Source organism: Pseudomonas nicosulfuronedens, assembly GCF_005877905.1.
Lineage (GTDB): Bacteria > Pseudomonadota > Gammaproteobacteria > Pseudomonadales > Pseudomonadaceae > Pseudomonas > Pseudomonas nicosulfuronedens.
Map to the genome: position 1 here is coordinate 1 of NZ_SWDV01000005.1, position 56,617 is coordinate 56,617.

The window sequence follows — 56,617 nt, forward strand, 5'->3', positions numbered from 1 at the left end:
CGCAACGTCGCTGGCATCCGTGATGTGACCGAATCGCTGTCGAGCCAGGCGCAGGAGTCGGCGCAGGTCAGCCAGTCGCTGAACAAGCTGGCCAACCATCAGCAGGGGTTGATGGATCAGTTCAGGGTCTAGAGGTCTTCCCAAGGCGTGTCAGAGACTCGTCTTCACTTCGGGGAAGATCCCGTTCGCGGGGAGCCAGCCCCATGAGACAGAATTCCTGCACCATTTGTCTCCTGCGGGCGCGGGTCTCGGTAGATGCCGGAGAGGGAACTTCGGTTTCTGCGCGATAACGCGACTGCAAGCAGGCATCGGCTTCGGCGCCCGATAGAGTCTGCGCGGAATGTCTGATTGCTGCGCAGATGGCAATGACTGAGATCACGAGCAGTAACAGCGCTCCTGCCCAGTTCATGGGCAGCTCCTCGCGCGGGAGTGAACAAGCACATCGAGAACCATTGCATTCCCTCGATACCGATGGCCAATCGCACAGAAGCTGGCCGTTTCAGAAGGGGGGCAATGTTCCTCTCCGGGTCTCAGTACCTCTATCGGCCGGAAGCGATCAAGTAGTCAGAGGGTTCCGATAATAGGCGCTCCGATACAGCAGTTTCATTGCGCGATCGATTTACGGGGCAACTCCACCTCAACCCTCAGCCCACCCAACTCGCTGGCCTCCAACTTCAGGCTACCGCCACAGGCCGCTGCGATATCCCGCGCGATGCCCAGGCCCAGGCCATGTCCGGCCACCTGCTCATCCAGCCGCGTACCACGCTCCAGCACACTGTCACGCTGGTCCTCGGCAATGCCGGGACCATCGTCGTCCACGCACAACCGATAGGCGTCAGCGCCCTTCTCCACCGTCAGCCGCACCTGGGCATCGGCCCATTTGCAGGCGTTGTCCAGCAGGTTGCCGAGCATCTCCAGCAGGTCCTCCCGGTCATACGGCAGGCGCGTAGCGGGCGGTGCCTGCCAGTCGATGGCCAGGTGGTCGCCGTGAATGAGCTTGAGCATGTCGCACAGGCTCGGCAGCTCGGCATCGCAATCGAAGTGGGCACCGGGCAAGGCTTCGCCCACCAGCCGCGCACGCCCCAGCTCGCGGGCCAGGCGCTGCTCGATCTGCTCCAGTTGCTCCCGCAACACGCGGCGTAACTCTGGGTGATCGCGCAATTCCTCGCGGTCGGCAAGGCTGATCAGCACGGCCAGCGGCGTTTTCAGCGCATGGCCGAGATTGCCCAGCGCATTGCGCGAGCGACGCAGGGTGTCCTCGGTGTGCTGCAGCAGGTGGTTGGTCTGCTCCACCAGCGGCTCCAGTTCGCGTGGCACCTGGCGATCCAACTGGCTGCGCTGGCCCTCCTGCAACTGCGCAATCTGCTGGCGCACCCGCTCCAGCGGGCGCAGGGCACGGCGCACGGTGAAGCCCTGGAATATCAGGATCAACAACAAGGCCAGCGCACCAGCACCCAGACCAATATTGCGCAAGCGGTTGAAGCTCTTGAGGACGGGCGTGTAGTCCTGCGCAACCACGATGCTGAGCTTCTTGCCGTAGCGTTTGTAGTCACCGCGATAGACCAGCAGGCGCTGACCTTCCGGACCTTTCTCCAGCGCCTTGGCCAGCCCCTTGTGCGAGGGCAATTTCAGCTCGTTGTCCCACAGCGACCGCGAACGCCAGGTCTGGTCATCGAAGCGGATGACAAAGTAACGCCCGGAGAACAGCCGCTCATAGGCCGCGTCGACACGCTGACCATCCAGCTGCAGCCCTGCAGGGCCGCGGGTAATCCCTACCAGCAGGCTTTCCGCTTCGTCCTGCAGCCCGTTCACCAGATAGCGCCGCAACCCCTGGTCGAACAGCCAGAGGCCTGCCTGCGCCAGCGCCAGGCCGACCACCACCAGCACCACGCCGAGCCCGATTCCGAGCCGGCGCTGGATCGATATCAACGGGCGGCTCCATTGCCGGTGAAACGGTAGCCCTGGCCACGGCGGGTCTCGATGATTTCGCGGCCCAGCTTGCGGCGCAGGTGGTTGATATGCACCTCGATGACGTTGGAATCGCGCTCGGTCTCGCCGTCATACAGGTGCTCGGCCAGGTGCGATTTCGACAGCAGCTGGCCGGGGTGCAGCATGAAGTAACGCAGCAGACGGAACTCAGCGGACGTCAGGTCGACCTCCTTGCCGCCCTGCTGTACGCATTGGCGTGACTCGTCCAGGCTCAGGCCGGCCACTTCCAGCTGGCTCTGGTTGGCCAGCCCGCGGGCACGGCGCAGCAGCGCCTGGATGCGCAGCAAAAGTTCTTCGGGATGGAATGGCTTGGTCAGGTAGTCATCGGCGCCGGCCTTCAGGCCATCGATGCGCTCGGCCCAGGAGCCCCGCGCGGTAAGGATCAGCACCGGGACCGAAAGCCCCATGCTGCGCCACTCCTGAAGCACTTCCAGACCAGGGCGGCCCGGCAGCCCGAGGTCGAGGATCACCAGGTCATAAGGCTCACTGGCGCCCTGCACGGCGGCGTCGCGGCCGTCGGCGAGCCAGTCCACCGCATAGCCCTGGCGGGTCAGGGTCGCCATCAGCTCATCGGCCAGGGGTACGTGGTCTTCCACCAGCAGCAGGCGCATCAGTCGTCTTCCTTATCCTTGAGGATGCGGCCATCGCGGGCATCCAGTTCCAGTTCGCGCACCACACCGTCAACGGTCAGCAACTCCACTTCGTAAATGTAGTTGCCGTGCTCCTTCTCCAGTTCAGCTTCCAGCAGGCGAGAGCCAGGGTAGCGGCTCAGCGCGGCGGGGAGGATTTCCTCGAAGGGGCGGATCACCCCTTCCTTGCTCAGGCGCAGGGCTTCGTCCTGGCTCAGGTCATGGGCCTGCGCAACGCCGGCAATGGCGGCGAGCGCCAGGCCGAGCAGCGCTGCGCGCGGCAGAACGGTCTTCATCAGTCATCCTGGTGATCGGTGAGGACTTCGCCGGTGACCGCATCCAGCTCGACATCCCATTTGACGCCCTGGGCGTCCTTGATGTCGACCTTGTACAGGTAGCGGCCATGCTCCAGCTCAAGTTCGCTATCGTACACCGAACCGCCGGCATGCTTGATCAGCGCCGTACGGTTGAGCTCCTCGAAGTGGCGGATAGTGCCGGCATCGCGCAGACGCAGCGCCTCGTCGGGGCCAATGTCGTGGGCCGTGGCGACGCCCGCTCCTAACAGCAGGGCTGTCAGAGCGGTCAGGGTCAGCAGCCATTTCATGTGCTTATCTCCGTAGGAATTTCACGACTGTCAGACTAAGACGAGGGACTTAATTCAAGCTGAATCTGAAAGACACATTCAGCCCCTGAAGTATCCTTGTTTCCCCCCTCCAGGCTCTATAATCGCGGCCTGCCACAGCGAGGCCCGCATGACCGCCATCCAGATCAAGACCCCCGCCCTCACCCTCAAGGCCGGTAGCCGCGCACTTCAGCGCATCCGCGAACAGGGACTCAGCCCCGACGATGTCGGCATCCTGCCTGGCGCCGCCGGAGGTCCGAAGGCGTTAGGCATCCAGGGCCTGGACCTCGCCCTGTTCGGTGAATGGCTGCCGCGCGCACCGCGCGAGCGCTCGCTGATCGGTGCCTCCATCGGCTCCTGGCGCTTCGCCAGCGCCTGCCTGCCCGATCCCGCCGCAGGCATCCGTCGCCTGGGCGAGCTCTACACCCAGCAGCGTTTCGCCCGCAACGCGAGCATCAGTGACGTGTCGAAGAGTTGCGCGAAGATGCTCGACGACCTGCTTGATGGCCACGACGCCAGTGTGCTGGACAACCCCTGGTACCGCCTCAACGTGGTGGTGGTGAAGAGCCACGGCCGCCTCGCGCAGGATGGCAAGGCCAACCTCGGTCTGGGCCTGGGCGCGGTGATCCGCGACAACCTGGTCGGCCGCCGGCACCTGCACCGGCACTTCGAACGATTGATCATCCACGACGCCCGCCGTGCACCACCGCTGGAAGCGCTATCGGACTTTCCCTCGCGCTACCTGCACCTGGACCTGGCCAACCTGCGCCACGCCCTGCTCGCCTCCGGCTCCATCCCCATGGTCATGGAAGGCGTGCGCGACATCCCCGGCGCCGGTCCCGGCACCTACCGCGACGGCGGCCTGCTGGACTACCACCTGGACCTGCCCTACCAGCCCGAAGGCGTGGTGCTCTACCCGCACTTCACCGACAAGGTCATCCCCGGCTGGTTCGACAAGGGTCTGCCCTGGCGCCGCGGCGACGCCGGCCGCCTGCAGGACGTACTGTTGCTGGCGCCGTCGAAGGAATACCTGGCACAGCTGCCGCACAACAAGCTGCCGGACCGCAAGGACTTCCACCGTTACATTGGCGATGACGCAGGCCGCGAGCGCTACTGGCGCAAGGCGATGGACGAGAGCCGGCGGATGGGCGACGAGTTCCTTGAACTGGTAGACAGCGGCCGTCTCGGCGAACGCCTGCAGCCGCTGACATAATCGACGGCTTCACGCATCCGGCAAGGAATCGCCATGTCTCACTCTCGGAAGCTCCCCTCGCTGCTGGTATCCCTCCTGTTCATCGGCACAGAAGCGCAAGCCGCCATCGACGCCAAGGCGCAGCAGGAAATCAGCCAGTTGCTGGGCTTCGTCGAACACAGCGGCTGCCAGTTCATTCGCAACGGCAGCGAGTACCCGGCTGCCGAGGCGCGCAAGCACCTGCAGAAGAAGCTGGACTACCTGGAAAACAAGGATCTGGTGAGCAGCGCGGAAGACTTCATCGAGCGTGCCGCGACCAAGAGCAGCATGAGTGGCCAGCGTTACCAGGTGGATTGCCCGACGGGCAAACAGGACGCCAGCACCTGGCTGCGTGACGAACTCAAGCGGCTGCGTGAGGGGCAGTAAGGCGAGGCATGAATCGCGGACAAGGGCTCCTGCTGGAGCTAGCCATGCCCGCGATCAGCCTCCATCTGGCGGCTTCACAGGGATACGCTGATCAGCCCGGCTGTCCATCCACCCGCGGCTTCCAGAACATCGGCCCGTAATGCCAGGCGAACATCAGGAAAGCCACCACCCAGCAGGCGGCCGCGATGCTCAGGCCTTCCAGCGGCCACCACATCACCAGCAGCACCCGTGCGACAACACCCAGGTTGAGCAGCGCGAAGGCCCAGGACATTACCTTCGGCGGTTGCAGCGGCCGACCGGTATGGCCAAGGCTCACCCGCGCGACCATCGCCAGGATCAGCCCGCCGACGCCACCGACGGTGAGCGCGTGGATCGCCAGGCTGACGTTGAAGCTCGGCCAGAAGTTCCACAGCGCCATGCCTGCCGGGGCCAGCAGCATCCACAAGTAGGCCAGGTGCAGCGACCAGAGCAGCGGCACGCCCCAGTAATCCTTGTCGTACCAGCGCCACAGGCGAATCAGGTGGCCTACGGCGAGCGCGGCAAACAGCAAACCCGCCAGCGGGTGCGGAGTCAGGCCGATGCCGGCGGCGCTCAGTACCGCCACCAGCATCGTGCCGCCCAGCAGGGCATTGTCCAGCCAGTTCCAGGCCGGCACCTGAGCAGTGCGGCCCAGCCCACGCTGGGTGAAAAAGGGAATCACGCGGCCGCCGATCAGGCCCATCAGCGCCGCCACCAGCCACAACGCACCCAGTGCACCGCCACGTTGCCAGGCATCGTTGCCGGCCCAGATGCCAGCCATCACCAGCGCATCGGCGAGTGTCAGCAGGCTCAGCACCGCGATGATCGGGTAGTTACGCTTCTGCCGCACCTGCCATAGGCTGCGGCCGATGAAGAAGGCCAGCGCCGGCATGAACGCCAGCTCCAGCACGGTGACCAGCCACAGCGGCACCCCCACGAGCCAACCAATCCGCGCCGCCAGCCAGACCAGTGACAGCACCATCAGCGGCTTGCCGCTGACGCCAGGGCGACCGGTCCAGGTCTGCACCGCGGTCAGCAGGAATCCGGCGATGATCGCCGCCGCGAAGCCGAACAGCATTTCATGGCGGTGCCAGGCCAGCCACCCACCCAATGGTTGCCACGCGGGCAACAGGCCAAGAAGCACAGCCGCCCAGGCTGCGATGGCGATCAGCGCGAACACCGCGCCACCCAGGAAGAACGGACGGAAGCCCAGGCGCCACAGGGGCGCAATGGTCAGCAGAGCCTTTCGATCAACCAGTAACACAGCAAGCCTCCCAGCCTTCCTTGCGCATCTGATGTTGGGCCACCAGCCGCAGCACGTAGCCCAGCTTCAATAATGTCGGGCCGAGGATGGTGAAGGCATGCGCTGCGACAACGCTTTGCAGGTTCAGATGCCCATCGACGAAATAGGCTCCCACGATTCCCAGCAGCAGTAAGACGAGCCCGCCGGTCAGCAGCGACCAGGACATCGACAGATTACGTTGCGGGCAAGCGAAAAGACTTTCCATCACACACCTCCTCGGGTTGCGCCGACCCGCCATCGGGCCGGCGTTCAGGTTCAGGCCTCCAGCGCGCTGGCCGGGCCGAAGAACTCGTAGTGGGATTGCTGCTCGGGCACGCCGATCTCGCGCAGGTGGCGTTTCACCTGAGACATGAACGGTTTGGGACCGAGGAAGTAGGCGTCCAGGTCGCGGTCCTTTGGCAGCCAGTCAGCCAGCAGCTCGCGGCTGAGGAAGCCTTCGACGTGGGAAGCGTCCTGCGCGCGCGGCTCGCTGTAGCAGAAGTAGTGCTTGAGCTGCGGATGAACGTCGGATTGCGCCTCGACCCACTCGCGGAATGCGTGCACACCGCCGTGGCGGGCACAGTGGATGAAGTGAACCTCACGACCGGATTCCAGCGCCGGCTTCAGCATGGCCAGTGCCGGGGTGATGCCGACACCGGCGGTGATCAGGGCCAGGGGCTTGTCGCCACCGCGCAGGACGAAATCGCCCGCCGGCGGGAACAGGTCCAGCTCATCGCCCACCTGCAGGTGATCGTGCAGATAGTTGGAAACCTTGCCTTCGGGCTCGCGCTTCACGCTGATGCGGTACTCACGGCCATTGGGCGCGTCGGACAGGGAGTAAGTGCGGCGCACCTCTTCCCCATCGATGTCGAGAGACAGGCCGATGTACTGGCCGGGCTGGAAGTCCAGCAGCGGCTCGCCATCCAGAGGCTGGAAGTAGAAGGAGGTGATTTCCTCGCTCTCAGCTTCCTTACGCACGATGCGGAAGCGCCGGGCGCCACGCCAACCGCCGAGTTGCTCGGCGTTCTGCTGGTAAACGGACTCCTCGGCGCCGATCAGGATATCGGCCAGCTGGCCGTAGGCGGCGGCCCAGGCATCGATCACTTCCTGGGTAGCAATCTCCTCGCCCAGTACTTCACGGATCGCACGCAGCAGGCAGCTGCCGACGATCGGGTAGTGTTCCGGCTGGATCTGCAGGGCGACGTGCTTGTTGACGATCTTCGCCACCAGCGGGCCGAGCTGTTCCAGCTCATCGATGTGGCGGGCGTACATCAGCACACCGTTGGCCAGCGCGCGAGGCTGGTCGCCGGAGGCCTGGTGCGCCTGGTTGAACAGCGGACGAACTTCCGGGTACTCGCTGAGCATCATCTTGTAGAAGTGCTGGGTCAGGGTCTCTCCGCCGGTCTCCAGCAGCGGGACGGTGGCCTTGACCAGGGTACGGTGTTCGTTGGACAGCATCTGGATCTCCTCAGGTTGGCCAGGCGGTGAATGGGGTCGCCTGTGCTCTCTGCCTCAGGTATTTCAGGAAGCGTGCCAACCCTGCAGCCCAGTAATCACGGGACCTTTCATGGGAAAAGAGTCATAATGACCTCCACTGATCAGCGTCATAATGACAACATAGAGGTCAAAATGACTCGAAACCCACTACTTGCCACCCTGCTCCCGCTGGTTGCCGACCTATCCCGCGAGCTGCCGGAAAGTGAACGCTATCGCCGCCTGCTGGAAGCCCTGCGCGGCCTGCTACCGTGCGACGCCACCGCCTTGCTGCGCCTGGAAGGCGACCAACTGGTGCCGCTGGCAGTCGATGGCTTGAGCCAGGACACCCTCGGCCGTCGCTTCAAGATCAGCGAGCATCCACGCCTGCGTGCCCTCATCGAGCATCCCGGTCCAACGCATTTCGCCGCCGACTGCGGCCTGCCCGACCCCTATGACGGGCTGGTGGAGGGTTTGCACGGCCATCTGGAGGTTCATGACTGCCTGGGCTGCCCGCTGCTGGTCGACGAACAGCCCTGGGGCCTGCTGACCCTGGACGCGCTGGACCCGGAACGCTTCTCCACCAGCGACCTGGACAACCTCGAAGCCTTCGCCAGCCTGGCCGCCGCCACGGTGAAGGCCAACCAGCGCATGACCGACCTGGCCCAGCGCGCCGATCACGAGCAGCAGCGCGCCGACGCCTACCAGCGCGCCTCCGGCGACCAGCCCAGGGAGCTGATCGGCCAGAGCAGGTCGCACCAGGCGCTGATGAAAGAAATCCAGGTGGTGGCCGGCAGCGACCTGAGCGTGCTGATCACCGGCGAAACCGGCGTCGGCAAGGAACTGGTCGCCCAATCCATCCACGCCAATTCGCTGCGGCGCACCCAGCCGCTGATCAGCCTGAACTGTGCGGCGCTGCCGGAAACCCTGGTGGAAAGCGAGCTCTTCGGCCACGTCCGTGGCGCCTTCTCCGGCGCGGTGGGCGAACGACACGGCAAGTTCGAACTGGCCGACGGCGGCACCCTGTTCCTCGACGAAGTGGGCGAACTGCCACTGGCGATCCAGGCCAAGTTGCTGCGCGTGCTGCAGAGCGGTCAATTGCAGCGTCTGGGCTCGGACCGCGAACACCATGTGGATGTGCGCCTGATCGCCGCCACCAACCGTGACCTCGCCGAGGAAGTCCGTGCCGGTCGCTTCCGCGCCGACCTCTACCACCGTCTGAGCGTCTACCCGCTGCGCGTTCCGCCCCTGCGCGAGCGCGGCAACGATGTGTTGCTGCTGGCCGGCTACTTCCTCGAGCAGAACCGCCCGCGCCTGGGGCTGCGCAGCCTGCGCCTGACCCGCGAAGCCCAGGCCGCGCTGGTCGACTACGCCTGGCCGGGCAACGTGCGCGAGCTGGAGCACCTGATCGGCCGGGCTTCCCTCAAGGCACTGGCAAACCACTCGCAGCGCTCGCGCATCCTCAGCCTGGGCGTCGATGATCTCACCCTGAACGCCCTGCACAAGGGCGCGCCCGATGCCGAAGCGAGCCCAGCCGACAACGGCACCGATGCTGAACTGGCCGGCGAACTGCGCCCGGCGGTGGACGCCTTCCAGCGCCGGATGATCAGCCAGAGCCTGGAGCGCCACGAAGGCAACTGGGCTGCCGTGGCCCGCGAGATGGGCCTGGACCGTGCCAACCTCAACCGCCTGGCAAGACGCCTGGCGGTCAAGTGAGCCGCTGGCCGGATCGGCCGGTCCGGCGGGTGCGATGGTGATAGACTATGCGCCCATTTTCCGGCCGGCCCGTTCCAGGGCCGGCGATCGTCACAGAGCACGCTACTTTGGAATTGTTCAAGGAATTCACCTTCGAGTCGGCCCACCGCCTGCCCCATGTTCCCGCCGGGCACCAGTGCGGGCGCCTGCATGGCCACTCCTTCCGGGCCGCCATCTACATCGAGGGCGAGGTCGATCCGCATACCGGCTGGATTCGTGATTTCGCCGAGATCAAGCAGATCTTCAAGCCGATCTACGACCAGCTCGACCACAACTACCTGAACGACATTCCCGGCCTGGAAAACCCCACCAGCGAGAACCTCTGCCGCTGGATCTGGCAACAGCTCAAGCCGCTGCTGCCGGAGCTGTCCAAGGTCCGCGTGCACGAGACCTGCACCAGCGGCTGCGAATACCGTGGCGACTGATGTGCAATGAAACAAAAAAGCCGGCTGATGCCGGCTTTTTTGTTTCAGAACAACCCCATCTGCCGGTCGACCAGCGCGCTGAAGTCATCGTCCACGAAGGGCAGGATGGCGTCGGCAATCGGCTGCAGCTGTCGGCTGACGTAGTGATCGTAATCGATCGGTGAACCCAGCGTTTCCAGCGGTTCCGGGCCGTTGACCGTGATGACGTAGCTGATCCAGCCACCGCGCTGGTATTGGCGCGGGCGGCCCTGGCGTTCGTTGTAGTCGTCGGCAATGCGCGCGGCGCGCACGTGGGGCGGCACGTTTCGTTCATAGTCGCCGAGTTGGCGGCGTAGACGTTTACGGAAGATCAGCAGGTCATCCTGCTCGCCGGCCAACGTGCGGTTTACATAGTCGCGTACGTAATCCCGGTACGGCTGGCGCTGGAAGATGCGCAGGTACAGCTCCTGCTGGAACTGCTGGGCCAGCGGCGACCAGTCGGTGCGCACGGTTTCCAGGCCCTTGAAGACCATTTCGTCACTGCCGTCGGCGCGCCGCACCAGGCCCGCGTAGCGCTTCTTGCTGCCCTCTTCCGCCCCTCGGATGGTCGGCATCAGGAAACGCCGGAAGTGCCGCTCGAACTGGATCTCCAGCGCGCTCTCCAGCCCGTATTCCTCGCGCAGGTGTTCGACCCACCACCGGTTGACGTGGCTGACCAGCGCACGACCGATTCCGGCCGCCTCTTCCTCGTCGTGGGCGCGGCCGAGCCAGACGAAGGTGGAATCGGTGTCGCCGTAGATCACCCGGTGCCCCTGCCCTTCGATCAGCTCGCGGGTGCGCCGCATGATCTCGTGGCCGCGCATGGTGATGGACGAGGCCAGGCGCGGATCGAAGAAGCGGCAGCCGCTGGAACCCAGCACGCCGTAGAAGGCGTTCATGATGATCTTCAGGGCCTGGGACAGCGGCGCGTTGCCGTCGCGCTTGGCGGCGTCGCGACCCTGCCAGACGCGCTCGACGATGGCGGGCAGGCAGTGCTGGGTCCGCGAGAAACGGCCACCACGGAAGCCGGGAATCGACGCCTCGTCGGACGGGTCGCTCAAGCCTTCCACCAAGCCCACCGGGTCGATCAGGAAGGTGCGGATGATCGACGGGTACAGGCTCTTGTAGTCCAGCACCAGCACCGACTCATAGAGCCCCGGCCGAGAATCCATGACGAACCCGCCCGGGCTGGCCTCCGGGGCCTTGCCGCCCAGGTTCGGGGCAACGTAGCCCAACCGGTGCATCGGCGGCAGGTACAAATGCGTGAAGGCCGCCACCGAACCACCGCTGCGATCCGCCGGCAGCCCGGTGACGCTGGCGCGTTCGAGCAGGAAGTCGAGGATGCGGGTCTTCTCGAAGATCCGAGTGACCAGCTCGCAGTCCTTGAGGTTGTACTTCGCCAGCGCCGGCTTGTCCTCGGCGAAACGGCGGTCGATCTCGGCCATGCGGTCGTAGGGGTTGTCGATGGACTTGCCCTCGCCCAGCAGCTGCTGCGAGACGCTCTCCAGGCTGAACGAGGGGAAGCTCCAGAATGCCGAGCGCAGTGCCTCGATGCCGTCGATGATCAGCCGGCCCGCTGCCGCTGCGAAGTAGTGGTTGCTGGTGGCGTGCTGCCGCCACCCCATCTCGTCGCCGCCACGGCCCAGCCGCAGCGGGATTTCGAGGCGCTTGGAGTGCTCCTGCAGCACCCGCAGGTCGAACTGCACCAGGTTCCAGCCGATAATGGCGTCGGGGTCGTGCTCGGCCAACCATTGGTTCAGGCGTTCCAGCAGCTGAGCCCGGCTGTCGCAGTACTCCAGCTCGAAATCGCGCTCCCCGTCGACGCCGTTGGCTGGGCCAAGCATGTAGACCTGGCGCTGGCCGCAGCCCTCCAGGGCGATGGAATAGAGGTCGCCACGGATGTTGGTTTCGATGTCCAGCGAGACCAGCCGCAGCTTCGGCCGGTAATCCGGATCGGGGCGCAGTTGCGCCGTGAGGGTGCTGCCGCCCTGGGTCTGTTCGCCGCTGAAGACCACGGGGGCGGTGATGAAGCGCTCCATCAGGTAGCGCTCCGGTGGGCGGATATCGGCTTCGAAGACTTCCACGCCGGCCTCGCGCAGGCGCTTTTCCAGGTTCATCAACTGCCGATGCTGCTGGCAGTAGAGCCCCAGCACCGAGCGCTGCTGGAAGTCGCGCAGGCCCAGCGCGCGTAGTTCGGCGCCACGCTCGCCGGCCAGCAGCTTTTCGGCGCGGACACGCTGCTCGGCCGGCACGAAGGCCACCGAGGTCTGCGGTGGCAGCAGCACATGCCGGGGCCCCTCATCGGTGGCCAGCCAGAAGCCCACCTCGGTGCCTTCGGGCGTATCCCGCCAATGTCGAGTCAGGACGAAACCCTGCCTTGCCTCCACGCTCTAACCACCCGTCTGTTGATTCATGCCGACATTCTACCGGGCCACCCGCGTATTCGTTGCAAGGCATGTAAATCCGACCGATGCGTTTGACGCACGCCCCGCGTCTGCCCAAGCTAGCGGGCTTTCGTTTGCCTGCCAGGACTCGCCCGTGACCGATTCGTCCCGCCACTGGACCCGCCCTCTCCTTACCACCCTCTGCTTCGCCACCCTGCTCTCGGGCTGCGGCCTGTTCGGCAAGAAGCCCGAAGAGGCCCAGGCGCCCACCTATTCCAAGGCCGACTGGTCGGACCTTCCGCAGACCGCCGATACCGATGTGCTGCAAGGCTTCAGCGCCTGGCGCTCGGCCTGCGCGGTGCGCCTGAAGAAGGATGACAACTGGGCCGCCACCTGCGCCGACGCGGCGAGCGTGCCGGCTGCCGCCCCGGCCATCCGCCAGTTCATGCAGGCCCACCTGCAGCCCTACCAGCTGCGCTCCGCCGAGGGCAGCAGGAACGGCCTGATCACCGGCTACTACGAGCCCGTCTACCGGGGCAGCCAGCAGCGCGACGCCCAGCACACAGTACCGGTCTACGGCGTGCCGAAGGACCTGGTCACCGTGGCGCTGGACAGCGTCTACCCCGAACTCAAGGGCAAGCGCCTGCGCGGCAAGCTCGAGGGCAATACCCTGGTGCCCTACGCCGATGCCGCCGGCATCCGCCGCGATGGGGTCAATGCGCCCGTGCTGGCCTGGCTGCCCGACCCGATGGACCTGCAGTTCCTGCAGATCCAGGGTTCCGGCCGCGTGGAGCTCGCCTCCGGCCGCCAACTGCGCCTGGGCTACGCCGACCAGAACGGTCGCCCGTACAAGCCGGTGGGCCGTTGGCTGGTGGAACAGGGCGAGCTGAGCAAGGAAGAAGTCAGCATGGCGCGCATCCGCGATTGGGCCCGCGCCCATCCGCAACGCGTCGATGAACTGCTGGCAAGCAACCCCAGCTACGTGTTCTTCAGCCAGCGTCCGGACAGCAACGAAGGCCCGCGCGGCTCGCTGAACGTGCCATTGACGCCAGGCTACAGCGTAGCCATCGACCGCAAGGTGATCCCGCTGGGCAGCCTGATGTGGCTCTCCACCACCCGCCCGGACGGCGCGCCGGTGGTGCGCCCGGTGGCCGCCCAGGACACCGGCGGCGCCATTGTCGGCGAGGTGCGCGCGGACCTGTTCTGGGGCACTGGCGATGCGGCCGGCGAGCTGGCCGGGCACATGAAGCAGGACGGCCAGCTGTGGCTGCTCTGGCCGAAGGACAAGGCGCTGCCCGGCGCCTGATCTTGGCGTAGGAAAGTAGAGGTAATTCCTACTCGTCCTACAGAGCTCCCTGAATCACCGGCCGCACCGCCCACCGGAAAATGGTCGGCGAACCCAGGCACTCCCCTGGCTTCGCCGACCCTCCATCCGAACGCGGTGACCGCCATGAAGAAGAACCAGCCCCCCCTCCGCTCGCAGCACCAGCACCGTGGCTGGCCGCTGGACTATGACGTGCTCTGCTGGATCGGCGCCATCGCTCTGATCCTGCTGTTCTTCGGCGTCGATCACTTCTTCGTATCGAAGCTGCCCGGCACCGGCGTCATCGAACTGCAGCGCAGCGTCCCCCAGCGAGTCGACCTGCCCGCTGCCCAGGCGCTCGCATCAGTCAACCACGGCCAACGCTGACGGGTTCAGTTGCCCTGACGGAACTGTCCCGGCGTCATCCCGCTCCAGCGACGGAAAGCCTTGGCGAAGGCGCTCTCGTCGGAGAAGCCCAAGCGTTCGGCCACCTCGCCCAGCCGCGACGATTCACGCAGCAGCTGCTCGGCCATGCCGTGCAACACCTGCTCGCGCAGCAACTTGAAGCTGGTGCCCTCATCGGCCAGCTTGCGGTTGAGATGGCGCCCGCTGAGCTCGAGCTGCTCGGCCACCTTCTCCTTGCCCCAGCGCGGGTTCTGTCGCAATAACTGCTGCACGCGCGCGGCCAGACTCTGCGCCCCAAGTCGTTCGAGCTGCGCATCGGCCAGCGCGCGCAGATGCTCACGCATCAGGGCATTGGCCTGGATCAGCGGCACATCGAGATCGGCCACGGCAAAGCTCAGGGCGTTCTCGCCGCTGTCGAAGGTCACCGGGCACTCCAACACCTCGACGTAACGCGCGGCTTCACCTCGCGCCGAGTGACTCAGGGCCAGTTGCTGCGGCCTGACCCGGTCGCCGGTGATCCAGCGGGTCAGGTGCACCAGGCTGGCCAGCGCGGCCTCCACCCGCTCCTCGCGGCGCACGGTATAGCTGGGGCGGTAGACCAGGCGCACCTGCGTCGTGTCCTGCTCGCGCTGGAACGCGCTGCCCTCGGCGATGATCGGGTAATACTCGAGCAAGGCGTCCAGCGCCTCGCCATAGCGGTCGCAGCTCATCAACAGCGCGCCGACCATGTCCAGATGGCCGACCTGAAGGGCACTGCCCAGGCGCAGGCCCAGCAAAGTGTCGCCCGACGCGGCACAGATGGCTTCCCAGAAGGCATCCTGGCGTTGCAGCGGAATGCGCGGTTCGAGGCTGGCCGCCTGCAGATCGGCAGGCACCGACAACCCCAGGCGCTGGGCGGCCTGCAGGATACCCTGGGCGTAATGGACGGTAATGGTGTGCGGCATGGTCCCGAATTAACCGGTGAAGGTCCCGATTGAGCCGTTACCCGGCGGTAACGCTGCCCTATGCTTGCCAATTACAACGATAAATACAAACAAGAGTCGCCTTGCATGCTGATTAAAATCGGAGCCGCGCCCGTGCCGCCGGCTACTGCCCGTTCGCCTCTCCCCGCCCTCCTGCTGCGGGAGAACGGCGATGCCTGAAGTCCATCTCGAATTCTCCGGCGGTTCGATGATCGCCCTGAACGCCATCATTGCCCTGATGATGTTCGGCGTATCGCTGGAACTGCGCCGCGACGACTTCGCCCGCATCCTGCGCCAGCCCAAGGCGCCGGTGATCGGCATGCTGGTGCAGTTCCTGCTGCTGCCCGCCGCCACCTGCCTGCTGACCATTGCCCTGCCCATCGACCCGGAACTGGCGCTGGGGATGATCCTGGTCGCCACCTGCCCCAGCGGCACCTTCTCCAACATCATGACCTGGATGGCCCGCGGCAACGTCGCAGTGTCGGCCAGCGTCACCGCCGTATCCGGGCTGAGTGCGGGCATCTTCACGCCGCTGAACTTCGCTCTCTACGCAGGGCTGAACCCGGCGACCCGCGACCGCCTCACGCAGATCCACATCGACCCGCTGGAGCTGGTGGGCATGGTGGTACTGGTGCTGATCCTGCCGATGCTGCTGGGCATGACCCTGGGCAAGCACAGGCCACAACTGGCGCGGCGCCTGGAGAAGCCCATGCGACAACTGTCGCTGCTGGTGATGCTCGGTTTCGTCGGCATGGCGTTCGCCAAGAACTTCCAGCAGTTCATGGCCTACTTCCACCTGTTCTTCTGGCTGGTCCTGCTGCTCAACGGCACCGCACTGCTGCTGGGCTACACCTGCGCGCGACTGTGGAAGCTGCCGGACGCCGACGTACGCGCAGTGACCCTGGAAAGCGGCATTCACAACTCGGCGCTGGGCATGGCGCTGATCCTCACCTTCTTCCCGCAGGCCGGCGGCATGCTGCTGATCGCGGCGTTCTGGGGCTGCTGGCAACTGTTCTCCGGGCTGGTCCTGGCGCAGCTCTGGGCGCGCCGCGAACCTCGCGTAGCCGTTGTGGCCGCCCCATGAACGCACCCGCCATCGCCCTGGGTGGCTTCATCCTGCTGGCCTACACCCTGGAAGCCATCACCGGCTTCGGCAGCGTGGTAATTGCCCTGTCCCTCGGCGCGCTGTTGATGCCCATCGAGACGCTGCTGCCGATCCTCGTGCCGCTGAACATCGGCATGACCGGTTACCTGTGCTGGCGGCACCACCGGCTGATCGACACGCGCTTGCTGCTACGCACCGTACTGCCAGGCATGCTGCTGGGCATGCTGGTCGGCTATCTGCTGCTGCCGCACCTGGACCCGCAGCCGCTCAAGCGCGGGCTGGGCGTGTTGATCCTGTGGTTCGCCGGCCGCGAACTGTGGCGCCTGCGCGCCAGCGCCCCGGAGCGCGGCAGAACACCGAACTGGGTGGTGCGGCTGGCCACCGGCGCCGCCGGAGTCTGCCATGGCCTGTTCGCTTCCGGCGGGCCGCTGCTGGTCTACGCACTCTCCACTCGCCCGCTGGACAAGACCCGCCTGCGCGCCACCCTGGTCTGCGTCTGGTTCACCCTCAACGGCCTGCTGACCGTCGCCTTCCTGCTTGACGGCCGCCTGCACCCGGCGCTGCCCCAGGTGCTGGCCTACGCACCCCTGCTGCTGCTCGGCGTGTGGCTGGGCGAACGCCTGCACCAGCGTTTCGAAGAACGCCATTTCCGCCTCGCCATCCACTGCCTGCTGCTGGTCAGCGGCGTCCTGCTGCTGTCGCCCTGGAGCCTCCTGTGAGCTACGACATCATCATCAAGAACGGCCTGTACTTCGACGGCAGCGATGCCCCCGGCAGCCTGCGCCACGTCGGCATCAAGGACGGTCGCATCGACACCCTGAGCGTCAGCCCGCTGGACGAAAGCGGTTGCCCGGAAGTCATCGACGCCAGCGGCCGGTGGGTCACCCCCGGCTTCCTGGAAATCCACTCGCACTACGACGCAGAAGCCATCGCCGCGCCGGCGCTGAAAGAGTCGGTGCGCCATGGCGTGACTACCGTGTCGGTCGGTTCCTGCTCCATCAGCATGGTGCTGGGCGAGGCCGAGGACTGCTCCGATCTGTTCACCCGTGTCGAAGCCGTGCCGCGCGAGCAGGTGCTGCCCATCCTGCGCGACAAACGCACCTGGAAGGATGCCAAGGGCTACCGTGCCTTCTACGACCAGCAGCCGCTGGGGCCGAACCTCTGCTCGTTCCTCGGCCACTCCGAGCTGCGCGTGACGGTGATGGGGCTGGAGCGCGCCATCAGCGGCGCCAAACCCACCGAAGCCGAACTGCAGCGCATGGAAGAACTGCTGGAGCAAGCGCTGGACGCCGGCTGCTTCGGCCTCTCGGTGATGACCACGCGCCTGGACAAGATGGACGGCGACCGCGCCTGGTCCAGCCCGCTGCCCTCCACCTTCGCCAGCTGGAAGGAGTTCTCCCGCCTGTTCGCCGTGCTGCGTCGACGCAACGCGCTGATGCAGGGCGCGCCCAACGCCGTCACCAAGATCAACGTGTTCGCTTTCCTCTACCAGGCCCACGGCTGGTTCCGCCGCCCGCTCAAGTGCTCGATGCTCACCGCACTGGACTTGAAATCCCAGCCCTTCATGCACCGCATCACCCGTGCCTCCGGCTGGGTCGCCAACCGCCTGCTGCGCGGTCGCTACCGCTGGCAGACCCTGCCCGCGCCCTTCGTGGTGCGCATCGAAGGGTTGAACATGAATGGCTTCGAGGAGTTCGGCGCCGGCGAAGTGCTGCGCGACATCAAGGACCCGGATGAGCTTTACACGCGCATCCAGGACCCGGCCTTCCGCGAACGCTTCAAGAAGGACATCAAGGCCACCCTCAGCCTCGGCCTCTGGCACCGCAACCTGTCCGATTGCTGGGTGCGCGAATGCCCGGACACCTCCCTGGTCGGGCGCAACTTCGAGGACATCGGCCGCGAGCGCGGGCTGGACCCGGTAGACGCCTTCTTCGAGCTGGCCGGCCAGTACCGCAACGAACTCAAGTGGACGACCTGCTACGGCAACCACCGCCCCGAAATCATGGGCAAGCTGCTGGCCAGCCCCTGGACGCAGCCGGGCTTCGCCGACTCCGGCGCGCACCTGGCTTCCCATGCGCAGTACAACTTCCCGCTGCGCATGCTCAAGTACGTGCGCGATGCCGAACTGGCCGGGCAGAGCTTCATGGACACAGGCCGCGCCATACACCGCCTGACCGGCGAGCTGGCGGACTTCGCCGGGATCGACGCCGGCTATATCCGCGTCGGCGACCGCGCCGATCTGGTAGTGGTCAACCCGGCGGGTCTGACCGACGAGCTGGACGACGTCTGCGAAGCCCCGATGGAAGTGATCGGCCTGACGCGCCTGGTGAAGCGCAACGACGATGCTGTGGACGCCACTCTGATCAATGGCCGCGTTGCCTATCGCCGCGAAAGCGGCTTCCCCGAGGCGCTGGGCAAAGAGCGCGTATTCGGCACCTTCCTGCCGGGGCGCGATGTATTGAGCCGGCCACAGGAAGTGCCGTCGGGCAGCCCGGTTTACGGTCGGTAAGATCGGTGTTACCGGCGGTTCGCAAGTCGTAGGATGGGTGGAGCGCAGCGATACCCATCGATCCCGCACGCGGTCAGCGTGGGTATCGCTGCGCTCCACACCATCCTACCCAGCACGTTCTGCAGACACTGCGGGCGTAGCTCGACCGCGCGGCGGGCCGAGATTGACGGTCTGACGCGCACTCACTAGAGTGCGCGTTTTCCTACGTCCTACGCTGTATCCGCACCATGACCCCGTTCTGCCGCTTCGCCGACTCATCGCTCGCCCTCCTCCGGGAGCCTCCGCGTGTGCGCAAGGTCGATGCCGTGCTGAACCTGCGTCGCAGCGTTCTCTTCGCCTTCACCTTCTCTCCTCCCACCGGCTGCTGAGCCGGACGCCGCGCGCCTTCGCGCCGGTCACTCCGCACTTCGAATCCGCCCCCCGGTGAATCCCGGCGGGCTCGTTTGCATTTGCCGGCCCGTGGCATGAGCGCCCGGGCATGAGAAGGTCTCCATGAATACCCCAGCCATCCTCAACAAACCGCTTCTCGCGGTGCTGCTGTTCGCCGTCTCCATCGTCGGCCTGAGCCTGGGCGCGACGCTGCCGCTGGTGGCGCTGCGCTTGCTGGAGAATGGCGCCAGCGCCTTGCAGATCGGCATCCTGTCGGCGGTGCCAGCGGCCGGCATGATCCTCGCCGCCACCCTGGTGGACCGCGCCTGCCAGCTGATGAGCCGGCGCCGCCTGTACCTGCTGTGCTTCGTGCTATGTACCGCCAGTACCCTCGCCATCGAGTTCAGCAGCCATTCCCTCTGGGCGCTGGCCGCCGCGCGCCTGGCGCTGGGTGTCGGCATGGGCATCGCGATCATCCTCGGCGAGGCCTGGGTCAACGAGCTGTGCGGCGAGAAGAATCGCGGCACCATCGTTGCCCTCTATGCGACCAGCTTCACCGCCTTCCAGCTGCTCGGCCCGACCCTGGTAGCACTGCTCGGTGCGCAGACGCCCTGGGTGGTGCTGCTGGTCAGCGCCGGGCACCTGGTCGCCCTGGCTACCGTGGCCTTCGCCATGCCCGAGGAAGGCCTCCACGAACACGTCGAGGAACCGCGCAGCTTCTCCCTCGCCGGCTTCCTGCGGGTGGCCCCGGCGCTGTGCATGGGCGTGCTGTTCTTCTCCTTCTTCGACAGCGTGGTGCTCTCGCTCTTCCCGGTGTACGCCTCCAGCCATGGCTATGCAGTGGGCATCGCCGCCTTCATGGCCACGGTGATCCTGCTGGGCGACATGCTCTTCCAGCTGCCGCTGGGCTGGCTTTCCGACCGCCTGGACCGCTCCAGCCTGCACCTGCTGTGTGGCGTGGGCGCTATGCTGATCGGCCTCGCCCTGCCCTGGCTGATTTCCCAGCCTTCGCTGCTGTGGCCGGCACTGATGGTCCTCGGCGCAGTGGCCGGCGGCGTCTACACCCTGGCGCTGGTGCTGATCGGCCAGCGCTTCCGCGGCCGCGACCTGGTCACCGCCAACGCCGCGGCCGGCATGCTCTGGGGCGTCGGCAGCCTGCTCGGCCCCCTGCTCAGCGGCAGCCTCATGGACCTCGGCCCGCAGGGCGTACCGGTGGCGCTGGCGCTGGCCGCCGGGCTGTTCGTGGCCACCGCGGCTGCCTCGCTGCGGCGCACCGCTGTAAGCGCCGCCTGATGCCTCAATAGAAGGCAAGGCGCCTCGACTTGGTGCCGTCGCATGTCCACGCGGCAACCGCTCTGTACCGGGGATTCACGCTAAGCGCTTGAAATCCCCGGCGCTTTTTTCCGTGATCAAAAGCTGGCATTTCAATTGCTCTGTCCCCTGCAACGGGATGCATCACCCACGGCAAGGTAGCCACCGGGTGGGCGAACGCTGCAAGGCACACACTGGAGTTGCACCAGAGGCGAACTAGGGTTCCGGTCCTTTCACGAGGATGTCTGGTCCGAGAGTTTTCCGGCCCTAGGGACAGGGCTACACGGCGGGAGAAAAGCCCGGGAGACGTGATGTCATCCCGTGCCGATTTCCAACCGTTAGGAGCAATGCCATGACCATGCCGCTTTCCCTGCGTTCCCTGCGCAAGACCCTGCTCGGTGCCTGTCTGCTTGCTGCCGCCGGGGTCGTGCCACTGACGCTCCAGGCCGCCGAGAAGCTCAAGATCGGCACCGTTGTCTGGGCCGGTTACGCGCCCTTCTACGTCGCCGACAAGCTCGACCTCTACAAGCCCCACGGGCTGAAGGTGGAGCTGCAGTTCTTCAACGACCCGGCGCTGATCCCCACCGCGATGACCGGCGGCGCGCTGGATGGCGGCATGCTCACCTACGACCAGGTGGTCGGCGGCGTCGCCAAGGGCCAGCCGTACCGCGTGGTGATGCCCATCGATTTCTCCAATGGCGGGGACGCCATCGTCGCCGACAAGTCGATCAAGTCCGTCGCCGACTTCAAAGGCAAGAAGATCGGCTTCAACCCGCTCTCGCCTTCGGACTTCCTGCTTGCCTATGCGCTCAAGAGCCATGGCCTGAGCGACAAGGACGTCAGCCCGGTGAACATGACCCCCGAAGGCATCCCCGGCGCCATGGCCTCGGGCAGCCTGCCGGTGGGCGTGACCTACGAGCCCAATGTCTCGCAGATCCTCGGCATGCCGGGCGACAAGTTCCACGTCGTGTATTCATCAAAGGACGCGCCGGGCCTGATCACCGACGTGCTGGTGTTCAATCAGGAGGTCATCGGCAAACGCCAGAAGGCGATCACCGCGATGATCCAGGGCTACGCCGACGGTCTGGCCTACATGAAGGCGCACCCGGATGAATCCGCCGAAATCATCGGCAAGGTGCTCGGCGTCAGTGCCGCCGAGGCCAAGGAGCAGATGGCCGGGGTCTACAACATCCCGCTGGCGGAAATGAGCAAGAACTTCGAGAAGTCCGACGCCACCAGCTCCTTCTTCGGCAGCGGCGCGGTCATCGCCCAGCTGCTCAAGGAGAACAGCCAGATCCCGGCGATCCCCGACTTCGCCCAGACCTTCGACGCCCAGTTCGTCCAGGCCCTCGCCCAGTAAGGCACCCACCCGACGCTCTCGCCGGGACGGCGGGAGCGCTCACGGAGGTCTCCATGTCCGCGTCCCTGTACCGCTACGCCGATGGCCAGCTGCCCAACAGCCTGGCCCTGGCCTACGCCTTCGGCGGCTATGCCGCCGGATTCACCTTGCTGTTCGCCGATCACTGGGCGCTCAACGCCATCGGCACCCTGCTGCTGGGCCACGCGATGATCGTCGCGGCCTACCTGATCCACGAATTCGCCCATGGCACCATTTTCGCCAAGCCGGCGCACAACACCTGGGCCGGCGAAGCCTGCAGCTGGCTCTGCGGCAGCTGTTATGCGGGCTTCCAGGACCTGCGCCGCAAACACATGCGCCACCACGTTGACCGCGCCGACGTGATCACCTTCGACACCAAGGCCTTCCTCGCCCGCAGCCCGCGCTGGGTGCGCGGCCTGGTGCTGGCCGCCGAATGGGCCTATGTGCCGGCCATTGAGCTGGTCATGCACTACTACGTGATCCTCCTGCCCTTCATCACCGACAACCCGCGCCACCGCGCCAACCGCCGCCGCGTAGCACTGACCCTGCTGGTGCGTGGCGTGCTGTTCGGTCTGGTCGCGGCAGTCTCGCTCAAGGCGCTGTTGCTGTACTTCGTCGCCTGGACGCTGATGATCATCGTGCTGCGCTTCACCGATGCCTACCAGCACACCTATGACGCCTTTGCGGTGCTGGAGGACGGCGGCAAGATCCCTGCGGACAAGAACCGCGACCGTACCTACGAGCAGATGAATACCTACAGCAACGTGGTATCGGTGCGATGGCCGGCGCTCGACCTGCTACTGCTCAATTTCGCCTACCACAACGCCCACCACGAGAAACCCGTGGCCCCCTGGTATCGCCTGCGCAAGCTGCACCACGAGCTCTACGGTGAGGGCTACAACCAGGTGCTGCCCATGCATCTGCTGTTCAAGAGTTTCCACCAGCATCGCCTGCGCCGTGTGGTAGACGACCACTACGGCGAAGTTGCCCCCGAGGGCAAGGACCGCGCCGACGGTTTCTACGGCGCGGTCGGCGTCTCCTTCCTGACGGCGGTCTGAAGATGATCGATTACCGGGGCAAACGCGTGCTCATCAGCGGCGCCGCCAGTGGCATCGGCAAGGGCCTGGCGCGGGCATTCGCCGAACAGGGCGCGACGCTGGAACTGCTCGACCGCAATGCGGCGGCCCTGGCTGCCGTCGTGGAAGAGCTGGCAGCGCTCACCGGCATCCGCAGCCAAGCGCTGGACCTGGGCGACAGCGCCGCCATCGCCGACTTCACCACTCTGCGCGACGGCGCGCCGCTGGACGTGCTGATCAACAACGCCGGTGTCGAATACGCCACGCCGCTGGAGGGCGGCAACGCCGAGTCCGACCAGCGCTGGCAGGCGCTGCTGGACAACAACGTCGCCTCGATGCTGCGCCTCACCCGTGCCCTGTTACCGCAACTGCATGCCGGCAGCAGCGTGATCAACCAGGCCTCGATCTGGGGCCTGAAGGGCGTGCCGGGCTTCTCCGCCTACGTCGCCAGCAAACACGCGGTGATCGGGCTGACGCGCTCGCTGGCCTGGGAACTCGGGCCACGGCGCATCCGCGTCAACGCCGTGTGCCCCGGCTGGATCGCCACCGACGCGGCGATGCGCTCGCTGCAAGTGATGGCCGCCGCCAACGGCCGCAGCGAATCCGATGAGCTCGCGCAGATTCTTGCCGCCCAGGCGGTGCCCGAACTCCTGACGCCGGCCGATCTCGCCGGCACCTTTCTGTTTCTCGGCAGCCCACTGGCCAGTGCCCTCACCGGCCAATCGCTGTCGGTCAGCCATGGCGAGGTCATGCACTGATGAAACCGCTCGAAGGACAGACCGCACTGGTCACCGGCGCCACCCAGGGCATCGGCCGGGCCATCGCCCTGGCCTTGGCGGAAGCCGGCGCGCAGGTGTGGATCAACCACCTCGACCAACCGCAAGCCGCCACCGCCCTGGTAGCGCGCATCGCCTCCACGGGCGGCCGCGCCTATGCCGTCCAGGCCGACGTCGCAGTGCCGGAACAGGTGGCCGAGATGTTCGCCCGCGTGCTCGCCGAAGGTGAGCTGGACATCCTGGTGAACAACGCCGGGATCATCCTGGAGAAGCCGTTCCTCGACACCAGCGAGGACGACTGGGCGACGCTGCTCGGCGTCGACCTGCACGCGGTCTACCGCTGTTGTCGCCATGCCCTGACGCACATGCAGGCACGGGGCAGCGGCAGCATCGTCAATATCGCCTCGGAGCTGGGGCAGCTCGGCCGCGAACGCTATGCCGCGTACTGCGCCGCCAAGGCCGGGGTGATCGGCCTGACCAAGGCGCTGGCGCGGGAGTTCGCCCCGCACATCCGCATCAACGGCGTGGCGCCGGGCCCGGTGGACACGCCAATGGTCTCGGTGGAACACATGAGCGAAGCGATGATCGCCCGCGAAACCGCGATCCCCGCCGGCCGCCTTGGGCAACCCGAGGAGATCGCCGCGGCAGTGCTATTCCTCGTCTCGCCCGGCGCGAGCTTCTTCCACGGGCAGATGCTCGGCGCCAATGGCGGCGCCTGGATGGGCGCCTGATGCGCGCGGAAATCGTCCTGCTGCTGGGCGCCGCCCTCTGGGGACTGGGCTGGATGCCCCTGGCTCACTTTGCCGGTCAGGGTCTTGCCGGGATGCCGCTGGTGCTCTGTACCTATGGACTGCTCTGTGCGCTGGCCGTGCCGCTGGTGCTGGGCCAACACCGGCAATGGTGGTCGCAACGCGGCGCCCTGCTGGCCATCTGCGTATTCGGTGGCTGGGCCACGGCCGGGCTGGTGGCGGCGTTGTCCGAGGGCGACGTGGTGCGCGCCATGCTGCTGTTCTACCTGGCGCCAATCTGGGGCCTGCTGGGCGGCCGGCTGCTGTTCGGCGAGCGCCTGACGCCTTCACGGCTCGGCGCCCTCGCCCTGGCCATGCTCGGCATCGCCCTGACCCTCGGCATCAGCCACGACACCTTCCGTCCGTTGACCGCCAGTGACTGGCTGGCGCTCTCCGCCGGCTTCGCCTTCGCCCTCAACAACCTGGCCACCCGCGCCGCCGAGCAGGTGCCGCTGACCAGCAAGGCGGTGGTCGGCTTCATCGGCAGCGCCGCGCTGGGTGGCTTCTTCTGCCTGCTGCAAGGCACGCCACTGCCCATCATCGAGACTCATCAATGGCTGCAGCTGGCGGGCTTCGGCCTGTTCTGGCTGGCCGCCATGGGCGCCGCGCAATACGGCTTCAGCCACGTCGAGGCGAGCCGCGCCGCCGTGCTGGTGGTGATCGAACTGCTGGTCGCCGTGCTCACCGCTGCCTGGTTCGGCGAGCGCGAGCTGGGCCTGCGCGAATGGCTCGGCGGCTCCCTGGTGCTGGCAGCGGCGCTGATCGCCGCACGCCCCTCTTCCACCCTTTCCCCCACTCTCTGCGAGGCAGAATCATGACCGTCCGGATGGACCAGCTCAGCTGGGTCGAATATGAACGTCGCGTTCGCGAGCAATCCCCCGTGGTCTTCCTGCCCTGCGGCGCCACCGAGCAACACGGCCCGCACCTGCCACTGGGCACCGATGCGTTGCTGGCCAGTGCGCTGTGCGAGGACGTGGCCCGCCAGGTCGACGGCCTGGTCGCACCGGCCCTCTCGTACGGCTACAAGTCCCAGCCCAAATGCGGCGGAGGCCAGCACTTCTGCGGCACCACCAGCCTCGACGGGCAGACCCTGATCGCCCTGGTGCGCGATGCGGTGCGCGAGTTCGCGCGCCACGGCATCACCCGCCTGGTGCTGGTGGACGGCCACTACGAGAACCAGTGGTTCGTCACCGAGGGCATCCAGCTCGCCCTGCGCGAGCTGGGGCCTTCCAGCCCGCTGGAAGTGATGCGCCTGGAGCACTGGGACTTCTGCAGCGAGTCCACGCTCAGCGACGTATTCCCCGACGGCTTCCCCGGCTTCGCCCTGGAACACGCGGCCGTGATCGAGACCTCGCTGATGCTGCACTACCTGCCCAATCTGGTGAGCCTGGACCTGATCCCCGACGACGGTCCAGCCGACTTCCCGCCCTACGACATGTACCCCAGCCGTACCGCATGGGTCCCGCCGTCGGGTGTGCTGTCCTCGGCGCGCGGCTCCAGCGCCGACAAGGGCCTGCGCATGGCACGGGACATCGTCGGCGGCATTGCCGATGCCGTGCGCAAGGAGTTCCGGCTGTGAGCACCGCACTGATCGTCATCGACATGCAGCGCGACTTCTGCGCTCCCGGCGGCTATGCCGACCAGGCCGGGCTGCAGATCGACCGCCTGCGCGCGCCGATCCCGGCCATTTCCCGACTGCTGGACAGCGCCCGCGCCCTGGGTCTGCTGGTGGTGCATACCCGCGAGGGGCACCGCCCGGACCTCACCGATCTGCATGACAGCAAGCGCCGCCGCGCCGAACACGCCGGCGCCCCCATCGGCGCACGCGGCCCACTGGGACGGTTGCTGGTGCGCGGTGAATATGGCCACGACCTGATCGATGAACTGCGACCCTTGGCCAACGAGCCGGTGATCGACAAACCCGGCTACAGCGCCTTCGCTTACACCGACCTGGACTTGTTGCTGCGTCGTCAGGGCATTGGTCACCTGGTGCTGTGCGGGGTCACCACCGAAGTGTGCGTGTCTTCCACCCTGCGCGCGGCGGTAGAGCTGGGCTACGCCTGCACCCTGGTCAGCGATGCCTGCGGCTCGCCGAGCGCCGAGCTGCATGCCGCCGCCCTGGCCATGGTCGAGGTGGAAGGCGGACTGTTCGGCCGCGTGCTGGACAGCCGCTCCGTGCTCGCCGAATGGGAGGAAAACGCATGCCTGGCCTGAACAATCCCGCGGTACCGCCTGCCTACCTCGGTGTCTGGCAGCGCACCCTGCTGACCACCACCGCCGGCACCCACGACACCAGAACCCGCGTCTACTGGCTGCAGACCGAGCGCCTGTTCGCCGATCTGCGCATCCCGCTGCCTGCACCACAGTCGCCGGAGGAGCTCGCCACCCAAGCAGGTTTCGCCGGCATCACCGAAGTCGTCGGCCAGCGCTGCCAGTGGCACCGGGCAATCGACTTCCAGCCGCCCAATGGCGGCCTGGACATCGGCCGTATGCATTTCGAAAGCAGCGAGAAGGTGCTCGAAGACGGCCTGGACGGCGGCTACCACGAAATCTGGGAACGCCTGCCGGAGTCCATCGGGCGCAATCGCGGCACGTGGCTGTCCGCCGCCGATGGCCGCCAGGGCTGTCTCTTGCTGGCCGGTGACTGCTTCCTCTTCGCCGCCGGGCGCCGCGAGCCCCTACCCATGGCTGACTCGCTGACGGCGTTGCTGGCTAACGACATCCCGGAACTGCTGGATTTCGAATTGTCCTTCGGCCGCCACCAGGGCGGCGCAACGCCCTGGCAGATCGAACTGTCCACCCTGCCCGCGCGCATCGGCACCGCGCTGTTGTCGGCCGACGTCGACCCGGACCACCCCGACCTGCTGCAGAATGCCCTCTGGCTGAATGGCCTGGGCGCCGCACCGCCAGCGGGTGGCTGGCAACCTTGCCAGCGGCCCCTGTTCCACGATGAGGAGGTGACGCCATGACCGCCCACCAACCCCTGCCCAGTCCCGTCGCGCAGCCCGCCCGCCAACGCTGGTGGGTGATCCGTGGCGAGCTGCCGCGCAGCGCCATCTGGTCCCTGGCCGCCGCCGGCCTGCTGCTGCCCCTGCTGCTCTGGTGGACCTACAGCGCCGCCGGGCTGGCCAACCCGATGTTCTTCCCCGGCCCGGACGCCGTGCTCAAGCGCATCGGCCACTGGTGGAGCGACGAAGGCCTGCTCGGCGACATCGCCATCAGTGTCTACCGGGTGATGGCTGGCTTCCTCGCTTCGGCGGTGATCGCCCTGCCACTGGGCCTGTACATCGGCACCTACCGCCCGGTGCAGGCGTTCCTCGAACCCCTCACCGACTTCATCCGCTACATGCCGGCGGTGGCGTTCATTCCGCTGGTCATGCTCTGGGTCGGCATCGACGAAGGCTCCAAGGTGCTGATCATCTTCATCGGCACCTTCTTCCAGATGGTCCTGATGGTCGCCGAAGACGTGCGCCGCGTGCCCATGGCGCAGATCGAGGCGGCGCAGACCATGGGTGCCAACCGTGCGGAGGTCATCAAGCTGGTGGTCCTGCCCTCGGCCCGACCGGCACTGCTGGACACCCTGCGCATCACCTGCGGCTGGGCCTGGACCTACCTGGTGGTGGCCGAACTGGTAGCCGCCAACTCCGGCCTGGGCTACGCCATCCTGCGCGCCCAGCGCTACATGCAGACCGACAAGATCTTCGCCGGCATCCTGCTGATCGGCGTCATTGGCCTGCTCACCGACCAGGCCTTCCGCTGGCTCGGCCGGGTGGCCTTCCCCTGGATGAAGAGGTAATCGCCATGAGCCAGAGCAAGATCAGCATCCGCCACGTCGACAAGGTCTTCAGCAGCCAGGGCCGGCAGGTGCAGGCACTGCAGGACGTCAACCTGGAGATTCGCGCCAACGAATTCGTCACCTTCGTCGGCGCCTCGGGCTGCGGCAAGTCCACCCTGCTGCGCAGCATCGGTGGCCTGGAGCGCCACAGCGGCGGCGAAATCCTCGTCGACAGTCGCGCGGTGGATGGCCCCGGCATCGATCGCGCCATGGTCTTCCAGCACTACAGCCTCTACCCCTGGCTGAAGGTGACGGAGAACATCAAGTTCTGCCGCCGGCTCAAGGTGGTCTCCGACACCGTGCGTGGTGACGCCGACGTGGAGGTAGCGAGCGGCCGCGCCGACGCGTTGCTCAGCCTGATGGGCCTGTCTGCCTTCGCCCAGGCCTACCCCAACCAGCTCTCCGGCGGTATGCAGCAGCGCGTGGCAATCGCCCGCGCGCTGATGCCCAAACCGCAGATCCTGCTGATGGACGAACCTTTCGGTGCGCTGGATGCGCAAACCCGCGAGGTGATGCACGACCTGATCCGCCATGTGCATCGCCTGGAGAACAGCACCATCCTGTTCGTCACCCACGACGTCGAGGAAGCCATCTACCTGGGCGGCCGCGTGGTGCTGATGGCGCCCCGCCCCGGCCGCATCGACAGCGTCTACGAGGTGCCGCTACCGGCCGAGCGCAATCAGGACATGAAGGTCTCGCCCGAATTCATCGCCCTGAAGAAGGAAATCCTCGCGCGCATCCGGGAGACCTCGGGCATGAGTACCGACCTGGAGTTGCTCGAGCAATTGACCCGTACTGCAGCACAGGCCTGAAAAAGGCCGGGCGGAGCTGCCCGGCCTCACTGCTATGTAACCATTGCTGGCCGTTCAATCACTCACTGCGCGGCCTTGAAGGCCTTGAAGCCCTCGTCGGCGACGCCACGCAGGGACTTGCCGATCTGCGCGTACTGGAACTCGTTCAGATTGGCCAACGAGAGCCGCCCACCAGCTTTCAATGGACCAAAGCCATTCGCGGGCAACATGACAATCCCGGTCTCGTCGGCGATACGGAACAGCAGCGAGTTTGCGTCCGTCCTTTGGCTGATCCAGCGGGCGAAGTCGGCCCCATAAAGACGGGTGGCGATGTCTTCGAAATCGAGCAGGGTGTAGTACTCGGTCTCGAAACGGTCGGTGGGGATCGGCAGGCCCAGCTCGCGGTAAAGCGCATGGTGCCGCTGACGCAGTAGATGCTTGAGCGTGCTCTTGTACTGATCCGCCACGTCGATCAGGGCAAAGAGCGAGAAGAACACCATCTGCACCTGCTGCGGCGTGGACAGGCCCGCGGTGTGGTTGAGCGCCACCGAGCGGCTATCGGCCACCAACCGGTCGATGAACTTCAGGCCTTTGGTGTCCACCACCAGCGACTCGTAGCGTTTGTTCAGCTCGGTATGCACAGCGGCCGGATAGGCATCGATGCGCTGGTCGAGGATGTTGTCCTTGTGCAGCGCGATAGTCCCAAGGCGCCACCCGGTGGAGCCAAAGTACTTGGAGAAGGAGTACACCAGCGCGGTATTGCGCGGGCAAGTGGCGAACAACGAAGTGAAATCGTCAGCGAAGGTGCCGTAGACATCATCGGTGAGGATGAACAGGTCGGGGCGCTTCTCCTCCACCAGTTTGGCAATGTAGGCCAGCGATTCGTCATCGATGCGCACGGACGGCGGATTGCTCGGGTTCACCACGAAGAAGATCTTGATCGCCGGGTCCGCAAGCTTGTCGAGCTCACGGCGGGGGTACTGCCAGTTCAGCTTCGGATCGGCTTCGATGTACACCACCTCCAAGCCGTAGTCGTCCAGTAGCGGGATTTCAAAGTACGGGGTGAAGGTCGGCATACCGATGGCGACTTTGTCGCCCGGCTTGATGAGGCGGCTCTCCTTCAGGCTGTTGAACAGATAGGTCATCGCGGCAGTGCCGCCCTCTACCGCGAAGATGTCGAACTCATCGCGAGACACTTGCCCACCGATCATCTCCTTGACGAGGTACTCGCGAACCACCTGTTCGCTGAGCTGCAACATACGCGGCGGCACCGGGTAATTGCAGCCCAGGATGCCCTCGACCATCTCGTGCAGGAAAAGCGACGCATCCAGGCCAAGCTGGTCACGAACGTAGCTGACCATCTGGCCGAGCAGCTTGACGCCCGCGTGCTGACGATGGTCCAGGATGAAGCGTTCGAAGCGCCCTTCGATACCAGCGATCTGCGGCAGACCACCAATACCGTTCCCCAAGTAGGAGAAGCTCAGTTCCGCCTCCTGGTTGGCGAACAGACCGAAGCGGAAGAACGCCTCGCGCGGCAGCGTCGCCAGGAAGTTCGGATTGCCACGGCCGGCGTTGAGCATCAGGCGGTTCTCACGACTGCCCGCCACCTCGATGAGTTTGTCCTTCAGCTCAAACGGGCTGAGAGACTTGTACTGGCTGTAATCGATCTTCTCGGACATACAGGTACTTCCTTCATACAGAGGCGCCACCCGGATGATGGCGCCGGGTGGTGTGGAGTCAGGACAGAATCAGAACGGCAACCATCCCCCAGATGGTCAACAGGGTGTTGCCCACCGCGTAGGTCACGGTGTAGCCCAGCGCGGGTACGTTGCTTTTGGCGGCTTCGCAGATCATTCCCAAGGCTGCTGTGGTGGTGCGTGAGCCGGCCACCGCACCGAACAGGATCGCGGGGTGGAAGCGGAACAGGTAGCGACCAATCAGCATGGACAGGATCAGCGGGAGCGTGGTCGCGACGATGCCCCACAGGAAGAGACTCACGCCCAAGGTCTGCAGGCCGCTGACAAAGCCGGCTGCCGCATCGATGCCGACCACCGCGATGAACACGTTCAAACCGACCGAGTTCATGAACCAGACGGTAGGTTCAGGAATGCGTCCGAAGGTCGGGTGGATCGAGCGTAGCCACCCGAAGACGATGCCCGAGATCAATGCACCACCAGCCGTGGACAGGGTCAGCGGGATGCCGCCGACCTTCATCACCACCGCGCCGATCAGGCCACCGAGGAAGATCGCCGCACCGATGAAGGCCACGTCGGCAACATTACTCGGAGCATCGATCTGGCCCAGCTCCTTGGCAGCGATCTGCACATCCTTGGTCAGCCCGGTCAGGGTGACCACATCACCCTGCTGCAACACGGTCCCTGGCAGCACCGGGATCTCGGTGGACAATGCACCACGCTTGATCCGGCGAACGTATACACCGTGTGCGTGGGGCATTGCCGCGAGCGCTTCCAGCGTCCGGCCAGCCAATGACTTGTTGCTGACGAACACATCGACGCCGAGCACCGGCGTGTCGAGCAACTCATCGTCCTCGACCTCCGCCTGGGAGTGGCCGAGCAACTGCAGCAGGTCATCGCGGTGGCCACCGATGGCCAGCACATCCCCTTCCTGGATCACCTCGCCAGGCAAAGCCTCGCGCAGCTCTCCATTGCGCCGCAGACGCTCGATGAACAGGCGCCGGCCCTGAGCCAAAGCCATGGATTCCGCCTGGGCAATGCTCTTGCCCACCGCCGCGCCGCCGGCGGCAACCTTGTAGGCACGAAGTACATAGCGATGCCAGCTACGTCCCTCACTGTCTTTGTCGCCACCAGCGCCCAGGCTCTGCTCATAGTTCTTGCAAGCCTTTACCAGATCGATACCCAGTAACTTCGGCCCCACAAGGGCGAGTACCACGGCCGAGCCGATGGTGCCGAAAATATAGGTCACCGCGTAGGCCACCGGCATCGCGTTGAGCATTGCCTGGGCCTTGTCCGGCACCATTTCCAGGCGGTTGATGGCATCGGTGGCCAATCCCATGGAGGCGGAGATGGTTTGCGACCCGGCGAACAAGCCGACTGCCGAGCCCAGGTCGAACTTTGCAACCCAGGCCACGCCCACGGCACAGACTAAGCACAACACGCAGACCACCACGGCAAACAGCGCCTGCGGCAAACCGTCCTTGGCGATGCCGCGAACGAACTGCGGCCCGACGCCGTAGCCAATGGCGAACAGGAACATCAGGAAGAACACACTTTTGACGGTGGGCGAGATGGTGATCCCCACCTGCCCAATGAGCAGGGCTGCCAGCAGTGTCGCGGTGACTGCCCCCAGGCTGAAGCCCTTGAAACTCTTGCCGCCGACCCAGTAACCGATGGCGAGCGAGAGGAATATTGCCAGCTCCGGATAGGAGCGTAGTGTCTGTTCAAGCCAGCTCAAGATTCATTACCTCATGACCGAATCATCGAGAAGAGCCAGCGAACAAGACGCCGACCTTTACTGTCGGCCCTTCCTTTTCGCTGCCCATCTCCAAGCCACGAATCACCGCAGACGCCGGAGATAGAGCGATTCAAGCATGCGCAGTAGCAGCAAATTCTCCGTGGAGGAGGATTCAGGAATTTCCGATGGAGCAGCCAGCCGATCCCTAGAGCAGGGATCGTCAATGGCTTACCACGTCGCGAAGGGAGCGACGTGGGCACTGCCTGAGGGAAAGCAAAGACGGGGCGGCTAACCCTTACCGGGCGGCCGGGGAGCACGGGAGACGAAAGAGGCGTTTTGCGGGGCGGTAACCCCAGTGAGGAAAATGAAACGTCCGCCCCGGCCAGGAGCGCAACCAGGCCTGGAGGTCGCAGGGCATTGCCCGCGACGGACGTCAGCCGATGGTCATCCATCTGGCGTTGCCGCCGGCAGCGGCGGTGTTGACGTGTGGGCGAATGACCGAGTCGACGCGCTGCTCAACCTGATTGGCCTGTCGGCCTTCACCCAGGCCTACCCCAGCCAGCTCTCCGGCGGCATGCAGCAGCGCGTGGCGATCGAACGCGCGCTGATGCCCAAGCCGCCGATACGGCTAAGGAACGAACCCTTCGGCTCGCGGGAGCAGCTGACCCGCACCGTGCAGCACGAGGGACAAAGACCCCAGGGTTGAAAACCGTGCTGCCCTGTCACTCGCGCAGGTGCCAGCAGGTCGTCGCCTTCAATTGCGAGGTCATTCGGCCGGTCGGTCACTTCCCAGTCCCGGTGGCAGTGGTCCGAGGAACATCTTCCTGAGGCGATCACGGCCGATCACCCTCGCCAGCTCCGAGATGACGCAGTACATGAAGATCAAGGTGATGAGCAGAATCTGCACCGCCCAGAAACGAGGCCAGTTCATGGATGTCCACAGCATGGAGTTCGCGTCCATCAGACTGGGGGCCTCTTTCCAGTACTCGTAGAGTCGCTCCAGGTAGTGCACGCAAAGTGCGACCAGGGCGTACATCAGGGTCTTCCAGGTGACGTTCCAGATCAGCGGCTTTTCCGGGAAGCGGTTGATGAACGGCAGCATGTCGGCCACCAGTACCGACTTGCCGAGTACCAGCGAGGCGATCAGGACCGAAGCCGTCACGGGCAGCGGCACACCCGTGCCCTTGATCATGAGTGCGCGGATGGCAGCGACGATGTGCAGAATGACGAAGAAGAAAATGGTGGGCGGAAGTGCCTTGATGAACTCGTGCTTGATCTTGAGCAACACCGTGTTCATATGCGTCCCCTTTCTGCCGCTAATGCGCTGTGATCGAATTCGTTCATGGAGCCCACCTGGCGGAGGGTCGATGCCATCGGGTCATACCGCTGCCAGTCAGGGCTGCACGCCGGCCGGGTAGGCCCGGCTGCCGAGCACCGCCCCGTCGAGCGTTTGGCCGTAGTAGCCCTGATCGGAGGCGTGGAAGTCTTTCGCCGTACTGGCGACATCCCCCTTGAAGCGCGGGTCCTGCGGCCGTTCCCGGCTGTTCATGTAGGCCGCTACGTCCCAGGCCTGCTGGACGTTGAGTTGCACGCTCTTGCCCAGCGGCATGTTCTCGTAGATGAAAGTGGCGGCGGTATTGACCCGGTGCATGCCTGCGCCCCAGTTGTAGGACTCGCCGCCCCACAGCGCAGGGATCACCGGCACGTCGGCCATCCTGCGGCCTTCACCCTGCTCGCCATGGCAGATCGCACAGTGCTCGGTATAGACCTGCTGGCCCCGTTGTGGCGAGTAGGCCTGCGGCGGTGCCGGCAAGGCGGCAAAGGCACGTCCGGGCATGCGTTCGCGCCCCTCCATCTTCACTCTGTCCGCCAGTGGTCCCGGCAGGACGAAGGATTCGTCTCGACCGCCGCGCTGCAGTTCAGCGTCGCTGAGTTCCGGCACGGGCTTGTCCTGCATGCCGTACATATCCAGCAAGCCGCCCATGAGCAACCAATAGGAATAGGCCGACATCGCCACCAGCTCGGGTGAGCCCAGCTCGGGGGCCTTGCCGTTCATGGAGTAGTTGAAACAGCCCTGGATACGCTCGGCGAAGTTGTTCACGCGGTTGTCTTTCTTGCGGAAGGCCGGGTAAGCCAGGTAGGCCGCCCACATGGGTGCGGCGTAGGCCTTCGTGCCGGCGTCCAGGTGGCAGTTGGTGCAGTTCAGCTGGTTGCCTAGGTAGCGGCCCTTGAGCTGCTGGGTATTGACGAACAACTGGTAGCCACGGCGAATCTTGTCGCCGAAGGCGCCATCGGGGATCTTCGAGAGGTCTCGTGGCGTGAAGTAATGAGCATCCTTGGCCTTGGGTTGTGCGCTGATTTCTTCCATCGACGTAGTCACCGCATCGGCTGCTTGTACCGGCAGCGCAACGCTTCCCGCCAAGGCCATGCAGAGCAGGGTTCCGTTCATGAGCACTCCTCAGCGAATCGCCGCCAGATAGCTGGCCAGCGCAGTGATGTCCTTGTCGTTCAGGCGCTTGGCGATCGCCCCCATCATGCCTTCCGGGTCGCCGCCGCGCTCACCCTTGCGCCAGGCCTGCAACTGCGCCTGCAGATACGCCGCCTGTTGCCCGGCGAGCCGAGGAAATGGCCCCGCGCCGACGGCCGAGGGGCCGTGGCAGCTGAAACAGGCCGGAATGTCGCGGGACAGGTCACCCTGGTAGTAGAGCTTTTCGGCTGGCGAGGCGGCAGGCTGTTGCCCGCGAACCTGCAGCGTCGGCAGCTTGCCCTGGGCGGCGTAGTAAGCGGCAGCCGGCTGCAGCAGATCGGCCGAGGCGTAGGCCTCGGCCATTGGCCCCATCAGCGCATTACTGCGCTGCCGTGAGTTGAAAAGCGCCACTTGCGCCGAAATATAGTCGGCCGAGAGCCCCGCCAACATGGGCCCTTGCGCCGTACCCTCGCCGTGCATGCCATGACAGACAGCACATGCTTGTACCGCATCCGGTACTTCATCGGCGATGGCCGCTCCGGTGACACAGGAAAAAACCAGGAAAGCAGGCCATCTGCGCATCGAGTATCCCGCCTCTATGTGCTGCGACAGCCGTGAGTGTAGGTGAGGTCGGCTTTCCTATCCTTCCACCCGGAAGACAAGTCATCGTTTTCGCTGGCCGCCGCACAGTGCAGCTGAACCGCGGTGGGAAGCATCGTCTTGATGGACTGGGGCGAGGCTCATTCAGCCGCTGGCGCGGCGGCGCATCCATCGGTTGAGCCCTGTTGGCGGGTCGCCCGAGGCCGATGGACTATCCCTCGATGCAATAGGCCAACGAGGTGCATCGATGAAATCGGCGGAGCGGGTAGCTCCGCCGTTGTGCCGGGCACGAAGCCCGAAACGGATTGCGCAGGAAGCGCGAGGGGAACGGCCTGCCGGGAGCGGGTAGCTCCGCCCGGAGGCTGGCAGGCCGGGTGGTCGCAGATGCGACCGTGAAGCTGGCCGGCAGCGCCCGGTGAGGCGCTACCGGCACCGTCGTCAGCCGATGGTCATCAGGCTGGCGTTACCACCGGCAGCGGCGGTGTTGACGCTCAGGGCACGCTCGATCAGCAGGCGCTCCAGCGGGATATCGGTTTCCCCGCGGTTCAGCCCGGTGACGCCGACGATGGCGCCCTTGCGCTGGCTGGCCTGCTCGCAGACCGCACGCAGCTGATCCGAATCGCCGTGGTGCAGGATGGCGTCGAACACCTTGTCGGTGCTGCTCCAGTCGGCGACCAGCTCGATGCGCTGGACCACCTCCTTCGGTAGTTCCTTGACCACGGCGGCGTTGGACTCGGCTACCAGCGGGCGGCTGCCGACGCTGAGCACAGCAGCCAGCTGGGCCAGCAGGTCGGCGCGGTCTTCGGCCAGGCAAAGCACGTGCTCACGCGGCAGCAGGGTGTAGGTGTTGCGCTCGCCGGTCGGGCCGGTGAGCACCTGCTGGGTGAAGCTCTGCGCGAGCTCGCCATAGCCGCTGAGCAGGGTCGCCAGGGCGGCGTCCTTCTGCCCTGCCCACTTGGCCAGGGCTTCCACGGCCTGCTGGGCGTCCTTCGGACGTGGCAGTGCCTGGGCGCCATCGCCCTTGAGCTGGTTGGCCACCGCATCCTGCGGACGGGTCGACAGCAGGCGATACAGGTACAGCGGGCCGCCGGCCTTCGGACCGGTGCCGGACAGGCCTTCGCCACCGAAAGGCTGCACGCCGACCACGGCGCCAACCACGTTGCGGTTGACGTAGAGGTTGCCAACATGGGCAGTGCCGACGACCTGAGCGATGGTCTCGTCGATACGGGTGTGCACGCCCAGGGTCAGGCCGTAGCCGGACTCGTTGATCTGCGCGAGCAACTGGTCCAGGTCCGCACGCTGGTAGCGCACCACGTGCAGCACCGGGCCAAAGATTTCGCGCTTGAGCTCGCTGAAGCTGTCCAGCTCGATCAGGGTCGGCACGACGAAGGTGCCGCGCTTGATTTCCTCGGCATCCACGCGGGCGCTCTGGAATACCTTGCGGCCTTTGTCGCGCATGGTCTGGATGTGCTTGTCGATGTTGCCCTTGGCTTCTTCGTCGATCACCGGACCGATGTCGGTGTGCAGGCGCTCCGGCGCACCGACGCGGTACTCGGCCATGGCGCCCTTGAGCATCTGCACCACGCGGTCGGCGGCGTCTTCCTGCACGCACAGTACGCGCAGCGCGGAGCAACGCTGGCCGGCGCTGTCGAAGGCGGAGTTGACCACGTCGACCACCACCTGCTCGGCCAGCGCCGAGGAGTCGACGATCATCGCGTTGAGGCCGCCGGTTTCGGCGATCAGCGGGATGGTGCGGCCCTGGGCGTCGAGGCGGCCGGCGATGTTGCGCTGGAGGATGCCGGCGACTTCGGTGGAGCCGGTGAACATCACGCCACGCACGCGCTCGTCACCAACGAGACGGGCACCGACGGTTTCGCCACGGCCCGGCAGCAGCTGCACAGCACCGGCCGGTACGCCGGCCTCGAGAAGGATGCGCACGGCTTGCGCGGCGACCAGCGGGGTCTGCTCGGCGGGCTTGGCCAGCACCGTGTTGCCGGCGGCCAGGGCGGCAGCTACCTGACCGCTGAAGATCGCCAGCGGGAAGTTCCACGGGCTGATGCACACCACCGGACCCAGCGGGCGGTGGCTGTCATTGGCGAAGTGGGTGCTGGCCTGGGCGCCGTAGTAGCGCAGGAAGTCCACTGCCTCGCGCACTTCGGCGATGGCGTTGGCGAAGGTCTTGCCCGACTCGCGCACCAGCACACCCATCAGCGACTGGATTTCGGCTTCCATCAGGTCGGCGGCGCGCATCAGGATGGCGCCACGCTCGGACGGCTGGGTGGATTGCCAGATCTGCGCGCTGGACAGCGCACCGAGGATGGCGTTGTTCACGTCGGCTTCGCTGGCCTCACGCACATGGCCCACCACGTCGCGCAGGTCGGCCGGGTTGCGTACCGGCTGCGGCTCGCCCGGCGCAGCGTCGGCCAGGCCCAGCATCGGCTCGGCGACATAGGCGTGGTTGGTGCTCGACAGCAGCGCCGAGGACAGCGAACCCAGGCGGTGTTCGTTGGCCAGGTCGATGCCGGCGGAATTCAGCCGGGATTCGCCATAGAGGTCACGCGGCAGCGGGATGCGCGGGTGCGGCAGCCCGAGGGTGCCTTCCTGCGCGGCCATCTGCTCGACCTGCAGCACCGGGTCCAGCACCAGGTCCTGGAGGGAGATGCTGTGGTCGGCGATGCGGTTGACGAACGAGGTATTGGCGCCGTTTTCCAGCAGGCGACGAACGAGGTACGCCAGCAGGGTTTCATGGCTGCCTACCGGCGCGTAGATGCGGCACGGACGGTTGAACTTGCCGTCGGCGACCTTGCCTACCACCTGCTCGTACAGCGGCTCGCCCATGCCATGCAGGCACTGGAACTCGTACTGGCCCGGGTAGTAGTTCTGCCCGGCCAACTGGTAGATGGCCGACAGCGAGTGGGCGTTGTGGGTGGCGAACTGCGGGTAGATGGATTCCGGCACCGCCAGCAGCTTGCGCGCGCAGGCCAGGTACGACACGTCGGTGTACGGCTTGCGGGTATAGACCGGGTAGCCTTCCAGGCCGTTGACCTGGGCCAGCTTGATCTCGCTGTCCCAGTAGGCGCCCTTCACCAGGCGGATCATCAGGCGGTGACGGCTGCGCTTGGCCAGGTCGATCACGTAGTCGATCACGTACGGGCAGCGCTTCTGGTACGCCTGGATGACGAAGCCGATGCCGTTCCAGCCCGCCAGCGACGGTTCGAAGCACAGGCGCTCGAGCAGGTCGAGGGAGATTTCCAGGCGATCGGCTTCTTCGGCGTCGATGTTGATGCCGATGTCGTAGTCGCGGGCCATCTTCACCAGGCCGAGCACGGTCGGGTACAGCTCGTCCATCACACGGTCGTACTGTGCGCGGCTGTAGCGCGGGTGCAGCGCGGAGAGCTTGATCGAGATGCCCGGGCCTTCGTAGATGCCACGGCCATGGGAAGCCTTGCCGATGGCATGGATCGCCTGCTCATAGGAAGCCAGGTAGCGCTTGGCATCCTCATCGGTCAGCGCGGCTTCGCCGAGCATGTCGTAGGAGTAGCGGAAGCCACGGGATTCCATGTTCGCCGCATTGGCCAGGGCCTCGGCGATGGTTTCGCCAGTGACGAACTGCTCACCCATCAGGCGCATGGCCATGTCCACGCCCTTGCGGATCAGCGGCTCGCCGGACTTGCCGATGATGCGGTTGAGCGACGAGGACATGCCGGCTTCGGTGTGCGTCGCCACCAGCTTGCCGGTGATCAGCAAGCCCCAGGAGGCCGCGTTGACGAACATCGACGGGCTCTGGCCCAGATGCTGGCTCCAGTTGCCGTTGCTGATCTTGTCGCGGATCAGCGCGTCACGGGTGGCCTTGTCCGGGATGCGCAGCAGCGCTTCGGCCAGGCACATCAGCGCCACGCCTTCCTGGGACGACAGGGAGAACTCCTGCAGCAGGCCCTGCACCAGGCCCTGGCGGCCACCGGCGTTCTTCTGGTTGCGCAATTTCTCGGCGATGCCCAGGGCCATCTTGCTGGCGGCACCTGCCTGCTCTTTCGGCAGGCGTGCCAGGTCCAGCAGCATCGGCAGCGCCTCGGTTTCCGGTCGGCGGTAGGCGGCAGTGATGGCCGCGCGCAGCACGGACTGCGGCAGGATGCTCTCGGCGAAATCGAGGAAGACCTGCAACCCTTGTTCGTTCAACGCATCCAGCGATTCCTCGCCCGCCGCCGCAGCCAGGCCGGATTGCTCGGCCGGCGTCAGACCGCCTTCGACCTGCTCCAGGTAGGAGAAGATGGCCTGCTTGATCAGCCAGTGCGGGGTACGGTCGAGTTGCTGGGCAGCCAGCTTGAGGCGCTCGCGGGTGGCGTCGTCGAGCTTCACGCCAAGGGTGGTGGTGGCCATGGGGCTTCCTGTTGTTAGAAGGTGTGCCTGAAAACGGCGCAAGGTTATACCGCCGAATCTCAAGGTGCAACCAGGTGCAACCCAATAAAAACAAGCCTTTGGTCGTACGCGCAAATCCGGTGCAACCGGTGACATTTCCCACACCAGGCGCTACCAAACGGAGCACGGCGACAGGCTCGCCTAGCTATAACCCACGAAGTCTGGCCAGGCGGCAGGAAGAAAGCAGTGTTCGTGCCAGGGCTGGAAAAGGTGCAACCCTGAGCTTCGCAGGAAATCGACGGTAGGAGCGAGCCAAGCTCGCGATCACGACCATGGGCGCATCGCCACGCCCGTCACACCCTTTCCGTTAGCGATCATGAGACTTGCCAACGCCGGCCCTGCGGGGGGACCACGGGCGCGACCGTCCTTAAGCTTCCGGGCGAGCCTTGAGCCAGAGGCCGAAGGTCTTCACCACGTCCACCACCGGCCGCAGGCGGCCACCGTCATCGCTCAGGCAGTACTCCACGCGCGGCGGAACCTCGGGGTACACAGTTCGAATCACCAGCCCCGCCTGTTCCAGCGCGCGCAACTCGGCGGTCAGCACCCGCTGGGAAATCTCCGGCATGTCACGGCGCAACTCGTTGAAGCGCTTGCTGCCATCGAGCAGGTACGACACCAGCAGCAGCCGCCAGCGCCCACCGATCACCCGCATGGCCTCCTCGACCGAGCAGCCCGAAACGTTCTTCTTCATCTGTCCTTCCCGGTAACCTTTTTGTGCCCAGAGCACAAAAAAGTGCGTTCTTACGCGCTGCATCGGGAGCAGGAATACTGGCCGCCCATTTCCGACCAGGGTCCACCCGATGAAGCTCTACTTCGCTCCCAACGCCTGCTCCCTCGCCCCGCACATCATCCTGCGCGAGCTCGGCCTGCCATTCTCGCTGGTACGCGTGAACAACCAGACCAAGCGCACCGCCGATGGCGGCGACTTCTACCGGATCAACCCCAAAGGCTATGTCGCGGCGCTGGAACTGGAGGACGGCACGGTGCTGACCGAGGGCGTGGCGATTCTACAGTACCTCGCCGACCTGCAGCCCGAGGCAGGCCTTGCGCCTGCCAACGGCACCCTGCAGCGCACGCAACTGCAGGCGCAACTGAATTTCATCGGCAGCGAACTGCATGCGGGGATGAGCCCGCTGTTCGACGGAGAAATCCCCGAACCGGTGAAGGACCGGCTGCGCGCGAAGCTGGCCAGGCGCCTGGATTACCTGGAACAGGTGTTGGCCGCGAATGGCCATCGCTTCGCGGAGCGCTTCAGCATCGCCGATGCGTATCTGTTCACTGTGCTGGGCTGGTCCGAACACCTGAAGGTCGATCTCGAGGCGTTTCCGGCGATCCGCCGCTTCCGCCAGGAGGTCGCTGCACGCCCCTCGGTGATCCAGGCGTTGCAGGCCGAAGCCCGGACGCCGGCCGTCGTCTGAGACGCCAGGCAGGATAACCGCTCGGCGGAAAATCGGGCGACCTATCGCGCAAGCCACACCTTCCGTGGTCCATCACAGAACCCCGGCCAGCCTTGCGCCGGGCATCGTGCAGTGAGCACAGGAGATTCTGGATGAGCGCTGACCCCGAGAGTTTCGCCGATGCCTACCAGTGCGCGCTGGTAGAAGTGGCCCTGCCGGTCTTCGCCCGCGCCAGCGAGTTCGCACGCCGGCACGGCCTGGAGTGCAGTGTCGAGTTGCTCGATGGTCGCCGCGACCTGCCGGAACTGAGCCTGAGGGTACGCAACTCCTGCCGCGATACCGAACGCATCTGCCGCATCAGCGCCGACCGGCAGACCCAGCGCCTGTGCCATGAAAACCGCTGCGGAGAAACCGACGCCGATGTGAAACAGGTGATCGGCTCCCTGGCCTCGCTCAATGCGCTGGTGCTGGACACCCGGCTACTGGAGTTCTTCCAGACCTCTTTCTCCCTTCACCTGGACTATGCGTCCAGCCGGCACGCCGGAAGCTACTGGACTCGCTGAGGCCACGCGCGCCGCCTGCTGCTGGCCAGCCGGACGCCTCAGCCCTGACTGGCCAAGGCCTGGGCCAACTGCAAGTCACTGAGCGTCGATTGCGGATGCGCCCTGCGGTATTCGCGCAACGCGTGTTCCAGTTGCGCGCCATGGATCCGCCCGGCGGAAGCGATATAGGCCAAGGCGTCATCGCGCGCCTGTTGGTAGGCCCGCGGAGAATGGCTGCTGGACTCGCTGGCCGCCGCCGTGCCAAGGCTGGTGCCGACGGTGAAGTGGTCGCTCGAGTTCCCCTTGCCATCCATCGCACTGGCCGGTCCTGCGACCGCCAGGACTAGGGCCGCCGCCCTGCCCGCCCGACTCATGAGCATCCGCAGGCTACCGGGCGTGCCATCCAGCCCATGCGTTTCTCGGGATGGCCAGTGTGTTCGTCCTCGCGCTCCTCCAGCACCTCGAAACCGTGCCGCTGGTAGAACGCCACCGCGCCGGCATTGGCCGAATAGACCGCCAGCTCCAGCATCGGCAGGTGAATCTTGGCGTCGCTCAGCAGGTGCGAGCCCAGCCCCCGGCCCTGGCATTCCGGTGCGACGAAGAGCGCCGCCAGTGCGCCGTCATGCAGGCTGTAGAAACCGCTGATGCAACCGTCGCTCTCGACGACTCGCGACGCCGCCGCCGGCAGGTAGACGTCGCGCATGTCCTGCAGGCGCTGCCGCCAGAAATCGGCATCGATGAAAGCGTGGGCCTGCTGCGAGGCCCGCAGCCAGATATCCAGCACCCGCTCCATGTCGTCGTCGCGAAAGTCACGGATCAGCATCGGCAGTCGTCTCCCGGTTCGTTGAAGTGCTCATGGCGTGGCGGGCGGCATCCTCGCACAAGCGATCGCCCCTGCGCGCCCCCGCGCGCTGCCACCAATCGTCGCACCTGCACAGCCTCCAACGATGGCAGAAAAAGGGCCGGCGAGCGCCTCTTGCACTCAAGCACGCCCGGCGCAAACCGTCAGGTTCCACTCATCAGAATCAGTGAACGACCGGCGGTCTGCGGGTTCTCTCGAAGGGGGCCGGCAGAGTCGCGAACGCGCGAAGCAGCGCGTCCCGATGCCAATGGCGGAGTGACGCCGGACAGCACAACTGCCCCCCGCGAATTCCATCCAGAAACAATCAAGGAGACAGTCAATGGGCAGCTATCGATGGTTCCCCTCTACCCGCAACAGTGGCGTGCAGGAGCTGCAATCCCTCGTGAACGACCTGGAAACCCTGCTGGCCAGCAGCCGGGATCTCACGGCAGAACAACTGCCGGCGTTCAAGTCGAGGCTGCGGGACCTGGTGGACGACAGCCGCGAAACCAGTGAACACCTGATTCATCGCAGCCGTCGGGCCATCCGCGCGAGCGGCGAGTATGCCGGTGAACATCCTTGGCAGACCGCTGCAGTGCTGGCCACCGCCGCCGGACTGCTGGCAGCGGCCTGCGCCTTGAGCCGCAGTCGCTGAGGCCCGAGCAGTGAGCGGCGGCACCGTCGCCGCTCACTAGTCGATGAAACTGTCGATCAACTCCAGGCCAAGGCTGCGCACCCGCCCGGCGCTGCTCAGCTCGTCGCCGTGGATGCCGACCACGGTGGTACAGGGCATGTCCGCCAGCTGGCTGCTGAGACGGATCGAATAGCGGCCACCCTCCTCCCGGTAGCAGGAGAAATTGAACAGCGGGTAGGCTTCGTGGAGCACCGCTTCCACGTCCAGGCGTCGGAACTGCGTCATGGCCACCTCCTCTCCCTGGGTCAACCCTGCCCGCTCGGTTGCTCGAGCGAAATGCTGGCGTTTGGCCCAGGCACCGGAGTTCTCCGGCGCCGGCAAGCGGATCGCCAGCGCTGGCAGGCGTCGCTGGCAGCATTGGCTCTGTCGCAACCGGTGAGAGTTTCGGACAGAAGGCCTGTCAATGCGGCGGGCATGGCGACAAGAAAGGCCGCGAGGCGTCTGGCCATGCATTTTCCAGCCTCTTGCCGGTGCAACCTTGCATCCTGCAAATGACCAAAGGCCAGCATGCTTTCTCGATTTCCAGCAATAACAACCTGTTAAACAGATGAAACAGTCTCTCCCGACCTGGCATGGCTGATGCGAGGTTTCAGGCTCAAGCCAGCACTCTGGCTTTTGCCAACCACCGGGAGGGATCGATATGTCCAGTTGCCGCGAGACGGCCATCGAACACTTGAGCCACCTGTTCAGCGACTACCGCCCACAGTTCACGACCAGGCCCGACGGCACGCTGCTCATCAACCTGCGCAATGCCAGGGGCAAGCGCTTGATTTCCCGGGTCATCCAGCAGGAAGAGCAGTCCAGCGCCGTGCTGCTGAACAACCTTGTGGAGCGCATCCGTCGCGACCTGATGACCGTAGAGGGGCCGCTGGAGCAGGACAACGTCGACTGGTTCCTCAAGCGCATCGAGCTGCAGACCTTCGTTCCGCTGAACCCCACCCACCGACCCCGCAAGGTGGTGGTGGCCGGCGCACGTCTGCGCGCCCTGGCTGGCAAGCAGGCCCACCAAGCGAGGTAAGCATGAAAACACCCGTGGACACTCCCGACCCAGACCCCAGAGTGACCCGCGAGGAGTCACTGGAAGAGCGGGTGGACATCGAACCGGAGGACAGCCGACAGGAACCCCATCTGTCCGCTGCCCACCAGGACGGCCTCAAGGATGGGCCGACATAAGCCGATAAGACCGAAGGCCAGCGTAGCCAAGCCGATGGCAAGTGCATTCCGGTGGCCGCCGTCAGTCCAAGCAGTCGGGCGGCCGCCGGTTCTCTTCCCTGCTGTCGCACCATCCGCCGCATCCCGAGGCTGCCGTCCCCTCCCGCACGAGCGGGAAGGAAGGCTGTGACGCTTGCGTTCAGCGTGCGAGGAACGGTGGCGGCGCGTCGATCACACCGGTCTCGTTGACGTACTGCTTGTAGTGCTCGATCAGCCTATCCAGGCGTTCCGGCTCTGCTTTCGCCAGGTCCTGGGTTTCGCCGGGGTCTTTGGCGAGGTCGTACAGCTGCCAGGTCGCCGGGCCGACCGGCGCAGGCAGGTAGACCGCCTTCCAGTCGCCCTGGCGGATGGCGCGCATGCCGAACAGCTCCCAGCCGGTAACGGTCTTCTCGTCGTGAGCCTGTTCCGTCTCGCCGGACAGCCAGCCCAACCACGACTTTCCGCGCACCTCAGCCACCTCTCGGCCGTGCCATTGCCTGCCCGGATGACGTACACCAGCCAGGTCGAGAATGGTCGGGGTGATGTCCATCACCGTGGAGAACGAGTGGCTGATCTCGCCCTGGCGCTGCAGCGCCGGGTAGCGCACCAGCGCCGGCACGCGGATGCCGCCCTCGGTGGTAAAGGCCTTGTACAGGCGCGACGGCGCGGTGGCGGCCTGGGCCCAGCGCGGGCCGTACCAGATGTAGGAGTTGGCGCGACCGATGTTTTCCAGGCTGTTGTCGTAGTGCTGGTCGAGGAAGCTCAACAGGTCCGGACCGAAGCGCGGGAAGGCTTCCAGCAGCGCACCCTCGGCGCCGTTGTCGGACATGAACAGGACGAAGGTGTTGTCCAGCTCACCCTGCTGGCGCAGGTACTCGACGACCCGGCCGACGTTCCAGTCCAGGCGTTCCACCATCGCCGCGTAGACCTCCATGGCCCGTGCCGATCTGGCTTTTTCCTCGTCGGTCAGGCGGGCCCATTCCTTGCTGATCGCCAGCACCGGATGCGCCTTCACGTCGGCGTCGATCAGGCCCAGCTGCTTGAGCCGCTCCAGTCGCTCCAGGCGCAGTGCCTCCGGGCCGGCGTCGTAGCGGCCCTTGTACTTGTCCACTACCTCCTTGGGCGCCTGCAGTGGCCAGTGCGGCGCGGAGAACGGCAGGTAGGCGAAGAACGGGCGGTTCTGATCGCGCTCCTTGAGGTACTGGATCAGCTTGTCGCCGAAAGCATCGGAGGAATAGAAGTCCGCCGGCAGCTCGTCGATGAACCGGTCGTCCTCGACATACAGCGCCGGCGTGCCCTTGAGGATGCGCGGGGTGGTTTCGTCATAGGGGGGCTCGAAACCGTAATGGTTGGCCGCGCCCGGCAGCAGCGAGAAGGAGCGCTCGAAGCCGCGCGCGTGGGGCGCCTGCTCCAGTTTCAGGCCCAGGTGCCACTTGCCCGAGAGCAGGGTCTGGTAACCCGCCTCGCGCAGCAGCTCCGGCAGTGCCACCACGCGATCGTTGAGATAGCCCTCGTAGCCCGGCTTGCCTTCCAGCTCAGGCGTCAGCGCCTCGGCCATGGTGCCGATGCCGGCGATGTGGTGGTCGGTGCCGGTGAGCAGCATCGAGCGGGTCGGCGAGCAGGTCGGCGCAGTGTGGAAGTCGGTCAGGCGCAGGCCTTCGAGGGCCAGGGCGTCCAGGTGCGGCGTGGCGATCTCGCCACCGAAAGCACCGAGGTCGGAGAAGCCGAGGTCGTCGGCGACGATGACGAGGAAGTTGGGGCGTTTGCTCATGGTCGGACTCGTTCAAGGGTAATGATGGATAGGTGCGACTGTACTTTTCTGGGACTTCCTGCCAACGACTCCCCTCTCCCCCCGCCCTCTCCCTGAAGGGAGAGGGAGCCGTCCGTGCCGGCTGAAACCATGGTTTCACCTTGCGCCGATCAGCCCCCTCGCCCTTCGGAGCGGGGCGCGCAGCCAGGGTTAGGGAGAGGGGCTCTTGCCTTCAGCAGGCGAGAAACTCGAATGGCAGGTCTTCCACCCGCTTGAGCTGCGGCGCGACGTAGTCGCCCTCGCCCGTCAGCTCGTGCAACAGCGCTTCGCGCTGGCGCAGGAAGTCATAGCCACCGCGTTCGCGAGGATGCTCCAGCGGCACCTCGACGATGCGCTTGATTCGCCCCGGACGCGGCGCCATCACCACCACGCGGTCGGCGAGGAACAGCGCCTCCTCCACGTCGTGGGTCACCAGCACGGTGGTAATGCGTTCGCGTTGGCGGATGCGCAGCAGCTCTTCCTGCAACTGCTGACGGGTCAGCGCGTCCAGGGCGCCGAAGGGTTCGTCCAGCAGCAGGATGCGCGGGCTGGCGACCAATCCGCGGGCGATGGCCACTCGCTGTGCCATGCCGCCCGAGAGCTGATGCGGATAGGCGCGGGCGAATGCGGTCAAACCCACCAACGCCAGGTAATCGGCCACTTTCGAAGCCTTGCCGGCCTCGCTCAGCGGTTCGTTGACCAGGCCCAGGGCGACGTTCTGCTCCACGTTCAGCCAGGGGAACAGGCGGTGCTCCTGGAACACGATGCCGCGTTCGCCGCCAATGCCGTCGATGAGCGCGCCGTCGATGCGGATCTCACCCCGGAACTCACGGTCGAGCCCCACCAGCAGGCGCAGCAGCGTGGACTTGCCACAACCGCTGGCGCCGACGATGGCGATGAACTCGCCGTCGGCGATCTCCAGGTCGAAACGTTCGATGGCCTGGAGCTCGCGGCCGTCCACGGGGAAACTCTTGGCGACCTGGCGAAAGCTCACCAGCGCCTGCGGTGCGAAAGCGTTCATGCGTGTCTCCAGCGCGTTACCCGCGCTTCGATGCGCTGGCCGAGGGCGGCCAGCAGGGCTCCGGTGAGGCCGACCAGCAACATGCCGGCGCCGACCAGGTCCATGCGGAAAAGTTGTTGCGCGCCGATCATCAGGCTGCCGATGCCACCGTCCGAGGGCATGAAGTATTCGGCGCCGATGGTGCCGAGCCAGGCGTAGATCAGCGCCAGGCGCACCCCGGCGAACACCGACGGCGCAGCACCCGGCAGCACCAGCCGACGCAACCTTTGCCAGGGCGAGAGACGCAGCGCGATGGCCGCTTCGGTGAGCTGCGCCGGCAGGCTGGCGATGCCGCGCTGGGTCGCCAGCAGCAGTGGGAAGAAGGCGGCCAGGCCGACGAACACCACCTTGGCCAGCTCGCCGAGCCCGAACCAGGCGGTGAGCAGCGGTACCCAGGCAAAGATCGCCACTTGGCGCAGTGCGGCAAAGGACGGTCCCAGCAGCCGCTCCGCCGGGCGCCACAGGCCAAGCCCCAGGCCGAGCAGGAAGCCCAGCGAGCCGCCCAGCAGCAGTCCGGCAAGCGTGCGTTGCAGGCTGGCGAACAGCGCAGTGGTCAGGCTGTTATCCAGCACCCCGTCCCACAGCGCGACCGCCACCGACGCGGGGCTGGCGAGAATGGCCGGATCGACCCACTCCCGCACACTCGCCGTCTGCCAGATCGCCAACAGGCCCAGCGGCAGCAGCCAGGTTTGCAGACGCTCCCAGCCCTTGCCTGACGCGCTACGGCGGAACTCCCCTGCAGCTTGCTGCGGCCAGTGCACCAGGCGCCGGTCCAGCGCCTGGATTCCTCGATCCATCGCCGCGCCGACCAGACCGATGACCAGGATGCAGACGAACACGATGTCGAGCATGAACAGCTGCCGCGCCTGCACCATCAGGTAGCCGATGCCTTCGCTGGAGGCCAGCAGTTCGACTGCCAGCAGCGAGGTCCAGCCCTGCGCCAGTGCCAGGCGCACACCGGTCAGGAAAGCCGGAAGCGCCGCCGGCAGGATCAGCCGCCACAGCAACAGCCGGCGTGGCAGGCGCAGCACGGCGGCGGCCTCGCGCAGACGAGGCTGCGCGTCGCGTACGCCAACCAGCGTGTGCAGCGTCACCGGCACGATGATGGCCTTGATCAGCACCACCAGCTTGAGTAATTCGCCGATGCCGAAGAACAGCATGAACAGCGGAATCCAGGCCAGGGTCGGGACCTGCGCCAGGGCACTGAAGGTGGGCAGCACCAGACGCTCGGCGCGGCGACTGAAGCCGAGCCAGGCGCCCAGTGCCAGCCCGCTGAGGATACCGGCCAGCAAGCCCCAGAGCAGACGTTTCAGGCTGATGCCCAGTTGCTGCCAGAGCTCACCGGCCAGCAGCTCGCGGCCGGCCTGCAGCACCAGCTCGGGCGTGGGCAGAATTTGCGCGGACATCCAGTGCCGGTGGCTGGCGGTCCACCAGAGCACCGCGATGGCCAGCGGCACCAGCCACGGCAACAGAGGTTCGAGCCCGCGCCAGCCGAAGGCGGAAGGCCTCAGGCGCGGGCTGGGAAGAGCAAGGCGATACGGCTTCGTAATATTCTTCATTGGAATATAAATAGTTATATCAATGCATTTATGAGCTATCACTGGCCATTTAAGGGAAGGCCTGGGCGCTCATCCAATGCATTCGCCGAATATTTTTTATGCCCTCCGGGCATCTGCCCGCGAAGCCCTGTGGTTGTTCGCTTAGCTCGAATGATTACTAAAAAATGCGTTTTTATTATTTTGTTGATGGACCGCACCATGCCTTTAGTGCGGGCGCCGGAGCCAGTCGCGCTCCCTACTGCTGGAGGCAGGCGCCATGAAGGCCCTCACTACTCAATTGCTGTCCCTTTTCGCTGCGCCGGTACTGGCCGGCCTGCTCGGCGCCTATCCGCTGGTCACCCAGGCCGCCGACCCGCTGAAGGAAATCCGCATCGCCGTACCCGACGTCAGCGCCGGGCAGAACCACTCCGGCGGCGGCGTGGTGGACATCCTCTACACCCGCCAGTTATTGGAGAAGGAGTTCGCCAAGGACGGCATCCAGGTCAAATGGAGCTTCTTCAAGGGCGCAGGCCCGGTGGTCAACGAAGCCTTCGCCAACGGCCAGGTGGACTTCGCCTACCTGGGCGACCTGGCGGCGATCATCGGCAAGTCCAGCGGCCTGGACAGCCGCGTGCTGGCCGCCACCGCGCGCGGCGTCAACCATTACCTGGGCGTCCAGCCGGGCTCGGGAATCAAGACCCTGGCCGACCTCAAGGGCAAGCGCGTGGGCATCTTCCGCGGCACCGCCAGCCAGCTCTCCTTCGACAACGCCCTGGCCAGCGCGGGCCTCGCCGAGAAAGACCTGAAGGTCATCAACCTGGACTTCAGCGCCGCCCTCGCCGCCCTGGCGGCCAAGCAGATCGATGCCACCTGGGGCCTGGCCGGCCTGTTCGCCCTGCGCGACAAGGGCCTGGCGGAAATTCCCCTGAGCACCCATGACCTGGGCGGCGCCGGGACCCTGCAGGCACTGCTGGTGGGCAATGGCGAGTTCGTCGATGCGCATCCGGAGATCACCGAGCGCCTGCTGAAGGTACAGTTGCAGGCCGTGCAGTGGGCCAGTGCCGAGGCCAACCGTGACGCCTTCATCGACCTGGTCTCGCAGCAGGCCGGCTATCCGACGGTGATCTTCAAGAGCGAATTCCAGGGCCGGCCGCTGGCGGAAGTCCTGTCACCGAAGCTGGACGCCGACTTCCTCGGCCGACTGGATGCCTCGATCAAGGCAGCGAAGAGTTACGGCCTGATCCGCCGTGACTTCCAGGCCGCCGACTGGGCCAGCCCGGCGCTGCAGGACGCCGCCGGCCGCGAGGTGGCGGCACAGCCGGTGGCGGCGGTGCAGTAGTCGCTCGGCGCTCACCCGTAGGATGGGTGGAGCTTGCGATACCCATGCTGTCCCGAGCGTTCGTCATTGATGGGTATCGCTGCGCTCCACGCCATCCTACGTTCGCGGTCAACCGCGATGCAGTTATCCGCCGCTCGGTGGGAGGCGGATAACCTGCTCCAGGTTATCCGCCCTACGGTTCAACAACGCAACAAACGTCCGTGGAGGCGGTATCACCAGCGCGCCGCCAGAAACTCCGCCACGCGCCGGAAATACCCCTCCACCTCCGGCACCAGGTTGCCCATGCGCAGGAAATCGTGGGTCATCCCGCAGCAGCGCTCGGCCTCCACTTCCACGCCCTGCTCCACCAGTGCATGGGCATAGGCCAGGCCTTCGTCCAGCAACGGATCGAACTGGGCCGCGAACAGCAGTGCCGGCGCGCTGCCTTGCAGGGCGGCACCGGCGTGAACCGGCGAACAGCGCCAGTCGCTTCGCTGTGCCACGTTGGGCACGTACTGCTGGTAGAACCAGTCCAGGCTGGCCGTCTCCAGCAGATAACCTTCGGCGAACAACTCCTGGGATTCGCTGCGTGCACCGGCATCCGCCGCCGGATAGAACAGCAGCTGGGCACAGGGTTGTTCGGCGCCCTCGCCCGCCAACTCGGCACAAAGCACCGTAGCCAGCGTGGCACCCGCGCTGTCGCCGCCCACGGCGAGGCGGCGCGGATTCAGGCTGAGGCTGGCAGCCGAGCCCAGCAGCCAGTTCCAGGCATCGCGCGCATCCCGGTTCGCCGCTGGGAACGGCGCTTCCGGCGCCAGGCGGTAACCGACCGAAATCACCGCGCAAGCGCAATGCTGGGCCAGCAGGCGACACAGCCCGTCATGGGAGTCCAGGCTGCCGACCGTGTAGCCGCCCCCATGGAAGTACAGGATCGCCCCGTCGCCGGCCCCCACGGGTCGGTACAGGCGAACCGGCAGCTGCCGGCCTTCGCGGGCCGGGATCAGTAGCGCTTCCACCGGCATTGACGGCGCGCCGGCCTTGAGCGATTCCGAGGAAGCCTCGAAGTCCTGCCGCGCCTGCTCCACCGGCAGTTCGTGCAGCGCCGGGCGACCCGTGCGGCGACCATCGTCGACCATGTCCAGGAAGGCGGAAATCTCCGGGTGCAGCATGCCAACCTCTTTCATCAATGCGTTCATACCGTGGCCTGCTCCTTGCGCGCGCCGCTTTCCACCTGGGCGCAGCAATGGCTGATCACCCCTTCCAGTTCCATGCGCAGCTGCGCCATCAGCACCTCGATGCGCGACGGGCGGAACACCCGGCGGCTGAACATGCAGCGCAGGGTCAACTCGCCGTCGTAGACCTGGCCGACGATCTCCAACCAGTTGTTCATCGGCGTGCTGGCGGCATAGGTGTCGCCGGGCTTCTCCTGCAGCGGCACGAACAGCGCCTGGTCATCGAAGCTCTGGTCGAACTGGCCGAGGTAGTTGAAGGTGACCCGAGGCTCCGCGCGGGCGGCGAGTTGTCGGCGCAGCGCGCTGTCGCCCAGATAGCGCAAGGCGCCGTAGCCAATGCCCTTGTCCGGCACCGCGCGCAGCTGCTGGCGGATCGCCGGGATGGCCTGGGCGTAGTCGCCCTGCCCCGGCGTCAGGCGCAGCGGGAACAGGCTGGTGAACCAGCCCAGGGTGCGGCTGTGATCGACCGCGTCGAGGATGTCCTCGCGGCCGTGGCCTTCCAGGCCGATCAGCACCGACTCGCTGTCGCACCATTGGCACAGCGTTCGGCCCAGCGCGGTCAGCAGCAGGTCGTTGATCTGCGTGCGATAAGCCTCCGGCGCCACCTTCAGCAGGCGTTGGGTCTGCTCACGGTCCAGGCGCAGGAACAGTTGCTCCAGGTGCGCCATGCGCTCGGCGCCGCGCGGGTTGTCGCGCTGCGGCTCGCCCAGGCCCTGGGTTTCGGTCTGCTCCAGCCAGTACGGCAGGTCGCCTTGCGCCAGTTGGCTGTCGGCGTATTCGCGCAGCCCTTCGGCCCAGGCCCGGTAGGCGCTGGTGCGTTCCAGGCGCGGAGCCGGTTCGCCAATGAGCTGAGCCGCGTAGCGCTGTTGCAGCTCATCCAGCAGGATGCGCCAGGACACGCCGTCCACCCCCAGGTGATGGATCACCAGCAACAGGCGCTGGGTGCCATCGGCCATGTCGGTGAGCACGCCGCGCAGCAGCCGGCCTTCGCTCAGCTCCAGGCTGCGCTGCGCCTGGTTGGCGATCAGCAGCGCTTCCTCGGCATTCGCCGCCTGACGCTGCCAGAGCAGCGCGCCGGTGATCTCGCTGGCCTCGCGATAGCGCTGGCGCCATACGCCGTCCGCGCCACGGGCGAAGGACAGACGCAGGCTGCCGTGCTCGGCCAGCAGGCCTTGCAGCGCCGCTTCCAGCGCCTGCGCGTCGAGACGCTGGCGGCACTCCAGCAGCACCGCCTGGTTGAAGTGGTCGGGCTCCTCCAGCGGCTGCTCGAACATCCATTGCTGGATCGGCACCAGACCGAAGGATTCGCCGTCATCAGCGACCTCCACGACTGTTATCGGCGTTACCTCTGCCACGCTCTCGGCGCGCTCCAGCAGGCCGGCGATGGTCTGGTACTGCAGCAGGTCGCGCAGGCGGATTTCCACGCCCTCGCCCAGCGCCTGGCGAGCGCGGGAGACGATCTGCAGGCTGAGGATGGAATCGCCGCCGAGGTCGAAGAAGTTGTCGCGGATGCCCACACGCTCCACCTGCAGCACGTCCTGCCAGATGTCGGCCAGGGCCTGTTCGCGCTCGTTGCGAGGCGCTTCATACGCTTCACCCTGCCAACTCGGTTCGGGCAGCGCCTTGCGGTCGATCTTGCCGTTGGGCGACAGCGGGAAGCGCGCAAGCTTGAGGATCTGCGCCGGCACCATGTAGTCCGGTACCTGCTCGCGGAGGAAGCTGCGCAGAGTATCGCCTTCCGCTTCACCCACCACGTAGCCGACCAGTTGCTTGCCGCTGATACCGTCACGCGCAACCACCAGAGCCTCGCTGACCTGCGGGTGATCCTGCAGGCGTGCCTCGATCTCACCCAGCTCGATGCGGAAGCCGCGGATCTTCACCTGGTGGTCGATCCGCCCGACGTAGTCGATCACCCCATCGGCGCGGCCGCGTACCAGGTCGCCGGAGCGGTACAGGCGTCCGCCGTTCGTATCGAACGGATCGGCGACAAAGCGCTCGGCGGTCAGGCCGGCCCGCTCGTGGTAACCGCGCGCCAGACCGTCGCCGCCGATGTACAGCTCACCGGCCACGCCCAGCGGAACCTGCCGCAGTTGCTCGTCGAGGATGTACAGCCTGCGCGCACCGACGCCCTTGCCGATGGGCGCATAGGCGGCATCGCAGGCCGTGGCGCGGTCGGCCTTCCACAGCAGCGGCGTGACCACGGTTTCCGTGGGGCCGTAGCCATTGATCAGATGTTCGGCGCGCAGCGCGCGTTTGGCCAGTTCGAAGCTGGCATTGGGCACCGCGTCGCCACCGAAGCAGTAGATGCGCACCGGCGGCGGGTTGCCGTCACGCAGGGCATGCTCGGCCAGCTGTTGCAGGTAGACCGGCGGGAAGGCGGCGACACTGACCTGCTGGTCGTGCAGCACGCGGTACGTCTGCTCCGGGGTCCACAATTCATCGCCACGCAGCACCAGGCTGCCACCGTGGACCAGGGTGGTCAGCCAGCGCTCGTGGGCGCCGTCGAAGGCGAAGGACATGAAATGCAGCTCGCGGGTCGCCGCGTCCATCCGGTACAGCTCGCCGATGGCCGCGCAGTGCATGGCCAGCGGGCCGTGGCTGACCGCCACGCCCTTGGGCTTGCCGGTGGAGCCGGAGGTGTAGATCAGGTAGGCGAGGTTTTCCGGCTCCAGGCCCACCACCGGCAGATCGCTGTCTTCGCCAGAAAGATCGAGGCCATCCAGCTCCAGGCACTGCACCCCCGCAGGCAACGGCAGGCGCTCACGCAGGCGGCTGTCAGTTATCAGCAACGCAATGCCGGCGTCGCTCATCTGGAATTCCAGGCGCTCGCGCGGGTACTCGGCGTCCAGCGGCACGTAGGCACCGCCGGCCTTGAGCACCGCCAGCAGCGCCAACGGAATGCGCACGCTGCGCGGCAATGCCACGCCGACCCGGACTTCCGGGCCTACGCCCAGCGCCATCAGGCGATGGGCCAGGCGGTTGGAGTCGCGCTCCAGCGCCGCGTAGTCGATTTCCTCATCGCCGCAGATCAGCGCCACCTCATCGCCGCGCAGAGCGGCCTGACGCGCAATCGCCAGGTGCACCGGCTCGGCTGGCGGCAGCGTCTGGTGCGGGCCACGGCAGGCGGCCAGGGCCGCGCGGTCGTTGGCTGACAGGCATTGCAGCTCGCCGACGCGCTTGCCCGCGCCATGCAGCAGGCTGTCCAGCACCTGCTCCATATTGCCGCGCAGCCGTGCCACGGCCGGTGCGCTGAAGTGCGCGCGCAGGTAATGGTATTCGATCTCCAGCCGGTCGCCGACGCGCACGGCCAGGTCCATCGGGATACTGGTCTCGTCCTTCGACTTCAGCTCGCCGAAGCGCGGTCCCTGGGCGTTGCGCAGTACCTCGTCGACCGGGTAGTTCTCGAACACGATGATGCTGTCGAACAGCGCCTGCCCGGCCTGGCCGGCCCAGCGCTGGATGTCGTACAGCGGCGTGTGCTCGAACTCGCGCACGTCCAGGTTGTAGGCCTGCAGCTCGCGCAGCCAGTCGCCCAGGTCAGCCTGCTCGGCCGGCGCCTGGACGATGGGCAGGGTGTTGATGAACAGGCCCAGCAGGCTGTCGGCGCCGGCCAGTTGCGCGGGGCGGCCGGCCACGGTGGCGCCGAAGGCGACGCGCTGCTGCCCTGTGTAGCGTTGCAGCAGGAGAATCCACGCCGCCTGCACCAGGGTATTGAGCGTCACCCGTTGGCTGCGGGCGAAGGCTTTCAGGCGCTCGGTGGCCGCCGCGTCGTAGCGGCTGTACTCCAGGCCGTGACCGCTGCCTTCGGCCGGGCGCGCCAGGCTATCGGCCAGCACGGTGGGCTGGGCAAAGCCGTGCAGGCGCGCGATCCAGAAGTCCTGCGCCTGCTGCTGGTCCTGGGCTTGCAGCCAATGGATGTAGTCGCGGTAGCGGCCCTGCTCGGCGATGGTCTCGCCGTTGTAGCGACGCAGTGCCTCGGCGAACAGCTGGGCATTGCTCCAGCCGTCGAGCAGGATGTGGTGATGGGTATAGACCAACTGGTGGCTGGCCTCGTCGCTACGCACCAGTACCAGGCGCAGCAGCGGCGGACGCTCCAGGTCGAAGCTGCGGCTGCGTTCGGCAGCGGCCAGTTCGTCCAGCGCGGCGGCCAGGTCTTCGCGACCACGCCAGTCGAGCACCTCCAGCGGCAACTCGACGTGTTTGTGCACGGCCTGCACCGGCTTGTCGAGGCCTTGCCAGTGCACGCCGGCCCGCAGGTTGTCGTGGGCATCCAGCGCGGCCTGCCAGGCCGCGCGGAAGCGCTCGACGTCCAGCCCCTGCACTTCCACGCGCAACTGGTTGACGTAGACGCCGCCTTCGCTGCCGTCCACGCCGTGGAACAGCATGCCCTGCTGCATGGGCGACAGCGGATAGAGGTCTTCGATCCCGGCCGGATCCAGGCCGAGGGCGGCGAGTTGCACCGCGTCCGGCGCATCGATGGTCGCCGCGGCTGCCGGCGTTTCTTCGGCAACGTGGTCAGCGGCCACACGGGCCAGGGCTTGCAGCGTCTGGTGCTGGAACAGGTCCTTGGGGCTCAGTTGCAGGCCGGCGGCGCGGGCGCGGCTGACCACCTGGATGGAGACGATGGAGTCGCCGCCCAGCTCGAAGAAGTTGTCGTCCAGCCCGACACGCTCCAGGCCCAGCACGGCGCACCAGATGGCCGCCAGGGTCTGTTCGCGCTGGCTTTCCGGCGCACGATAACGCTTCTGCAACAGGCTGAAATCCGGCTCCGGCAGCGCCTTGCGGTCAAGCTTGCCGTTGGGCGTCAGTGGCATGCGCTCGAGCAGGACGATCTGCGCGGGGACCATGTAGTCCGGCAGCTCTTCCAGCAGCGCGGCACGCAGATCAGTCTCGATCTGCCCCGTCACGTAACCGACCAGTTGCTTCACCGCTCCTGCGTCGCGGGCGATCACTACCGCCTCGCGCACGCCGGGCTGGCCGAGCAGGCGTGACTCGATCTCGCCCAGTTCGATACGGAAGCCGCGAATCTTCACCTGATGGTCGAGGCGGCCGAGGTACTCCAGCACGCCGTCGGCACGCCAGCGCGCCAGATCGCCGGTGCGGTACATGCGCGCATTGGCATCCCTACTGTAGGGATCGGCGACGAAGCGTTCGTTGGTCAGTTCCGGGCGCCCGTGGTAGCCGCGCGCCAGGCCGTCGCCGGCAATGTACAGCTCGCCGGCCACGCCAATGGGGGCCGGTTGCAGCTCGCCATCGAGAATGTACAGCTGGGTGTTGGC

52 protein-coding genes, 1 pseudogene and 1 riboswitch (1 of these 54 cut by a window edge) are annotated in these 56,617 nt (G+C 66.0%); of the genes and pseudogenes, 28 read left to right on the forward strand and 25 right to left on the reverse strand.

Features of this window, described 5'->3' with window-relative positions; all coding sequences use genetic code 11:
* On the forward strand, positions 1-132 hold a 132-nt coding region (locus tag FAS41_RS31145; RefSeq protein ID WP_246084837.1), incomplete at its 5' end, for a hypothetical protein.
* Between the two features lie 471 nt (positions 133-603).
* Here the strand turns inward: FAS41_RS31145 and FAS41_RS06880 are convergent.
* Genes FAS41_RS06880 through FAS41_RS06895 form a run of 4 tightly spaced genes read right to left on the reverse strand, consistent with a single transcriptional unit; the run spans position 604 to position 3,222 of the window.
* Positions 604-1,929, reverse strand: a complete 1,326-nt coding sequence (locus FAS41_RS06880) for an ATP-binding protein (RefSeq protein ID WP_138520863.1) — start codon at positions 1,927-1,929, stop codon at positions 604-606.
* Complete coding sequence (locus FAS41_RS06885) at positions 1,926-2,600, reverse strand: response regulator transcription factor (protein WP_138520864.1); 675 nt, start codon at positions 2,598-2,600, stop codon at positions 1,926-1,928. The genes FAS41_RS06880 and FAS41_RS06885 overlap by 4 nt, the downstream gene beginning before the upstream one ends.
* Complete coding sequence (locus FAS41_RS06890; protein ID WP_138520865.1) at positions 2,600-2,914, reverse strand: PepSY domain-containing protein; 315 nt, start codon at positions 2,912-2,914, stop codon at positions 2,600-2,602. The genes FAS41_RS06885 and FAS41_RS06890 overlap by 1 nt, the downstream gene beginning before the upstream one ends.
* Positions 2,914-3,222, reverse strand: coding sequence for a PepSY domain-containing protein (locus FAS41_RS06895; protein WP_138520866.1), 309 nt, complete (start codon positions 3,220-3,222; stop codon positions 2,914-2,916). Before FAS41_RS06895 ends, FAS41_RS06890 begins: the two co-directional genes overlap by 1 nt.
* Before the next feature lie 148 nt (positions 3,223-3,370).
* Between FAS41_RS06895 and FAS41_RS06900 the strand changes: the two genes are divergently transcribed.
* Together FAS41_RS06900 and FAS41_RS06905 are read left to right on the forward strand one after the other, a co-directional pair.
* Complete coding sequence (locus FAS41_RS06900) at positions 3,371-4,453, forward strand: patatin-like phospholipase family protein (RefSeq protein WP_138520867.1); 1,083 nt, start codon at positions 3,371-3,373, stop codon at positions 4,451-4,453.
* Positions 4,454-4,486: 33 nt separating this feature from the next.
* On the forward strand, positions 4,487-4,858 hold the full coding sequence (locus FAS41_RS06905) for a YfeK family protein (protein ID WP_171049452.1): 372 nt from the start codon (positions 4,487-4,489) through the stop codon (positions 4,856-4,858).
* Between the two features lie 91 nt (positions 4,859-4,949).
* Here the strand turns inward: FAS41_RS06905 and FAS41_RS06910 are convergent, their stop codons facing one another.
* From FAS41_RS06910 to hmpA, 3 genes are read right to left on the reverse strand one after another with little or no spacing between them, the layout of a single operon-like run.
* The gene (locus FAS41_RS06910; protein WP_138520868.1) at positions 4,950-6,140 is read right to left on the reverse strand and encodes an NnrS family protein; all 1,191 of its coding nucleotides are present in this window, start codon (positions 6,138-6,140) and stop codon (positions 4,950-4,952) included.
* Positions 6,127-6,384 carry a transmembrane sensor/regulator PpyR gene (locus FAS41_RS06915; RefSeq protein WP_138520869.1) on the reverse strand — a complete coding sequence of 86 codons (258 nt, stop codon included), beginning with the start codon at positions 6,382-6,384 and terminating at the stop codon, positions 6,127-6,129. The genes FAS41_RS06910 and FAS41_RS06915 overlap by 14 nt, the downstream gene beginning before the upstream one ends.
* Positions 6,385-6,434: 50 nt before the next feature.
* Positions 6,435-7,616 (reverse strand): NO-inducible flavohemoprotein, encoded by a 1,182-nt coding sequence (gene hmpA, locus FAS41_RS06920; RefSeq protein WP_138520870.1) that lies wholly within the window; start codon positions 7,614-7,616, stop codon positions 6,435-6,437.
* Between the two features lie 171 nt (positions 7,617-7,787).
* Here hmpA and norR point away from each other — a divergent pair, with 171 nt between their 5' ends.
* Positions 7,788-9,347, forward strand: coding sequence for a nitric oxide reductase transcriptional regulator NorR (gene norR, locus FAS41_RS06925; RefSeq protein ID WP_138520871.1), 1,560 nt, complete (start codon positions 7,788-7,790; stop codon positions 9,345-9,347).
* Between the two features lie 107 nt (positions 9,348-9,454).
* Entirely contained in the window at positions 9,455-9,811 is a 357-nt protein-coding gene (queD, locus tag FAS41_RS06930) for a 6-carboxytetrahydropterin synthase QueD (RefSeq protein WP_017516521.1), read from the forward strand.
* Between the two features lie 44 nt (positions 9,812-9,855).
* Here queD and FAS41_RS06935 read toward each other — a convergent pair whose 3' ends face one another.
* Entirely contained in the window at positions 9,856-12,216 is a 2,361-nt protein-coding gene (locus tag FAS41_RS06935) for a DNA polymerase II (protein ID WP_138520872.1), read from the reverse strand.
* Between the two features lie 151 nt (positions 12,217-12,367).
* Between FAS41_RS06935 and mltA the strand changes: the two genes are divergently transcribed.
* Together mltA and FAS41_RS06945 are read left to right on the forward strand one after the other, a co-directional pair.
* A complete protein-coding gene (gene mltA, locus FAS41_RS06940; RefSeq protein ID WP_138520873.1) occupies positions 12,368-13,519 on the forward strand; it encodes a murein transglycosylase A in 1,152 nt (383 codons plus the stop codon).
* Between the two features lie 144 nt (positions 13,520-13,663).
* Complete coding sequence (locus FAS41_RS06945; protein WP_138520874.1) at positions 13,664-13,903, forward strand: hypothetical protein; 240 nt, start codon at positions 13,664-13,666, stop codon at positions 13,901-13,903.
* A 5-nt stretch (positions 13,904-13,908) separates the two neighbouring features.
* On the opposite strand, the gene qhpR is transcribed toward FAS41_RS06945, so the two are convergent.
* Positions 13,909-14,865 carry an AraC-like transcriptional regulator QhpR gene (gene qhpR, locus FAS41_RS06950; protein WP_138520875.1) on the reverse strand — a complete coding sequence of 319 codons (957 nt, stop codon included), beginning with the start codon at positions 14,863-14,865 and terminating at the stop codon, positions 13,909-13,911.
* 190 nt (positions 14,866-15,055) lie between these two features.
* Between qhpR and FAS41_RS06955 the strand changes: the two genes are divergently transcribed.
* The 14 genes from FAS41_RS06955 (at position 15,056) to FAS41_RS07020 (ending at position 28,842) form a co-directional block, all read left to right on the forward strand.
* Complete coding sequence (locus tag FAS41_RS06955; RefSeq protein ID WP_138520876.1) at positions 15,056-15,967, forward strand: bile acid:sodium symporter family protein; 912 nt, start codon at positions 15,056-15,058, stop codon at positions 15,965-15,967.
* Entirely contained in the window at positions 15,964-16,707 is a 744-nt protein-coding gene (locus FAS41_RS06960) for a sulfite exporter TauE/SafE family protein (protein WP_138520877.1), read from the forward strand. The genes FAS41_RS06955 and FAS41_RS06960 overlap by 4 nt, the downstream gene beginning before the upstream one ends.
* The gene (locus tag FAS41_RS06965; RefSeq protein ID WP_138520878.1) at positions 16,704-18,497 is read left to right on the forward strand and encodes an N-acyl-D-amino-acid deacylase family protein; all 1,794 of its coding nucleotides are present in this window, start codon (positions 16,704-16,706) and stop codon (positions 18,495-18,497) included. Before FAS41_RS06960 ends, FAS41_RS06965 begins: the two co-directional genes overlap by 4 nt.
* 492 nt (positions 18,498-18,989) lie before the next feature.
* On the forward strand, positions 18,990-20,159 hold the full coding sequence (locus tag FAS41_RS06970) for an MFS transporter (RefSeq protein ID WP_138520879.1): 1,170 nt from the start codon (positions 18,990-18,992) through the stop codon (positions 20,157-20,159).
* A 223-nt stretch (positions 20,160-20,382) separates the two neighbouring features.
* Positions 20,383-20,485: riboswitch (guanidine-I (ykkC/yxkD leader) on the forward strand.
* A 44-nt stretch (positions 20,486-20,529) separates the two neighbouring features.
* Positions 20,530-21,537: an ABC transporter substrate-binding protein gene (locus FAS41_RS06975; protein WP_246084826.1), complete on the forward strand. Its 1,008-nt coding sequence runs from the start codon at positions 20,530-20,532 to the stop codon at positions 21,535-21,537.
* Between the two features lie 53 nt (positions 21,538-21,590).
* Positions 21,591-22,613: a fatty acid desaturase family protein gene (locus FAS41_RS06980; RefSeq protein WP_138520880.1), complete on the forward strand. Its 1,023-nt coding sequence runs from the start codon at positions 21,591-21,593 to the stop codon at positions 22,611-22,613.
* Positions 22,614-22,615: 2 nt separating this feature from the next.
* Positions 22,616-23,389 (forward strand): SDR family NAD(P)-dependent oxidoreductase, encoded by a 774-nt coding sequence (locus tag FAS41_RS06985; RefSeq protein WP_138520881.1) that lies wholly within the window; start codon positions 22,616-22,618, stop codon positions 23,387-23,389.
* Positions 23,389-24,138 carry an SDR family NAD(P)-dependent oxidoreductase gene (locus FAS41_RS06990; protein ID WP_138520882.1) on the forward strand — a complete coding sequence of 250 codons (750 nt, stop codon included), beginning with the start codon at positions 23,389-23,391 and terminating at the stop codon, positions 24,136-24,138. Before FAS41_RS06985 ends, FAS41_RS06990 begins: the two co-directional genes overlap by 1 nt.
* Positions 24,138-25,013 carry a DMT family transporter gene (locus FAS41_RS06995; protein ID WP_138520883.1) on the forward strand — a complete coding sequence of 292 codons (876 nt, stop codon included), beginning with the start codon at positions 24,138-24,140 and terminating at the stop codon, positions 25,011-25,013. Before FAS41_RS06990 ends, FAS41_RS06995 begins: the two co-directional genes overlap by 1 nt.
* Positions 25,010-25,774, forward strand: coding sequence for a creatininase (locus FAS41_RS07000; protein ID WP_138520884.1), 765 nt, complete (start codon positions 25,010-25,012; stop codon positions 25,772-25,774). Before FAS41_RS06995 ends, FAS41_RS07000 begins: the two co-directional genes overlap by 4 nt.
* Positions 25,771-26,409 (forward strand): cysteine hydrolase family protein, encoded by a 639-nt coding sequence (locus tag FAS41_RS07005; RefSeq protein ID WP_280055865.1) that lies wholly within the window; start codon positions 25,771-25,773, stop codon positions 26,407-26,409. The genes FAS41_RS07000 and FAS41_RS07005 overlap by 4 nt, the downstream gene beginning before the upstream one ends.
* The gene (locus FAS41_RS07010) at positions 26,397-27,164 is read left to right on the forward strand and encodes a hypothetical protein (protein ID WP_138520885.1); all 768 of its coding nucleotides are present in this window, start codon (positions 26,397-26,399) and stop codon (positions 27,162-27,164) included. Before FAS41_RS07005 ends, FAS41_RS07010 begins: the two co-directional genes overlap by 13 nt.
* Complete coding sequence (locus FAS41_RS07015) at positions 27,161-27,991, forward strand: ABC transporter permease (RefSeq protein ID WP_138520886.1); 831 nt, start codon at positions 27,161-27,163, stop codon at positions 27,989-27,991. Before FAS41_RS07010 ends, FAS41_RS07015 begins: the two co-directional genes overlap by 4 nt.
* Positions 27,992-27,996: 5 nt before the next feature.
* Positions 27,997-28,842 carry an ABC transporter ATP-binding protein gene (locus FAS41_RS07020; RefSeq protein WP_138520887.1) on the forward strand — a complete coding sequence of 282 codons (846 nt, stop codon included), beginning with the start codon at positions 27,997-27,999 and terminating at the stop codon, positions 28,840-28,842.
* Between the two features lie 62 nt (positions 28,843-28,904).
* Here FAS41_RS07020 and FAS41_RS07025 read toward each other — a convergent pair whose 3' ends face one another.
* Both FAS41_RS07025 and aspT read right to left on the reverse strand, forming a co-directional pair.
* Positions 28,905-30,500: a bifunctional aspartate transaminase/aspartate 4-decarboxylase gene (locus FAS41_RS07025; RefSeq protein ID WP_138520888.1), complete on the reverse strand. Its 1,596-nt coding sequence runs from the start codon at positions 30,498-30,500 to the stop codon at positions 28,905-28,907.
* A 58-nt stretch (positions 30,501-30,558) separates the two neighbouring features.
* The gene (gene aspT, locus FAS41_RS07030) at positions 30,559-32,253 is read right to left on the reverse strand and encodes an aspartate-alanine antiporter (RefSeq protein ID WP_138520889.1); all 1,695 of its coding nucleotides are present in this window, start codon (positions 32,251-32,253) and stop codon (positions 30,559-30,561) included.
* A gap of 364 nt (positions 32,254-32,617) precedes the next feature.
* On the opposite strand from aspT, the gene FAS41_RS07035 reads away from it, so the two are divergent.
* Positions 32,618-32,959 (forward strand): ATP-binding cassette domain-containing protein, encoded by a 342-nt coding sequence (locus FAS41_RS07035; protein WP_138520890.1) that lies wholly within the window; start codon positions 32,618-32,620, stop codon positions 32,957-32,959.
* A 60-nt stretch (positions 32,960-33,019) separates the two neighbouring features.
* Here FAS41_RS07035 and FAS41_RS07040 read toward each other — a convergent pair whose 3' ends face one another.
* From FAS41_RS07040 to FAS41_RS07060, 6 genes and pseudogenes are all read right to left on the reverse strand, one after another.
* Complete coding sequence (locus FAS41_RS07040; RefSeq protein WP_138520891.1) at positions 33,020-33,550, reverse strand: hypothetical protein; 531 nt, start codon at positions 33,548-33,550, stop codon at positions 33,020-33,022.
* 96 nt (positions 33,551-33,646) lie between these two features.
* Positions 33,647-34,702 (reverse strand): c-type cytochrome, encoded by a 1,056-nt coding sequence (locus tag FAS41_RS07045; protein ID WP_171049453.1) that lies wholly within the window; start codon positions 34,700-34,702, stop codon positions 33,647-33,649.
* A gap of 9 nt (positions 34,703-34,711) precedes the next feature.
* Entirely contained in the window at positions 34,712-35,092 is a 381-nt protein-coding gene (locus FAS41_RS31355) for a c-type cytochrome (protein ID WP_246084838.1), read from the reverse strand.
* A 3-nt stretch (positions 35,093-35,095) separates the two neighbouring features.
* A pseudogene (locus tag FAS41_RS31360) lies at positions 35,096-35,302 on the reverse strand (c-type cytochrome); the annotation flags it as partial.
* 456 nt (positions 35,303-35,758) lie between these two features.
* A complete protein-coding gene (gene putA, locus FAS41_RS07055) occupies positions 35,759-39,697 on the reverse strand; it encodes a trifunctional transcriptional regulator/proline dehydrogenase/L-glutamate gamma-semialdehyde dehydrogenase (RefSeq protein ID WP_138520893.1) in 3,939 nt (1,312 codons plus the stop codon).
* Between the two features lie 406 nt (positions 39,698-40,103).
* A complete protein-coding gene (locus FAS41_RS07060; protein ID WP_138520894.1) occupies positions 40,104-40,427 on the reverse strand; it encodes a winged helix-turn-helix transcriptional regulator in 324 nt (107 codons plus the stop codon).
* Positions 40,428-40,536: 109 nt separating this feature from the next.
* On the opposite strand from FAS41_RS07060, the gene gstA reads away from it, so the two are divergent.
* Positions 40,537-41,154 carry a glutathione transferase GstA gene (gstA, locus tag FAS41_RS07065; protein ID WP_138520895.1) on the forward strand — a complete coding sequence of 206 codons (618 nt, stop codon included), beginning with the start codon at positions 40,537-40,539 and terminating at the stop codon, positions 41,152-41,154.
* Between the two features lie 131 nt (positions 41,155-41,285).
* Entirely contained in the window at positions 41,286-41,696 is a 411-nt protein-coding gene (locus FAS41_RS07070; RefSeq protein ID WP_138520896.1) for a hypothetical protein, read from the forward strand.
* 38 nt (positions 41,697-41,734) lie between these two features.
* On the opposite strand, the gene FAS41_RS07075 is transcribed toward FAS41_RS07070, so the two are convergent.
* Together FAS41_RS07075 and FAS41_RS07080 are read right to left on the reverse strand one after the other, a co-directional pair.
* On the reverse strand, positions 41,735-42,055 hold the full coding sequence (locus FAS41_RS07075; protein WP_341785691.1) for a DUF2388 domain-containing protein: 321 nt from the start codon (positions 42,053-42,055) through the stop codon (positions 41,735-41,737).
* On the reverse strand, positions 42,046-42,495 hold the full coding sequence (locus tag FAS41_RS07080) for an N-acetyltransferase (protein WP_138521089.1): 450 nt from the start codon (positions 42,493-42,495) through the stop codon (positions 42,046-42,048). Before FAS41_RS07080 ends, FAS41_RS07075 begins: the two co-directional genes overlap by 10 nt.
* Positions 42,496-42,856: 361 nt before the next feature.
* Here FAS41_RS07080 and FAS41_RS07085 point away from each other — a divergent pair, with 361 nt between their 5' ends.
* The gene (locus tag FAS41_RS07085) at positions 42,857-43,171 is read left to right on the forward strand and encodes an ElaB/YgaM/YqjD family protein (RefSeq protein ID WP_138520897.1); all 315 of its coding nucleotides are present in this window, start codon (positions 42,857-42,859) and stop codon (positions 43,169-43,171) included.
* A gap of 36 nt (positions 43,172-43,207) precedes the next feature.
* On the opposite strand, the gene FAS41_RS07090 is transcribed toward FAS41_RS07085, so the two are convergent.
* Positions 43,208-43,435 (reverse strand): hypothetical protein, encoded by a 228-nt coding sequence (locus tag FAS41_RS07090; RefSeq protein ID WP_081520531.1) that lies wholly within the window; start codon positions 43,433-43,435, stop codon positions 43,208-43,210.
* A gap of 415 nt (positions 43,436-43,850) precedes the next feature.
* Between FAS41_RS07090 and FAS41_RS07095 the strand changes: the two genes are divergently transcribed.
* Positions 43,851-44,228 (forward strand): DUF3509 domain-containing protein, encoded by a 378-nt coding sequence (locus FAS41_RS07095; RefSeq protein WP_138520898.1) that lies wholly within the window; start codon positions 43,851-43,853, stop codon positions 44,226-44,228.
* A gap of 2 nt (positions 44,229-44,230) precedes the next feature.
* Complete coding sequence (locus tag FAS41_RS30800) at positions 44,231-44,383, forward strand: hypothetical protein (RefSeq protein ID WP_171049454.1); 153 nt, start codon at positions 44,231-44,233, stop codon at positions 44,381-44,383.
* Between the two features lie 178 nt (positions 44,384-44,561).
* Here the strand turns inward: FAS41_RS30800 and FAS41_RS07100 are convergent, their stop codons facing one another.
* From FAS41_RS07100 to FAS41_RS07110, 3 genes are all read right to left on the reverse strand, one after another.
* A complete protein-coding gene (locus FAS41_RS07100; protein WP_138520899.1) occupies positions 44,562-46,172 on the reverse strand; it encodes an arylsulfatase in 1,611 nt (536 codons plus the stop codon).
* 211 nt (positions 46,173-46,383) lie between these two features.
* The gene (locus FAS41_RS07105) at positions 46,384-47,211 is read right to left on the reverse strand and encodes an ABC transporter ATP-binding protein (RefSeq protein WP_138520900.1); all 828 of its coding nucleotides are present in this window, start codon (positions 47,209-47,211) and stop codon (positions 46,384-46,386) included.
* Positions 47,208-48,809: an ABC transporter permease gene (locus FAS41_RS07110; protein ID WP_138520901.1), complete on the reverse strand. Its 1,602-nt coding sequence runs from the start codon at positions 48,807-48,809 to the stop codon at positions 47,208-47,210. The genes FAS41_RS07105 and FAS41_RS07110 overlap by 4 nt, the downstream gene beginning before the upstream one ends.
* 256 nt (positions 48,810-49,065) lie before the next feature.
* Between FAS41_RS07110 and FAS41_RS07115 the strand changes: the two genes are divergently transcribed.
* Positions 49,066-50,127: an ABC transporter substrate-binding protein gene (locus FAS41_RS07115; RefSeq protein WP_138520902.1), complete on the forward strand. Its 1,062-nt coding sequence runs from the start codon at positions 49,066-49,068 to the stop codon at positions 50,125-50,127.
* A 212-nt stretch (positions 50,128-50,339) separates the two neighbouring features.
* On the opposite strand, the gene FAS41_RS07120 is transcribed toward FAS41_RS07115, so the two are convergent.
* Both FAS41_RS07120 and FAS41_RS07125 read right to left on the reverse strand, forming a co-directional pair.
* Positions 50,340-51,302: an alpha/beta hydrolase gene (locus FAS41_RS07120; RefSeq protein ID WP_138520903.1), complete on the reverse strand. Its 963-nt coding sequence runs from the start codon at positions 51,300-51,302 to the stop codon at positions 50,340-50,342.
* A protein-coding gene (locus FAS41_RS07125) for a non-ribosomal peptide synthetase (protein ID WP_138520904.1) crosses the window boundary here: on the reverse strand, positions 51,299-56,617 show its 3' portion. 2,610 nt of this gene lie beyond the right edge of the window; the window shows 5,319 of its 7,929 coding nt (coding positions 2,611-7,929); its start codon lies off the right edge, out of view; its stop codon occupies positions 51,299-51,301. Before FAS41_RS07125 ends, FAS41_RS07120 begins: the two co-directional genes overlap by 4 nt.

Coding starts and splice junctions, on each gene's coding strand:
- FAS41_RS06945 (WP_138520874.1), top strand. CDS start 13,664: ATGAAGAAGAACCAGCCCCCCCTCCGCTCGCAGCACCAGCACCGTGGC.
- FAS41_RS07015 (WP_138520886.1), top strand. CDS start 27,161: ATGACCGCCCACCAACCCCTGCCCAGTCCCGTCGCGCAGCCCGCCCGC.
- FAS41_RS06970 (WP_138520879.1), top strand. CDS start 18,990: ATGAATACCCCAGCCATCCTCAACAAACCGCTTCTCGCGGTGCTGCTG.
- FAS41_RS07000 (WP_138520884.1), top strand. CDS start 25,010: ATGACCGTCCGGATGGACCAGCTCAGCTGGGTCGAATATGAACGTCGC.
- FAS41_RS07045 (WP_171049453.1), bottom strand. CDS start 34,702: ATGAACGGAACCCTGCTCTGCATGGCCTTGGCGGGAAGCGTTGCGCTG.
- FAS41_RS06995 (WP_138520883.1), top strand. CDS start 24,138: ATGCGCGCGGAAATCGTCCTGCTGCTGGGCGCCGCCCTCTGGGGACTG.
- qhpR (WP_138520875.1), bottom strand. CDS start 14,865: ATGCCGCACACCATTACCGTCCATTACGCCCAGGGTATCCTGCAGGCC.
- FAS41_RS07020 (WP_138520887.1), top strand. CDS start 27,997: ATGAGCCAGAGCAAGATCAGCATCCGCCACGTCGACAAGGTCTTCAGC.
- FAS41_RS06980 (WP_138520880.1), top strand. CDS start 21,591: ATGTCCGCGTCCCTGTACCGCTACGCCGATGGCCAGCTGCCCAACAGC.
- FAS41_RS07025 (WP_138520888.1), bottom strand. CDS start 30,500: ATGTCCGAGAAGATCGATTACAGCCAGTACAAGTCTCTCAGCCCGTTT.
- FAS41_RS30800 (WP_171049454.1), top strand. CDS start 44,231: ATGAAAACACCCGTGGACACTCCCGACCCAGACCCCAGAGTGACCCGC.
- FAS41_RS06985 (WP_138520881.1), top strand. CDS start 22,616: ATGATCGATTACCGGGGCAAACGCGTGCTCATCAGCGGCGCCGCCAGT.
- FAS41_RS06955 (WP_138520876.1), top strand. CDS start 15,056: ATGCCTGAAGTCCATCTCGAATTCTCCGGCGGTTCGATGATCGCCCTG.
- FAS41_RS07100 (WP_138520899.1), bottom strand. CDS start 46,172: ATGAGCAAACGCCCCAACTTCCTCGTCATCGTCGCCGACGACCTCGGC.
- FAS41_RS07085 (WP_138520897.1), top strand. CDS start 42,857: ATGGGCAGCTATCGATGGTTCCCCTCTACCCGCAACAGTGGCGTGCAG.
- FAS41_RS07060 (WP_138520894.1), bottom strand. CDS start 40,427: ATGAAGAAGAACGTTTCGGGCTGCTCGGTCGAGGAGGCCATGCGGGTG.
- FAS41_RS06885 (WP_138520864.1), bottom strand. CDS start 2,600: ATGCGCCTGCTGCTGGTGGAAGACCACGTACCCCTGGCCGATGAGCTG.
- FAS41_RS06960 (WP_138520877.1), top strand. CDS start 15,964: ATGAACGCACCCGCCATCGCCCTGGGTGGCTTCATCCTGCTGGCCTAC.
- FAS41_RS06990 (WP_138520882.1), top strand. CDS start 23,389: ATGAAACCGCTCGAAGGACAGACCGCACTGGTCACCGGCGCCACCCAG.
- FAS41_RS07010 (WP_138520885.1), top strand. CDS start 26,397: ATGCCTGGCCTGAACAATCCCGCGGTACCGCCTGCCTACCTCGGTGTC.
- FAS41_RS07120 (WP_138520903.1), bottom strand. CDS start 51,302: ATGAACGCATTGATGAAAGAGGTTGGCATGCTGCACCCGGAGATTTCC.
- FAS41_RS06900 (WP_138520867.1), top strand. CDS start 3,371: ATGACCGCCATCCAGATCAAGACCCCCGCCCTCACCCTCAAGGCCGGT.
- FAS41_RS06895 (WP_138520866.1), bottom strand. CDS start 3,222: ATGAAATGGCTGCTGACCCTGACCGCTCTGACAGCCCTGCTGTTAGGA.
- FAS41_RS07035 (WP_138520890.1), top strand. CDS start 32,618: ATGAAACGTCCGCCCCGGCCAGGAGCGCAACCAGGCCTGGAGGTCGCA.
- FAS41_RS07110 (WP_138520901.1), bottom strand. CDS start 48,809: ATGAAGAATATTACGAAGCCGTATCGCCTTGCTCTTCCCAGCCCGCGC.
- FAS41_RS06915 (WP_138520869.1), bottom strand. CDS start 6,384: ATGGAAAGTCTTTTCGCTTGCCCGCAACGTAATCTGTCGATGTCCTGG.
- FAS41_RS07095 (WP_138520898.1), top strand. CDS start 43,851: ATGTCCAGTTGCCGCGAGACGGCCATCGAACACTTGAGCCACCTGTTC.
- hmpA (WP_138520870.1), bottom strand. CDS start 7,616: ATGCTGTCCAACGAACACCGTACCCTGGTCAAGGCCACCGTCCCGCTG.
- FAS41_RS07105 (WP_138520900.1), bottom strand. CDS start 47,211: ATGAACGCTTTCGCACCGCAGGCGCTGGTGAGCTTTCGCCAGGTCGCC.
- norR (WP_138520871.1), top strand. CDS start 7,788: ATGACTCGAAACCCACTACTTGCCACCCTGCTCCCGCTGGTTGCCGAC.
- gstA (WP_138520895.1), top strand. CDS start 40,537: ATGAAGCTCTACTTCGCTCCCAACGCCTGCTCCCTCGCCCCGCACATC.
- FAS41_RS06975 (WP_246084826.1), top strand. CDS start 20,530: ATGACCATGCCGCTTTCCCTGCGTTCCCTGCGCAAGACCCTGCTCGGT.
- FAS41_RS07115 (WP_138520902.1), top strand. CDS start 49,066: ATGAAGGCCCTCACTACTCAATTGCTGTCCCTTTTCGCTGCGCCGGTA.
- FAS41_RS31355 (WP_246084838.1), bottom strand. CDS start 35,092: ATGGGGCCAATGGCCGAGGCCTACGCCTCGGCCGATCTGCTGCAGCCG.
- FAS41_RS07090 (WP_081520531.1), bottom strand. CDS start 43,435: ATGACGCAGTTCCGACGCCTGGACGTGGAAGCGGTGCTCCACGAAGCC.
- putA (WP_138520893.1), bottom strand. CDS start 39,697: ATGGCCACCACCACCCTTGGCGTGAAGCTCGACGACGCCACCCGCGAG.
- FAS41_RS06905 (WP_171049452.1), top strand. CDS start 4,487: ATGTCTCACTCTCGGAAGCTCCCCTCGCTGCTGGTATCCCTCCTGTTC.
- FAS41_RS07070 (WP_138520896.1), top strand. CDS start 41,286: ATGAGCGCTGACCCCGAGAGTTTCGCCGATGCCTACCAGTGCGCGCTG.
- FAS41_RS07075 (WP_341785691.1), bottom strand. CDS start 42,055: ATGCTCATGAGTCGGGCGGGCAGGGCGGCGGCCCTAGTCCTGGCGGTC.
- FAS41_RS07040 (WP_138520891.1), bottom strand. CDS start 33,550: ATGAACACGGTGTTGCTCAAGATCAAGCACGAGTTCATCAAGGCACTT.
- FAS41_RS06890 (WP_138520865.1), bottom strand. CDS start 2,914: ATGAAGACCGTTCTGCCGCGCGCAGCGCTGCTCGGCCTGGCGCTCGCC.